Here is a 56,967-nt window from a genome sequence, read left to right as displayed (position 1 = left end):
TTGCGGGAGGCCTCCGCCTCCGTCCGTACGCCGTCGGCCGCGGCCTTCTCCTCGGCCTCCCGGCGTGCGTTGGTGCCGCGCTGGTCGACCAGCTGCTCCTCGCGCCGGGCCAGTTCGATCTGGCTGGCCAGCTCGTTCTCGGCGATGGTCCGCTCGCGCTCGACGGCCACGGCCCGCCGTTCGTAGGTGGCCCGGTCGGCCTCCTGCTGGATCTGCTCGCGCGCCGGGGTGCGCAGGGCGCGCTCGACCTCGGCCTCGGGGCGGATCGCGACGACGCGCACGGCGACCACGTCGATCCCGGTGGCGGGGAGCCTCGGCTCGGCGGCGAGTCCCGAGGCGACCCGTTCGCGTACGGACGCGACCCCGTCCACCAACGCCTGTGCGAGCGGGGTGCGGGCCAGGACGTCCAGCGTGTGCTGCTGCGCGGTCTCGGTGAGCAGGGTGGCGATCTGCTCCAGCGGTGCGCTGCGCCAGCTCCCGGTGTCGGGGTCCACGGAGAAGTCCAGCCGGTCGGCCGCCAGCGCCGGGTCGCTGACCCGGTAGGTGACGGTGGCCTGCACGGTGACGTCCTGGAAGTCCGCCGTACGGGCGTGGAACGCCATGGCCAGCTCCCGGTCGTCGACCGGTACCTCGGAGAGCGCCGCCGACAGCGACCGGTACCAGAAGCTGAGCCCCCGCCCGTCGTGGACGAGTTCGCCGCGCTTGTGGTGGCGGATGTGCGCGGTGGGCGCGGAGCGCAGATGGCGCCAGCCGAAGCGCCGGGTGATGTCGGCCATGGGGTCCCCCTCGAACTTGATGTCGTCATGAAGACGATAAGAGGGGATGGGGTAAATAGTCAAGGTGACGAGAAGGGGGGTCGGGGGGCTCGGCGGGCCAGGTCTCTGGCGGGGATCTCGCCGCCGCCGTGCACGGCCAGGTCGGCGCCGTTGACGTACGAGGCGTGCGGGCCGGCCAGCCAGAGGCAGGCGTGGGCCACATCCGCCGGAACCGCCAGCCGCCCCATGGGGACGATGCCCGCCACCGCCGCCCCGTCGTCCTCCCCGTACGGCTCGGTGGCGCTCGCGGTGCGGATGGGGCCGGCCGTGATGTGGTTCACCCGGACCTTCGGTGCCCACTCCAGGGCCAGGGCCCGGCTGAGGCCGAGCAGGCCCGCCTTCGCCGCCGAGTAGGCGGCGGTGCCCGGCTGCGGGTCCTGGGCGGAGACGCTGCCGATGTTGATCACGCAGCCGCCCTCCGGCTGTTCCCGCATGACGAGGTTGGCGGCCTGGGCGACGTAGAAGGGGGCGAGGAGGTTGAGGGCGACGACCTTCTCGACGAAGCGGGGGGAGACGGTGGCCGCGTCGGCGTCGGGGGAGCCGCCCGCGTTGTTGACGAGGATGTCGAGCCGGCCGAATTGTTCGGCTGTCGCGGCCACCAGCCGGGCCGCCGCCGCCGGATCCCGGACGTCCGTGGAGTGGAAGGCGGCGGGCTGCCCGCCCGACGACGGCAGCGTGGTGGGCGCGGTGCGGCCGCAGACCATGACCTCGGCGCCCGCGGCGAGGAAGGCCTCTGCGATGACGGCGCCGACGCCCTGGGTGCCGCCGGTGACGATGGCCACCCGTCCGGTGAAGTCGATCGGATTGCCCAGCTCCATGGTCCGCCTCCCGTGTGCGAGGACCTCCCGTGTGCGTGGACGCGGAATCTACCAATCGCTTGTTGGGTACGATAGAGGGCTCCGGGTGCCTGGAAACACGGGCGGCCGGTGAGCTCCGAAGAGTTCACCGGCCGGCCGGGCGTTGCGCCGCCCCCGTCCCCACGGTGCGGCGCCGGGTGGATCGTCCCCATCCGCTGGGACGGACGGTCCACGTCTGTCAGGACTCCTGCGTGCCCGCCGTGAGTCCGAGTCCGGGCAGGATCGCCTTCTCGACGAACCTGGTGAGGTACGCCGCGTCCGCGTACCGCCCCTCCAGCAGCGGTCGCGCGCGCATCACGCCCAGCAGCTGTGCCGCGACGTACTCCGCCCCCGGCAGGTCCGCCGCGATCTCGCCGCGCGCCTGGGCCCGCCGGACCATCGCGTCGATCGCCGCGATCTCCGGCAGGATCAGCGCCTCGCGCAGGGCGCACAGCAGCTCGGGGGTCTGGAGCGCTGCATGGCTGAGCGCGTGCATCAGCGGGGTGTCGCGCCCCGAGGCCTCGCCGATCGCCCGGGCCGCCTCCAAAAGGTCCCCGGCGAGCGTTCCGGTGTCGATGTCCGGGAGCCGCATCCGCCGGGTGCCGTGCAGTGCGGCGACGACCAGCTCCGGCTTCGAGCCCCACTGCCGGTACAGCGTCGACTTGCCGCAGCGGGTACGGGCGGCGACGCCCTCCATGGTCAGTGACTCGTAGCCGCCCTCCCGCACCAGGTCCAGCACCGCCGTGTAGAGCTCCTGCGCCCGCTCCGGTGTGATCTTCGACCGGCGGGAAGCGAGGGCTGACTCCGGTACGGAATCGGGCGACGGCATGGACGGTTCCTCCTGCGGCGGTGCGGCGAGGCTCTCGATACGCCAGTGTACCGATACGCGCGAGTACCGATACGCCAACGTATCGGTACACTGGCGTATCGATTCGGCATGGGTTCGCCATGCCGTCATGACACCGCTTCGCATCCAAGGGGGCACCGGGTGACGTACGCCCGCACCGAGCCCACGGACCAGGAGCCGGACATACGTGCCCGACCGCCCCTCGTCCGCGAGTTCCTTCTCGTGGCCGGACTCTTCCTGGCCTACAAGTTCGGCCGCCGAGCAGCCAACGGCCATGTCGAGGAGGCGTTCCGCAACGCCGGGAACGTCTGGGACCTCGAACGGGCCCTGCGCCTCCCGGGTGAGGGTGCCGTCCAGGGCGTACTGCTGCACAGCCAGACGTTGATCCACGCGGCGAACACCTACTACGCCACCGTGCACTTCCCCGCCACGGTCCTCTTCCTGGTCTGGCTCTACTGGCGCCGCCCGCTCCACTACCTCTGGTCACGGCGCATCCTCGCCGTGCTCACCGGAGGAGCCCTGGTGCTCCACCTCCTCTTCCCGCTCGCCCCGCCCCGGATGCTCCCGGCCGCCGGACTGGTCGACACCGGCCAGGTCTACGGGCCGACGGTGTACGGGGCGACGCCCGCGACCGACACGATGGCGAACCAGTTCGCCGCGATGCCCTCGCTGCACGTCGGCTGGGCCGTGATGGTGGCCGTCGGGCTGATCGTCGCCACCCGCTCCCGGTGGCGCTGGCTGTGGCTGCTGCACCCGGCGATCACCCTGCTCGTCGTCGTGGGCACCGCCAACCACTACTGGCTGGACGCGATCGTCGTCGTGGCGCTGCTGGCGGTGGCACTCGCCGCGCTGCGCCTGCCGCGCGCGGCCAGGAACGTACCGGCGCACCTGCCGTGGGCGGCTGGTGACGGGGCGGTGCCCGGCGGGGGTGCGCACGTACCGGCGTACGCCGTCCCGGGTGCGGAGGCGGCAGCGGATTCGTACGCCGTCGGCGCCGCGCACCCCGCACGCACCCCAGCCGGCCCCGCGCACCCCGCACGCACCCCCGCCGGGGCCGGAGCCGGCCGATGAACGCCACGCTGATCGCCGTCGCGCTCTCCCTCGTCTCCGCCGGCGCCTACGCGGCCGCCGCCGTCGCCCAGTCCCGGCTGGCCGGGCGTACCGAGCCCTCCACCGGGGTGCTGCGCCTGCTCGGCCGGGGCGCCTGGTGGTCGGCGGTCGGCCTCAACGCCGGGGGCGCGCTGCTCCATGTCGCGGCGCTCAACTACGGCCCGCTCACCCTGGTCCAGCCGCTCGGCGCGCTCACGCTCGTCGCCGCCGTCCCGCTCGGGGCGCGCGCGGCGGGCCGCCGGGTCGGGCGCGTCGAGTGGCGGGGCACGGTCCTCACCCTGCTCGGCCTCGGCGCCCTGCTCCTGACGGCGGGCGGCTCCGCCCCGCACGAGACCCTCACCCTGCCCGAGGCCCTCGGCGTCGGCGCCGCCACCATGGCGGTCGTCGCCGGGCTCAGCAGGCCGGGGGCCCGTCCGGGGCTGCGGCACGCGGCGGCCTCGGGCATCACTTCGGGCGTCGCCTCCGCGCTCACCCAGACCCTCACGGTCGCCGTCACAGACCACTCCGGCGGCCCGCTGTTCAGCTGGCGGCTGCTGACGGTGGCGCTGCTCGTCTCCGCCTTCGCGATGGGCGGCCTGCTGCTGTCCCAGACCGCCTACCGGGGCGGCCTCGGCGCACCGCTCGCCGTCGTCACCCTGGCCAACCCGGTCGCCGCCGCCGCGATCGGCCTGGCCCTCCTCGGCGAACGCCTCCAGGGCGGGCCGGTGAGCCTGGTCCTGGCGCTGCTCGGTACGGCGGCCGCCGTACGCGGGGTGATCCTGCTGAGCCGGGCCCAGGCGGACGGCGGTACAGATCGCGGCGAGGCGGCCGCGGCGCCCGGGCCGGTGGCGGATCCGCTTCCGGGCCGGGTCGTCATCGGCAGCCCCCGGCGCGCGGAGAGTCCGCCGCTGGGCGCGGAACCCCTCGCCGTACGGGCGGAACCTCTGGCCGTACGGGCGGAACCTCTGGCCGTACGGGCGGGAGCACGACCCCACCCGTAGCGGTCAGTCGTCCAGGTCGCTGATGGCGCGGGTCAGCCAGCTGATCCAGAACGTCTCCAGGTCGATTCCGCCCCGCAGCACCAGATGGCGCAGCCGGTCCGCATCGCCCTCGGGCGCGGGGGTGAAGTCCCGCTCCTCGATCTCCCGGTACTCCGCCAACTGCCGCTCGTGCAGCGCGAGATGGCGGCGCAGCTCCGTCCCCATCCCGTTCACGCCGACGACCGCCGCCGCCCGCATCCGCAGGAGCAGCGGATCGCGGACCGGGCGCGGGTCCTCGGGGAGCGCCACCCAGGCCGCCAGCTCCTCGCGGCCGGCGGGCAGCACCTCGTACTCCTTCTTCTGCCCCCGGGCGGGAGCCGCCGTCGGCAGCGCCCTGATCCGTCCCGCCTGCTCCAGTTTTCCCAGCTCGCGATAGATCTGCTGGTGCGTGGACGACCAGAAGTAGCCGATCGACCGGTCGAACCTGCGGGTCAGCTCCAGGCCCGAGGACGGCTTCTCCAGCAGAGCGGTGAGAATCGCGTGCGGCAGTGACATGACGTGCATCCTAAGGACGGGTGTTCACGGCGACGGCCGAAGGGCCGACGGCCAAAGGGCCGACGGCCGACGGGTCTACAGTGCCGCCGCCAGCTCCGTGCCCTGGCGGATCGCCCGCTTCGCGTCCAGTTCGGCCGCCACGTCCGCGCCGCCGATCAGGTGGACCGGGCCGCCCGCCGCGCGCAGCTCCTCGTACAGCTCCCGGCGCGGCTCCTGGCCGGCGCAGAGCACCACGGTGTCCACGGCCAGCACCCGCCGCTCGCCGTCGACGGTGAGGTGGAGGCCCTCGTCGTCGATCAGGTCGTAGGACGCGCCCGCGATCATCTCGACGCCCCGGTGGCGCAGTTCGGTGCGGTGGATCCAGCCCGTCGTCTTGCCGAGACCCGCGCCGACCTTGGTGGTCTTGCGCTGGACGAGGTGGACGGTACGGGGCGTCTTCGGGCGCTCGGGGGCGCGCAGGCCGCCGCGCTCCTGGTAGGCCGTGTCCACGCCCCACTGCCGGAAGAAGGTGTCCGCGTCCAGGCTCGCCGCGTCGCCGCCGTCCGTGAGGAACTCCGCGACGTCGAAGCCGATGCCGCCCGCGCCCACGATCGCGACCCGGTCGCCGACCGGAGCGCCGTCGCGCAGGACGTCCAGGTAGCTGACGACGTTCGGGTGGTCCGTGCCGGGGATCGCCGGGGTACGCGGCTCGACGCCGGTGGCGAGCACGATCTCGTCGAAGCCGTCCAGCGTCCCGGCGTCCGCCCGGGTGGACAGGCGCAGCTCGACGTCCAGCTCCGCCAGCCGCGTACGGAAGTAGCGCAGCGTCTCGTTGAACTCTTCCTTGCCCGGCACCCGGCGCGCCACGTTCAGCTGGCCGCCGATCTCGTCCGCCGTGTCGAACAGCGTCACCGCGTGACCCCGCTCGGCCGCCGTGACCGAGCACGCCAGACCCGCCGGACCGGCACCGACCACGGCGACGCGTTTACGGGTCCGGGTCGGGCTCAGGACCAGCTCGGTCTCGTGGCAGGCGCGCGGATTGACCAGGCAGGAGGTGATCTGGAGGCTGAAGATGTGGTCCAGGCAGGCCTGGTTGCAGCCGATGCAGGTGTTGATCGCGTCCGCGCGGCCGGCTGCCGCCTTGGCGACGAACTCCGGGTCGGCGAGGAAGGGCCGCGCCATCGAGACCATGTCCGCCCGGCCCGAGGCGAGGACCTCCTCGGCGACCTCGGGGGTGTTGATGCGGTTGCTCGTCACCAGCGGTACGGAGACGGCGCCGCGCACCCGCTCGGTCACCCAGGTGAAGGCGGCGCGCGGCACGGAGGTGGCGATGGTGGGGATGCGCGCCTCGTGCCAGCCGATGCCGGTGTTGATGATCGTCGCGCCCGCCGCCTCGATCTCCTTCGCCAGCGTCACGACCTCCTCCAGCGTCGAGCCGCCCGGCACCAGGTCCAGCATGGAGAGCCGGTAGATCAGGATGAAGTCGGTGCCGACCCGCTCGCGGACCCGGCGCACGATCTCGACGGGGAACCGGATGCGGTTCTCGTAACTGCCGCCCCAGCGGTCGGTGCGGTGGTTGGTGGCGGAGACGATGAACTCGTTGATCAGGTAGCCCTCGGAGCCCATGATCTCGACGCCGTCGTACCCGGCGAGCCGAGCCAGCTCCGCCGCCCGGACGAACTCCTCGATGGTCTCCTCGACCTGCTCGCCGGTGAGGGCGTTCGGGGTGAACCCGCTGATGGGGGCCTTGAGCGCGCTCGGTGCCACCAGGTCCGGGTGGTGCGCGTACCGGCCGAAGTGGAGGATCTGCATCGCGATCCGGCCGCCCGCCGCGTGCACCGCCGAGGTGATCTCCCTGTGCTGCTCCGCCTCCGCCTCGGTCGTCATCTTGGCGCCGCCGCGGAAGGAGCAGGCCCGCTCGCTGGGGGCGATGCCGCCGGTGACCATCAGGCCGACGCCGCCCCGGGCGCGCTCCGCGTAGAAGGCCGCCATCCGCTCGAAGCCGCGCTCGGCCTCCTCCAGGCCGATGTGCATCGAGCCCATGAGCACCCGGTTGGGGAGGGTGGTGAACCCGAGGTCCAGCGGGCTCAGCAAGGTCGGGTACAGGCTCATCCGGGTCTCCTCCGCACGGGGTCGTCGCGTCAGTTGTAGACCACCGCGAGCCGCTTATGCAACAAGTTGCACAATGATCTGCGTCGCATGCCCGGCCGCCGACTGCCCCCGACTGCGCCCCGCCCGACCTCCGCCAGGCCTTGCGGCGCCGGGCCCGTGCCCCGTACGGCGTACTCGGCCGGGCCCGTCCGGCACCGGCCGACGAGAGTGGGACCCACAGCGAAACCCCTCACCCCGGGAGTTCCCATGGTCTGCGTCAACCGGCGTGATCTCGGCCTGCTCGCCCTGCGCGTCGGCACCGGCGCGGTGCTCGCCGCCCACGGCAGCCAGAAGCTGGCCGGCTGGTTCGGCGGCGGAGGCATCCAGGGCACCACGGCAGCGATGGAGGCGATGGGCTTCCATCCGCCCAAGCACAGCGCCGTGGCCGCCGGGCTCGGTGAGGCGGGCGGCGGGGTGCTGCTGGCCCTCGGGCTCGCCACCCCCGCCGCCGGGGCCGCGGCCGCCGGGGCGATGGCCGGCGCGGTCGCCGTGCACGCCCCGGCGGGCTTCTTCGCCCAGGGCGGCGGCTACGAGTACCCGGCGTTCCTCGGCTTCACCGCCGCCGCCATCGGCCTGACCGGCCCCGGCCGCTACTCCGTGGACCACGTCACCTGCCACATCTTCGACCGGCCCTGGATGGTCGCCCTCGCCTTCGCGGGCAGCGCGGCCGCGGCCGTCGCCGTGGTCGGCAAACGGGCCAAGGGCCGGTCCGACGAGCCGCAGGAGGCGGGCCGATGAGCGCGGACCCGCGTCTCTACGACGGTTCCGCCGGCCCTCCTCCCGCGCCCGACCCGGACAGCGCCTGGGTCACCGGAGGCGTGCTGTTCGCCGGGGTGCTGATGCTCTGCCAGGGCGTCGTCGCGGCCCTGCAGGGCATCGCGGCCCTCGGCGACAGCGACGTCTACGGCACCGTCGGCGACTACCTCTACCGGTTCAGCCTCACCAGCTGGGGCTGGATCCACCTGGTGCTCGGCGTCTGTGCGGCGATCACCGGAGCCGGGCTCCTCAAGGGCGCCGGGTGGGCCCGGGTGGCCGGCATCCTGTTCGCCTCCCTCGCCCTGTTCGCGCAGTTCCTCTTCCTGCCTTACGCGCCGGTCTGGTCGGTGCTCATGATCGGGGTGGACATCTTCGTGATCTGGGCGCTGAGCGCCTACCGGCCCCCGGCCGCCGAAGTCGTCCCGCGCTGACCGTCCGTGCCGGCCGTCCCGTGCTCACCGCCGGCGCCCTCGCGGCTCAGCGCACCCGGCCACCAGGCCTTCGGCCCGATGTCCCTCACCAGCGCCGGGACGAGGAGCGAGCGGACGACCAGGGTGTCCAGCAGGACACCGAAGGCGACGATGAAGGCGATCTGGACGAGGAACGCCAGCGGGATGACGCCCAGGGCGGCGAAGGTGGCCGCCAGGACGACACCGGCCGACGTGATGACCCCGCCGGTCGTGGTCAGCCCGCGCAGGATGCCCTCCCGGGTGCCGTGCCGCAGGGACTCCTCGCGGACCCGGGACATCAGGAAGATGTTGTAGTCGACGCCGAGGGCGACCAGGAACACGAACCCGTACAGCGGCACCGAGGAATCCGTACCGCTGAAGCCGAACACATGGGTGAAGACCAGTGACGAGATCCCCAGCGTGGCCAGGAAGTTCAGCGCGACCGTCGTCACCAGCAGCACCGGCATCAGCAGCGACCGCAGCAGGAAGACCAGGATCACCAGGATGATCGCCAGCACCACCGGCACGATCAGCATGCGGTCTTCCTCGGCCGTGCGCTGGGTGTCGTACTGCTGGGCCGTGTAGCCGCCGACCAGGGCGTCCGAACCCGGCACCGCGTGCACTGCCTCGCGCAGGGCGGCGACCGTCTCCTTGGCGGCGTCGCTGTCGGCCGCGGCCTTCAGGGTCGCGTCGATCCGGACCTTGCCGTCGACGACCAGCGGTTCGCCGCCGGGGCGCCCGCCCTCGCTCACCGGCGCGACCGAGGCCACCCCGTCCGTACGGGTCGCGGCCTCGCTCACCTCGGGCAGCTTGTCGGCCGACGCGATGATGACCGCCGGGTTGCCGGAGCCGCCGGGGAAGTGCTCGCCCAGCGTCTCCTGGGCGGCCACGGACGGGGCGTCGTTGACGAAGATCTCGTCGAGCGGCACGCCCTTGGAGGTGAGCGTGGGGGCGAAGGCGGCACAGGCGATCAGGACGGCGAGGGTGATCGCCCAGACCTTGCGGGGAGCCCGGTCGACCAGGGCTGCGACCCTGCTCCAGATGCCGTGGCCGCCGGTCCCGTCCTCGGCCGGCTTGGGCTTCGCGGGCCAGTACGCCCTGCGGCCCAGCAGCACCAGGGCGGCGGGGAGGAAGGTGAGGGCGCTCAGGACCGAGCAGACGATGCCGATCGCGCCGACCGGACCGAGCGCCCGGTTGTTGGTGAGGTCGCTGAGCAGCAGGGCGAGCAGGCCCACGGCCACCGTCGCGGCGCTGGCCGTGATCGGCCCGAACGACTCCCGCAGCGCGACCCTCATCGCGGCGAGCCGGTCGCCCTGGACCGCGAGTTCCTCCCGGAACCGGGCGGTGAGCAGCAGCGCGTAGTCCGTCGCGGCGCCGATCACCAGGATCGACAGGATGCCCTGCACCTGGCCGTCCACCCGCACGATGTCGTGGTCGGCGAGCACATAGACGATCGCACAGGCCAGCCCCAGGGCGAACACCGAACCCAGGATGATGAGGAAGGGGAGCAGCACACTCCGGTACACGAGCAGCAGGATCACCAGCACGGTGATCAGCGCCACCCCGAGGAGCAGCCCGTCGATGCCCGCGAAGGCGTCGGACAGGTCGGCCTGGCTCGCGGCAGGTCCCGCCAGCTGCACCGTCGCGTCCGGCACTTCGGCGCCGGCCTTCTTGACCTCCTCCAGCACCGTCGGCAGCTCGTCCCCGAGGTCGGGGCTCAGCTGCACGATGCCCTGGAGCGCGAGTCCGTCCTCGGAGGGCAGCGCGGGGGAGGCCTGTCCGACGACCCCCTCGGTGCCCGCGAGCGAGGCGAGTGCGCCGGTGGCGGCTTCCCGCTGTGCATCGCTCACCGGGGTTCCCGCGCCCTTCGACGTCCATACGAGGATGGCCGGGAGGGTCTCGTTCTGCTGGAACGCCTTCTGCGCGTCGATGACTTGAGTGGATTCGGCGTTCTGGGGCAGGAAGGACGCCTGGTCGTTGGTAGCGACCTCGCCGAGCTTGCCGGCGTACGGACCGAGCCCGCCGCCGATACCGAGCCAGGCGATCAGCAGGACGACAGGGATCAGCCAGCGGGCCGACCGTGCAGGGGTGAACATGCCTCTCCCGGGGTGCGAGGAGTACCTCAACGATGAACAATCTCAATCATTGAAATACATTAGCGGAGCGCTCGTGGGGAGAGTCGGCCAGGGTTCCTTCGAGGGCCCGAGGGGCCGGTCGGGGAGCGTACGGGGAGAGCTTCGGCGGGCCATCCCCTCATGGATGCACCCGGCGGCGGAAAATCTCAGCGACGCGCCGGAGGGAGCCGGGCGGCACGCCGGAAGGGCTCAGCGGCGCGGTGCGGGAGCCTCGGACAGCTCCTCGTTCATCGCCGCGAGGAAGCGCAGGACGGTCGTGAGCTCCGCCTCGCTGAAGCGTGCCCTCGCGCGCTCGGTGGCCTCGGCGAGCGGCATGAAGTAGTCACGGGCGGCCATCCGGGCGCTCGCCTCGTAGTGGACGTGCACCACCCGCCGGTCGCTGCTCTCCCGGGCCCGCCGGACGTGTCCGGCCCGCTCCAGGCGGTCGAGGCAGGCGGTCACCGCGCCCGAGGTGAGCCCCAGGTGCTCGCGCAGCGCGCCCGGTGTGAGAGGGGCGGGGGCGTCGAGGATCGCCGCCAGGGCGGTCACGTCCGTGGGGTGAAGCTGCTGGTGCGCGGCGAAGCCGTGGGTCATCCGGTTGATCTCGCCGTTCATCCGGCGGAGCTCGACCGCGAACGCCTGGAGACCGGCGGCGGGTCCGGGGTACGGGGCCGCGGCGGAGTCCGAGGCGCTGCTCCGGTTCTGTCGGCTGTCGGCGCTGGTCACGTACTCAGCGTATAGAACGGGCGGTCGTGGCCGGTGCCCGGACCGTCACTCGGTCCGGGCACCGGCCATGACGCGCGGGCACCGTCACGACGGCGGCCCGGCCTCGGTCACGACGTCGGCATGAGCACCGTGTCGACCAGGTTGACCGTGGCGTTCGCCGTCGGCACATTGCCGCAGACGATCTTCGAGGAGTCGTTCACCGTGAAGTCGGTACCGGACCCCTTCACCGTGAGATCGGTGCCCTGCAGGGTCTTGTAGGTACCGTCCTCCAGCTGCTTCGTCGTCAGCTTCTCGCCCACCACGTGGTACGTCAGCACCTTGGTGAGCTCCTCCTTGTCGTTGAGGAGTGCGTTGAGGTCGGCCTGCGGGATCTTCTCGAAGGCGGCGTTCGTCGGTGCGAACACCGTGATGTTCTCGGCGTTGTTGAGCGTGTCCACCAGGCCGGCCTTCTGTACGGCGCTGACCAGCGTGGAGAGTTCGGGGTTGTTGGAGGCGGCGGTGGCGACCGGATCCTTCGCCATGCCTTCCAGGCTGCCCGCGCCTTCCTTCGGGACGGAGGCACAGGCCGGACCGAACGGTTCCGCCGGAGCCTCTGCTTGCGCCTGCGGCGCGAAGAACGCCATGGAGGCGGGGAAGGCGAGAGCGGCGGCGGCCGCGGCGGTGCGCTGCAGACGGGTGATGGTCATGATGTCTCCTCCGGCGGGTGGGGTGAGATATTCACGCCGTACGGCCATAAGGGGCCGTAGAACCAGTAGCCCATAGAAGAAGTTCCGGGTCAAATGCAGAGCCCTGGAGAGGGAAATGGGCGAGCGATTCCGCAAGGCCGGGAAAGTGCTGCGAGAAACCATCGAGGGGAGGGCCGACTGTGCCGCCCTGGCGCCCAGCACTCCGTCCCACGTGCGGTTATGGCCAGTTTCGATGCAGAAGCGACGCGACAGGACCAGCAGGGCGACATGCTGCACGGTAGTCATGGGAATGGTCTCGGCCGTGAGGAGAAGGAATTCACCGTCCGTTACCGGAAGTCGCTGATCGGTCGACCGTAAGCCGCCCGTGAGGGAAATTATTCGTGCATTTATCGGAGAGTGTGCGGATGCATTTCTCTGCGCGGAGCGCATTTCGTGAACGGGCCCTCGAAGCGGCGTCCACGGATCTGATCCCGCAGCCCCGCCCCGTACCGGCAGGAGTTGATCCCCCGGACCGGGGCAACCGGCTGTCATGACTACCCGTTCAGTAGCAGCTCAGGGGCGCGGCCAGGCAAGACGCGCCGCCAACAGCAAGGCGGTGGAGGTCGGAGCCCGTGCAGGGTTCGGCGCCCGCGGAGTCATCTACGTGCTCGTGGGCGCCCTCGCCCTGCAGATCGCGCTCTCCGGAGGCGGCAAGCAGGCGGACCGGGGCGGCGCGATCGCGGAGATAGCCGAGAAGCCGTTCGGCAAGATCGTGTTGTGGCTGCTGGGCATAGCCCTGGTGGGCATGGCTCTCTGGCGGCTGTCCGAGGCCCTCTTCGGCTCGGCAGGACCTGACGGTGGTAAGGCCTCCAAGCGGGCCATGGCCGCGGGACGGTTCGTCTTCTACAGCTTCGTCGCCTACTCCGTCCTGTCCTTCGCCGCGGGCGACTCAGGCAGTGGTGGCGGCTCCTCCGACCAGCAGTCCCAGGACGTCACCGCCAAGGTGCTGGGCTGGCCCGGCGGCCAGTGGATCGTCGGCATCGGAGGCGTGGCGATCGCCTGTGCCGGTATCTGGATCGCGGTCCGGGCCATCATGCGGAAGTACCACAAGCACCTCAAGATGGCCGAGATGTCCCAGAAGGTGCGCCGCGCGGTCGACTTCACCGGAGTCTTCGGCGGCTCGGCGCGTGGCGCCGTCTTCGCCACCGCGGGCGGCTTCGCCGTCGCCGCGGCGGTCAAGCACAACCCCGACCAGTCCAAGGGGATGGACGACACCCTGCGCTCGTTCACGGAGACCCCCGTCGGCCCGTGGCTCCTGGTCGTCATCGCCCTCGGCCTGGTCGCCTTCGGGATCTTCTCCTGGTTCAACGCCCGCTACCGAAAGGTCTGACGCGCTAGGGCGAAGCCTGACGGCTACCGCGAAGTCTGACGGGCTACCGCGAGGTCTGGCCGACGCCGCCCCCGGTCACCCGGGGCGGCCCGGCCTTCGCGCCCCGGCGGGCCGCGTCCTCACGGGCGGCCTCCTCGGGGTGCCGGCTGCGCCAGTAGGGGTTGTCGTGCGGCAGCCCGCCGGTGACCCGGCCGTACATCCCGAACGTCAGGATCAGCAGCCCCATCACGAAGCTGAAGATCACGTTGGGCATACCGAAGTCCAGGATGTTCGCGCCCTTGTCCAGGATGAAGATGTGGACGAACCCGCTGAGCAGGAAGAGCGTGCCGACCGTCATGTTCACCATCGATGCGACGTTCCCGCCGATCACCGCCCCGGCGATCAGCACCAGGCCGACGACGACGGAGATCAGGCTCAGCAGGCCGTTGGTGGAGAGCCCGGCCACCTGAGAGCCGCTCGTGTCGAAGAAGCTCAGCTGGTCGGTGAAGCCCAGGATGCCGAAGACCAGAAGGATGACTCCGCACAGCCCCGCCCCGACCCGGTACACGGTCGCGAGCCGGTGGTCCACGGGGAGTTCGTCGCTCAGTTTCATTGCCGTCTCCTGTCGCTGCCTGCTGCGGGAGCCCGGGCGGGTCCCGATCCGTCCGCCCCCCTTCGTGCGGCCGTCCCCTCCCGTCACGGCTCCCGCCCCCTCACGCCACCGAGGCGGAGCCCTCCATGACGGATTCCTCCGAGGCCGAGCCTTCCGCGACGGAGCGCCGGATGCGCAATATCGCGCGCCGGGCGTGACTCTTCACTGTGCCGAGCGGCAGGCCGGTCCGCTCGGCGATCTGGACGTGGGTGAGGTCGTCGAAGTACGCCAGGCGGAGAATCTGCCGCTGGACCGGGGGCAGTTTGCGCAGCTCCTGCGTCACCAGCACGCGGTCCAGCGCGGCCTCCGGCCGCTCGGCCGTTCCGGGGACGCCGGCCCCCTCGTGCGCCGCGTGGGCGGCGGCCAGCTCCGTACGCCGGGACCGGGCCGCATGGGCGTCCGCGATCTTGCGGCGGGCGATTCCGACCAGCCAGCCCGGAAGGGGGCCGCGCACCGCGTGGTAGCCGTGGCGGCCCCGCCACGCGGCGAGGAACGTCTGCTGCGCCACGTCCTCGGCCTCCCGGGCGTCCCCCAGGGACCGGGCGGCGAGTGAGTGGACGAGGGCGCCCCACCGGCGGTAGACGAGGGCGAAGCTGTCCTCGTCGCCGCGCACGAATCCGGCGGCCAGCCGTTCCGACTCGACCCGGTCCTCCAGTCGGTCCTCGCCCCGCTCCTCGGTCCGGCTCTGGGCCCGGTCCACAAGCCAGCCCTCGGACCGGCCCTCAGCCCGTTTCTCGGGTCGGCCCTCAGGCCGGTTCTCAGGCCGGTTCTCAGGCCGTTTCCCGGCCAGGGCAGGCATCGCGGGCACTGTGCCGACCGGGCTCAGGAGTGCCGTCATGTCCGTCCGTCCTCTCCGCTCCGCCGCAGGTCCACTGCTCGTGCCGCGCCGATCGGGCCGCCCTCCGGGCACACCCGTCGCCCCGCTGATCACCAGGCAACCGGGCGGCGGAGCACCGGGCAACATGCATCGTTTCTGCGTCGTATGGTGGACTGTATGGACGATGCGGTCTCCACGCTCACCCGAGACCCCGCCGTCGGTGGCCTGACCACCGGGGCGGTGGCCCGGCTGCTGGGGGTGGCGCCGACGACCCTGCGTTCGTGGGACCGCCGTTACGGGATCGGCCCGGCCTCCCGTGAGGGCGGGCGGCACCGGCGATGGACGGCGGCCGACATTCGGCTGCTGGAGTGCATGTGCGGCCTGACGAACGCGGGCATGCCCCCGGCCGAAGCCGCCCGGGCTGCTCTGGCGGCGGCCTCCCCGGGGCCCCTCTCCGGGCCGGACGATCATGAGGACGAGGGCCGCGCCGGCAGGCCCGCCTCCCATGCCCCCGGAGCGCTCCCGATCGGCCGCGCCCGCCGGGAGTGCCGCGGGCTGGCCAGGGCGGCGGTCCGGCTCGACGCCCACGCCATGGACGAACTGCTGGCCGCGGCGATCGAGCGGTACGGGCTGCTCGCCGCCTGGGAGTCGGTCATCATGCCGACGCTGCACGCCGTCGGCCGCAAGTGGGAGACCGCGGGGGAGCGGTACATCGAGGTCGAGCACCTGCTCTCCTGGCACGTCTCCAGCGCCCTGCGCCGGGCGGCGTCGCAGCGCCCGCCCGTGGCCGGCTCCGGGGTCTCCCTGCTGGCCTGCACCCCGGGCGAGAGCCATACGCTGGCCCTGGAGGCGCTCACCGCCGGACTGGCCCAACAGGGCCTGCCCGTCAGGATGTTCGGCGCGGCCCTGCCGGTGGAGGCGATGGAGGAGGCGGTGCGGCGCACCGGGCCCGCCGCCGTCGTGCTCTGGGCCCAGTCCCGGTCCACCGCGAGCCGTGCGCTGGTGGCGCGGGTGGAGTCCATCGAGTGGGGCGTACGGGGCGCCCGCCGACGGCCGGTCGTGCTGGTCGCCGGGCCGGGCTGGGCCGGGCAGTTGCCGCCCGGTGCCCGCCATCCGTCCGGGCTGGCCGAGGCGTTGGACGCGCTCGCGGCGATCAGTCGTCGATGAGCCCTTGTGCCGCTCCGAGCCGGGCCTCCGGCCGGGTACGGGGCCGGGTGCGGAAGGTGCGACGGTAGGCGTCCGGCGGGACACCGACCGTCCGGTGGAAGTGGCGGCGCAGAGTGGTGGCGGTGCCCATGCCCGTGGCCGCCGCGATGGCGTCGACGGTGTCGTCGGTGGTCTCAAGCAACTCCTGTGCCCGGCGGATCCGTTGGACGAGCAGCCACTGCAAGGGAGTCGTGCCGGTGGCCGACTTGAAGTGACGGCCCAGGTGCCGTGAGCTCATCCGCGCCTGCCGCGCCAGGTCCTCCACGGTGAGCGGCCGGTCCAGTCGGCGCATCGCCCAGGGGAAGAGATCGGCGAGTGGACGGCCGCCCGGTGCGGGCACCGGGGTCGTGACGAACTGCGCCTGACCGCCGTCCCGGTGGGGCGGCACGACCAGGCGGCGGGCGAGAGTGTTGGCCACCGCCGAGCCGTGGTCGAGCCGGACGAGGTGCAGGCACAGGTCCATGGCGGCAGCCTTGCCCGCGGAGGTGAGGACGGTGTCGTCGTCCACGTAGAGGACATCCGGGTCGACCGTCACCCGGGGGTGCCGCTCGGCCAGCACCTGGGTGTGCGCCCAGTGTGTGGTCGCCCGCCTGCCGTCCAGCAGGCCGGCCGCGGCCAGCACGAAGGCGCCCGTGCAGAGGGAGGCCACCCGGGCTCCCGCCTCATGGGCCGCGCGGACGGCGTCGACCAGGTCGGCCGGCGGGGCCTGATCGATGTCGGCCCAGCCGGGGACGATCACGGTGTGGGCGCCCACGAGCCCGTCGAGCCCCAGGTCCGGCTCCAGCCGGAACCGCCCGGCCCGCACGGCGTCGGGCCCGCAGAGCGAGAGCCGGTACCAGGAATCGGCCCCGTCGGGTGCGTGGGACCCGAAGACCTCGCAGGCCAGGGCCAGTTCGAAGTGCAGCATGCCGTCGGTGACGGCGAGCGCGACAGCGGTCATGTCCGAAAGTGTACGGGCCAGGGCGTTCCGGACCGTCGCGGTGGACGACCGCCTCCGGCCAGGATGTCGGTGACGGGAAGTCGGGGCGGCAGAGCCGCGGCTGCGGATCATCCACGAACGAGGGCAAGGGGACAACTCATGGGATCGGACCGGACGGTGGCGGTCTTCGGCGCCTACGGACACACCGGGCGGTTCGTGGTGGCGGAGCTGAGGGCGCGCGGATTCCGCCCCGTTCTCGTCGGCCGCGACCCCGAGAAGCTGAAGGCACTGGCGTACGGCACGGAGGCACACGGGACCGGGGCGTACGGAACCGAGGACCGTGCGGCCGGGGCGTACGGAACCGACGGCCGCGCAGCCGGAGCGTACGGAACCGCGCCGGACATCCGTACGGCGTCGGCCGACGACCCCGCCTCGGTCGACCGGGCCCTCATCGGCGCGGCGGCCGTCATCAACTGCGCCGGCCCCTTCGCCACCACGGCGGCCCCGGTGATCGAGGCGGCCCTGCGAGCGGGTACCCCCTATCTGGACGTGGCGGCCGAGATCGAGGCCAACCTCGACACCTTCGCGCACTACGCCGAACGGGCCCATGCATCGCAGGCGTTGATCGTCCCGGCGATGGCCTTCTTCGGCGGCTTCGGGGATCTGCTGGCCACCGCGGCGATGGGCGACTGGACAGCCGCCGACGAGGTGCACATCGCGTACGGGCTGAGCAGCTGGCACCCCACCGCCGGGACCCGTACGGCGGGCGCGGTCTCCCGGGAGCGGCGGGGCGCCGGCCGGCGCATCCGCTACACCGAAGGGCGGTTGGAGCACCGTGACGACGCACCGCCCACCCTGGAGTGGCCCTTCCCCGAACCGCTGGGCCCGCGCACGGTGATCGGGGAGTTCACGATGGCCGACGTCGTGACCGTACCGAGCCACCTGGCCGTCCCCGAGGTCCGCACCTACATGACGGCCGAGGCGGCCCGCGACCTCTCCTCCCCGGACACACCGGCACCGGCGGCGGTCGACGAGCGGGGGCGCTCCGACCAGACCTTCCTCGTCGACGTGGTGGTCCGCTCGGGCGGAGCCGAACGGCGGGCCGTCGCCCGGGGGCAGGACATCTACGCCGTCACCGCACCTCTGGTGGTGGAAGCGGCCGAGCGCGTCCTGACGGGACGCACCCGCGCGGTCGGCGTCGCCTCGGCGGGCAGGATGTTCGACGCGCCCGACTTCCTCCGGGCGCTGTCCCCACACATCAGCGTGGAACTGTTCACCTAGGGCCTCTCGTCTGGATCATGCCGGGCTCGTGGGGGAGGCCTTCCGCTGTGAGGACGAGCACGAAGTCCTCAGCCCTCCCCGCCGCCCCCACCTCACCGAGCGGACCCCGAACCCCGCCCCTCAGCTCAGGAACTCCGCCAGCCCCGCCAGCAACCGCTCCACGTCGTCCGTGTCGTTGTACGGGGACAGCCCCACGCGCAGGCCGCCGTCGTCGCCGAGGCCCAGGTGGCGGGAGGCCTCCAGGGCGTAGAAGGAACCCGCCGGGGCGTGGACGCCGGAGCGGGCGAGGAAGCGGTACGCGTCCGAGGCGTCCCGGCCCTCGAAGGTGAGCAGCAGCGTGGGTGTCCGCTCGGCCGCCCGGGAGTGCACCGTCACCCCGCCCAGCTCGCCCAGCGCCTTCTCTGCCACCTCCAGCAGGGCGCTCTCGTGGGCCTCGATCGCCGCGTAGGCGGACCGCAGCCGGTCCCGCCGCCCGCCCGCCGTACCGTCGGCGCCCAGGTCCGCGATGAAGTCGACGGCGGCGCGGGTGGCCGCCAGCGACTCGTACGGGAGAGTGCCGAGCTCGAAGCGCTCGGGCACGGCGTCGCTGGACGGCACCAGCTTGTCGGGCCGCAGGGTTTCCAGCAGCTCCGGGCGGGCGGCGAGCACGCCGTGGTGGGGGCCGAAGAACTTGTACGGCGAGCAGACGAAGAAGTCGGCGCCGATCCGCTCCACATCCATGAAGTCGTGCGCCGTCAGGTGCACCCCGTCGACGTGGAACAGGGCACCGGCCCGGTGGACCAGCTCCCCGATCGCGGTGACATCGGGCCGGGTGCCGATCAGGTTGGAGGCCCCGGTCACCGCGACCAGCCGGGTCCGCTCGGTCAGCAGTGCCCCGACGGCCTCCGTGGGCAGTTCCCCGGTGGCCGGGTCGAACTCCGCCCACCGCACCACCGCACCGGCCCGCTCGGCCGCCTGCACCCAGGGGCGGATGTTGGAGTCGTGGTCCAGCCGACTGACGACCACCTCGTCCCCCGGAGCCCAACTCCTCGACAGGATGCGGGAGATGTCGTACGTGAGCTGGGTCGAGCTGCGTCCGTGGACGATCCCGCCCGGGTCCGCGCCCAGCAGATCCGCCAACGCCTGTCTGAAGTCGCCGACGATCGTCTCGGCGTGTATCTCCCCGGGCAGGGTGGTGCCGCGGATCGACAGCGGCCGGCTCAGCGCCTCGGTGAAGGCCGCGATGACGGGCGCCGGGGTCTGCGTACCGCCGGGCCCGTCGAAGTGCGCCGTGCCGGCCCGGAGGGCGGGGAACTGCGCGCGCAATGTGCTGACGTCGTAACTCAAGGAGGCTCCCTCGCTCGGGGGCGCCCGGACCGGATCACGGTCGTGGTGCGCCGACGGTCGGTCGCCGCGCACCCGCCCCGGGGCGGGTGCGCGGTTCGGCGCCGATCATCGCAGGGAGCCCCCACCCGTGAAAGGACGACGCCTCGCGCCGACCGGTGCGCGGGCGCACCGCCCACGGCCGGGAGTGCGCCGCCGCGTACGCACGCACGTCGCGGCGCGCGTTCACGCGCCCGTCACACGACACAGGGATCATCCTACGAGGGAATTCCTCATACAAATTTACTCGCCTAGGCGCCGTGAAAGATTTCTCGCATTCCCCGGCCCCGCGCATTTTCCTCGGCAATTCGGTGACGAGGCGGTGGTTAAAGCCGTGGGAATCGGAAATGAATGATCTGGGCCGATGGAGCTGGGGGGCATCGGTTCACGCCACGGTCCGTTGCGGCGGAGCCGGGTGTCCGGAATCGATCGGTACATGAGCCGCTGCTCACGCCCCGGGGTGCCCATCAACCCCTCGGGCGCCCTTGAACTGCGCCGATGCGATGTTCTCTCCTAGATCACATCTCCTGTGGAGGGTCACGGATGGACGAGTGCGAACGGTCCGCCGATGGCGAGACCGATTCCTTCGATGGCGAAATCGATTCGGTTGGATATTCGGGCGACGGGAAAAGTGCGGTCGGCATCTCCCCGGCTTCCGTCCTCCGTGCGACCGCCTATCCGTTCCTCTTGCTGGCCGTCGTCCTGGTTGGCGCGTCCGCATTGGTTATACGCTGGGATCCGGCCATCGTGAGCCCTCTTTTCCTCGTCGGGACCCTCACGTATCTGGCCATTCTCGAACAGCTGATTCCCTATGACCGGACCTGGCATCCCGGAAAGGAGGAGTGGCGCTGGTACGGCATCTATTTTCTGCTCACCATGGCCGGAAGCGGACTGGCGCAACTACTCGTCACGGCAGCCGTGGGGTGGATCTCGGCCCACGAGCGGGGCCACCACCTCTGGGCCGAGATCCCGGGCGCACTGCTCGCCGGATCGCTCGTCAGCTACCTGGTGCACCGGCTGGGCCACACCAGCGCCCTCCTGTGGCGCCTGCACGGGGTGCACCACGTGCCGCAGAAGGTCAACGTCGCCAACAACGGCGTCAACCACGTGCTGGACATCGTGCTCGCCCAGAGCCTCGTCCAGCTGACCCTGGCCCTGGCCGGATTCTCCCGCTGGGCCGTGCTGGTGACGGGGCTCTTCGTCGTCGCCCAGGGCTATTTCGTCCACGCCAACATCGACGTCCGCATCGGCCGGTTCAACCATCTGCTGGCCAGCCCCGAGCAGCACCGCCTGCACCACAGCACCGACCTGTCCGAAGCCGGCCACTACGGCTCCGACCTCTCGTGCTGGGACCACCTCTTCGGCAGCTTCACCTGGCGCCCCGGCCGCGAACCCGCGGCCGTCGGCCTCCACGACCCGTCCTCCTTCCCCGGCACCGGAGAGATCCTCGCAGGCTTCCTCCACCCCTGGCGGCGACGGCCGGGACCCGCTCCGGGCACGGACTGACCGAACCGCACCTCGACCCAGCCATCTCCCGCCGCACCACGACGACTTGAGGAGTTCGACATGGCCGACGCGAACGACGCGCACACCCACGCGTTACGTCAGAAGGTGGCGATCATCGGCATGGGGTGCCGCCTCCCCGGCGGCGCCTCGGACCACCGGACCTTCTGGCGGAACCTGATGGCGGGCAAGGACTGCATCACGCCCACACCGCCCGACCGGTACGACGTCACCACCCTCGGCAGCCGGTTCCGCGACAAACCCGGGCGCCTCGTCGGCGGCCGCGGCGGATACATCGACGGATTCGACGAGTTCGACCCCGCGTTCTTCGGCATCAGCCCCCGCGAGGCCGACCACATGGACCCCCAGCAGCGAAAACTGCTGGAGGTTGCCTGGGAGACGCTGGAGGACGGCGGCCAGCGCCCCGCCGACCTGGCCGGGGAGAACGTCGCCGTCTACGTCGGCGCGTTCACTCTCGACTACAAGATCCTCCAGTTCGCCGACCTGGGCTTCACCTCGCTGGCCGCGCACACCGCGACCGGGACCATGATGACGATGGTGTCGAACCGGATCTCGTACTGCTTCGACTTCCGCGGCCCCAGCCTCTCCATCGACACCGCGTGCAGCTCCTCCCTGGTCGCCGTCCACCTCGCCTGCCAGGCCCTGAGCCGCGGCGAGACTGATCTCGCGCTCGCCGGCGGCACCCTGCTGCACCTGACCCCGCAGTACACGATCGCCGAGACGAAGGGCGGCTTCCTGTCACCCGAGGGCCGCTCCCGTACGTTCGACGCCGCCGCCGACGGCTATGTACGGGCCGAGGGCGTCGGCCTTGTCGCGCTGAAGCGGCTGGAGGACGCCGTCCGGGACGGAGACCGGATCCACGCGGTGATCCTCGGCAGCGGGGTCAACCAGGACGGCCACACCAACGGCATCACCGTGCCCAACCCCGATGCCCAGGTCTCCCTCATCCACCGCGTCTGCGCCGAGGCCGGCATCACCCCCGGCGAGCTCCAGTACATGGAGGCGCACGGCACCTCCACCCCGGTCGGCGACCCGATCGAGGCGGGAGCCCTGGCCCGCGCCCTGGCCGTCGGGCGCAAGCCGGGCGCCCGCGCGTACGTCGGCTCCGTGAAGACCAACATCGGGCACACCGAGGCCGCCGCCGGGATCGCCGGGCTGATCAAGACCGTCCTCAGCCTCCAGCACCGGCACATCCCGCCCCACATCAACCTGGAGCGCCTCAACCCCGCCATCGACCAGGCCACCCTGCCGTACGAGATCCCCACCCGGCCGACCCCCTGGCCCGAGCACGACGGGCCCGCCCGGGCGGGTGTGAACTCGTTCGGGTTCGGCGGCACCAACGCCCACGTCGTCCTGGAGGAGGCCCCACCGCCCGCCGATGAGGCCGCCCCCGCCACACGGGCCTGGAGCATCCTGCCGCTGAGTGCCCGGCACCCGGACGCGCTCCCGGAGCTGGCCGCCGGCATCCGCGCCGAGCTGGCCGGCGAGAACGGCCCGGCCGTGGCCCTGTCCGACCTCGGCCACACCCTGGCCCACCGCCGCCAGCACCTCCCGCACCGGCTCTCCGTCGTCCACACCTCCCGCGCCTCCCTCGACGAGGCGCTCGCCGCCCACCTGCGCGGCGAGAGCCACCCCCGGATCGTCCAGGACCGCGCACGGGACGCCGAAGCTCGGCGCCTGGTCTGGGTCTTCACCGGCATGGGCCCCCAGTGGTGGGGGATGGGCCGCCAACTCCTCGACCAGGAGCCGGTGTTCCGTGAGGCTGTCACCCGATGCGACCGGGCCCTGCGGGAGTTCGCCGACTGGTCCCTGATCGAGGAGCTGACCGCCGGCGAATCCGTCTCCCGCATGGACGAGACCTGGCTCGCGCAGCCCGCCAACTTCGCCCTCCAGGTCGGCCTCGCGGCCCTGTGGAGGTCGTACGGCGTGCGCCCGGACGCCGTCGTCGGGCACAGCACCGGGGAGATCGCCGCCTTCTACGAGGCGGGTGTCTACTCCCTCCAGGACGCGGCCCGGATCGCGGTGCACCGCAGCCGCCTCCAGCAGACCCTTGCCGGGACGGGCACCATGCTCGCGGTGAGCCTGACGGAGGACGAGGCGGAACGCCGGGTGCGGCCCTACCGGGACCGGGTCTCCATCGCCGCCGTCAACAGCCCCACCTCTCTCACGCTGGCCGGGGAGGCGGAGGCCCTGGGGCTGCTGGCCGAGGAGTTGAAGGCTGAGCAGCTGTTCGCCAAGTTCCTTACCGTACAAGTTCCGTACCACAGCGTCGGCATGGAGCGGATCAAGGACGAACTGCTCAGGGCACTGGCCCCCTTGAAGCCGCGTCCGGCTCAGCTTCCGCTCTACCTGACCGGCTCCGAAGGGGTGGCCCAGGGAAGCGAGTTGGGCGCCGCCTACTGGTGGCGGAACGTACGCGACCGGGTACGGTTCCGGGCCGCCGTCGACCGCCTCGCAGGCGACGGGCACCAGGTGTTCCTGGAGATCGGCCCGCACCCCGTCCTCGGCCACGCGATCCGCGAGTGCCTGGAGGCCACCGGGGCGACCGGGCTGACGCTCCCCTCGATCCGCCGCCAGGAGGACGAGAGCGAGCGGTTCGCGCTCTCCCTCGCCTCCCTTCACAACCTGGGCGCCGACATCGACTGGGACGTCCTCCAGCCCGCCGGGCGGCCGGTCACCCTGCCCCCTCACCCCTTCCGGCGCGACCGGCACTGGACCGAGCCCCCGGCCGTCGCCCAGGTCCGCCTGGGCCAGGTCGACCACCCGCTCCTCGGCCGCCGCACCGACCGCACCGAACCGGCCTGGCAGGCCCGCCTGGACACCGAGTCCCTGCCCTACCTGGCCGACCACCGCATCCAGGACACCGTGGTGTTCCCCGCCGCCGGCTACATCGAGATGGCGACCCAGGCCGCCCTGCGGCTCACCGGCTCCACCACCGCTGTCCTCGCCGACATCGACCTCCGCAAAGCACTCTTCCTCCCGGACGGCGAGGACCGGACCGTGGAGGTATCGCTCTCCCTGGAGGACGCGGCCTTCACGATCGCCTCGCCCGCCACCGGGGACGACGGGGAGCGGACCGTCCACGCGAGCGGAATCGTCCGCACCGGGCAGCGCCGCAGGACCGGCGCGCCGCTCGACGCCGCCGCGATCCGGGCCCGCACCGTCCGCCGGCTCGACGGCCCCGACTGCTACGCCGCGCTGGCCGGGCTCGGCTACCACTACGGACCCGCCTTCCGGGCCATCGAGGAGGTGTGGATCGGCACCGGGGAGGTCCTCGCCCGGATCCGCCCCCCGGAAGCGGTCGACGCCGCAGGCCACCACCTCCACCCGGTCCTCCTCGACGCCTGCTTCCAGGCGCTGCTGACCCCGCAGCTCCTCCAGGACCCGGCACCGGGGGCCGGCATCAGGCTGCCGCTCTCGCTGGCCGAGGTCGCCCTCGAACCGGTCGGTGACCAGCCGCTCTGGGTGCACGCCACCGTGCGCCCCGCCGACGCGGACACCACGCTCGGGGACATCGCCGTGTATGCCGACGACGGAGCGCCGCTGGGCCGGATCGAGGGGTTCCGGGCCGCCGATGTGGAGAAGGCGGCCACCGCAGTGGCCCGGACCACGATCGACTCCTGGCTCGCGGAGACCGTTTGGACGGAACGCCCGGACCTGGCGGAGGCGGACCCGCTCGCGCCTGCCGTCATAGCGGCCCGGGACCACGGCTGGCTGGTCCTCGCCGACACCCAGGGCATCGCCGACGCCTTCGCCACCCTCGCCGCCGCCCGGGGCGAGCGCTGCCACCTGGTGCGCCGGGGTGAGGCGTACGCCGGAGCGGGCCCGGACGGTTCCTTCACCGTCGACCCGGGGTCCGCCGCCGACCTGGAGCGCCTCTTCGCCGAGTTGGACCGGGACGGCGAGCCGTTCCGCGGGGCCGTCCTGCACCTGTGGAACCTCGACCGGCCCTCCCTCGCCGCCTGCGACCGGCAGGCCGTACGCGACCACGCCGGCCCGGGCTCGTACTCCCTGATCGCCCTGGCCCGGACCCTCCTCGCCCGCGGCTCCGGAGGCAGGCTGCACATCGTCACCCGGGGTGCCCAGCCCGTCCTGCCCGACGAGCCCGTCGAACCGCTCGGGGCCCCCGCCTGGGGCGTCGGCCGCGTCCTGCGCCACCAGGAACTCACCGACCACCCCGGCAAGTTGATCGACCTCGACCCCGAGCGGCGCCCCGGCCCGGAGGGAGCCATCGCCGAGGCGGAGGCACTCCTGCGCGAGGCGCTGGCCGACGACGAGGAGGAGATCGCCCTGCGCGACGGCGTACGCCGCACCAGCCGCCTCCGCCCGGCCGAGGGCCTCACCCGGCCGCTGCCGCTACGGCTGCGGGCCGACGGCAGCTACCTGGTGACCGGGGCCTTCGGCGCACTCGGCCGGCTGCTCTGCCGCACCCTCGTCCGGCGAGGGGCCCGCAGGCTCATCCTGGTGGGGCGTACGCCGGTGCCCGCCCGAGAGAAATGGGCATCCACCGACCCCGCGACTGCCGAAGGCCGGGCGGTGGGCCTGCTCCGTGAGCTGGAGGCGCTCGGCGCCCAGGCCGTCCTGGCCCCCCTCGACATCACCGACGAGTCCGCCCTGACCGGCTGGCTCGACGCCCACCGGCGCACCGGGTCCCCGCCCGTGCGCGGAGTGTTCCATCTCGCCGGCCAGGTCCGCGACACCCTGGTCACCGACCTGGACCGGCCCGCCTTCGACGCCGTCCACGATCCCAAGACCGTCGGCGCCTACCTCCTCCACCGGCACCTGCGGGACGAACCCCTCGACCACTTCGTCCTCTTCGCCTCCATCGCCTCCCTGCTCACCACCGCCGGGCAGACCAACTACGCGGCGGGCAACGCCTTCCTGGACGCCCTGGCCCACCACCGCCGCGCCCAGGGACTGCCCGCGCTCAGCCTCGACTGGGGCCCCTGGGCCACCGGCATGATCGAGGAACTCGGCCTGGTCGACCACTACCTGCACAGCCGCGGCATGAGCTCCCTGGCCCCCGACGCCGGCATGGCCGTCCTGGAACGCGTCATCGGCCAGGACCACGCCCAACTGGTCGTCGCCACCGTCGTCGACTGGCCCACCTTCCTCGCCTGGTACCCCTCCCCGCCCCCGCTCGTCACCGCCCTGGCCGCGGCGGCCGCCCCGCCCCCGGCCGCCACCCAGGGCAACGGCTTCCTCGACACCTTCCGTACCGCCGACGAGCAGACCCGCCGCTCCCTGGTCGCCGACCGCTTCGCCGCCCTCTCCGCCGCCGTCCTGCGCACCGCCACCGACCGCATCGACCCCGCCGAAGGCCTCGGCCACCTGGGGCTCGACTCCCTGCTGGCCATGGAACTGCGCGCCCGCATCCACGCCGAACTCGGCGTCGCCCTCCCCGTGGTCGCCCTGCTCAGCGGGACGCCGGCCGGAGAGCTGGCCGCACAGCTCCACGACGGCCTGGCGGAGCTCGCCTCGGCCGACGGGCCCGACACCACCGGCCGGACCGTCGAGCTCCACGACGACCCCGCGCGCTTCCCGCTCACCCAGAACCAGAAGGCACTCTGGTTCCTCAAGCACCTCAACCCCGACGGGTACGCCTACAACATCGGCGGAGCCGTCGAGGTGAACGTCGCCCTCGAACCGGACCTGATGTTCGAGGCCGTCCGCCGGCTCATCGCCCGCCACCCCGCTCTGCGCACCAACTTCCTGCTGGAGGACGGGCAGGCCGTGCAGCGGGTCTCCGAGGACGCCGAACCCGACCTCGCCCTCTTCGACGTCCAGGGCGAGGACTGGGAGACCATCCACGCCACCATCGTCGCCGAGTACCGCAAACCGTACGACCTCGCCCACGACCCGCTCGTCCGCTTCCGCCTCTTCAAGCGCGGGCACGACCGCTGGGTCATCATGAAGGCCGTCCACCACATCGTCTCGGACGCCATCTCCACGTTCACCTTCATCGAGGAGCTCTTCCAGGTCTACGAAGCCCTGCGCCAGGGCCGCGAACCCCAACTCCCGCCCGTGGAAGCCCGCTACCTCGACTTCCTCAACCAGCAGAACACCTTCCTCGCCGGACGCGAGGCCGCCGGAATGCTGGACTACTGGCGCTCCCACCTCCCCACCGAGGTCCCCCTCCTCGACCTCCCCGTCGACAAGCCGCGCCCGGCCGTCCAGACACACAACGGCGCCTCCGAGTTCTTCGTGCTGGACACCGAACTCAGCGCCCGGGTGCATGCCTTGGCCCGAGCCCACAACGTCACGCCGTTCATGGTGCTGCTGAGCGCCTACTACCTGCTGCTCCACCGCTACTCCGGTCAGGACCACATCGTCGTCGGCTCCCCGGTGACCGGCCGGACGCGGCAGGACTTCGCCTCCGTCTACGGCTACTTCGTCAACCCGCTCCCGCTCCACGCCGACCTCACCGGCGACCCGAGCGTGGCGGACCTCCTGGAACAGGTCCGCCGGACCGTCCTCGGCGGCCTGGACAACCAGGAGTACCCGTTCGTCCTGCTCGTCGACCAGCTCGGCCTCCAGCACGACCCCAGCCGCTCGGCCGTCTTCCAGGCGATGTTCATCCTCCTCACCCACAAGGTCGCCACCGAGCAGTACGGCTACCGGCTGGAGTACATCGAACTGCCGGAGGAGGAAGGCCAGTTCGACATCACGCTCTCCGCCTACGAGGACGAGGCGGAACACCGCTTCCACTGCGTCTTCAAGTACAACACCGACCTCTTCCTCCCGCAGACCATGCGCCGCATGGCCGCCCACTACACCCGCCTGCTCGACCACATGACCCGGGCGCCCGGCGAGCACCCCGCCTCGCGGCTGGAGATGCTGGACGAGGCCGAACGGGAGCAGCTGGTGGGGGAGTGGAGCCGCCCCGCTCTGCCCACGGCCGCCGCGGATGCCCCCTTCACCCCGGTCCATGAGCTGGTCGGCGAGGTCGCCGCCGCACGCCCCGGCTCGGTCGCCGTCACCATGCCGCTCCCGGGCGGTGGCGCCCGCCGGCTGACTTACGGGGAGCTGGAGCGGCGGGCCGCCGACACGGCCGCCCGGCTGCGCACCCTGGGCGTCACCGCCGGCTCGGTGGTCGTCGTCTGCCTGGACAAGTCGCCGGAGCTGATCGTCACCCTGCTCGCCGTCCTCAAGGCCGGCGGCGCCTACCTGCCGCTGCGGCCCGGCCAGCCCGCCGACCGCATCGCCCACCTCGTCCGGGCCACCGGAGCGGGCCTCGTCATCGTCTCCGGCGAGCCCGCACGCGAGGGGACCGCAGCCCTGCCGGTCATCACCCTGACCCTCGACGCCCTGCACGCCACCGAGCCGCACCCGGACGGCCCCCGGCATGACACGGCCCCGGACTCGACCGCGTACGTCATCACCACCTCCGGCTCCACCGGCCGCCCCAAGGCCGTCCGCGTCAGCCACCGCAACCTCGCCTCCGCGTACGGGGCGTGGCGCCAGGCGTACCGGCTGGAGACGGACGTCCGGGTGCACCTCCAGATGGCCGAGCCGTCCTTCGACGTGTTCACCGGCGACCTGGTCCGCGCCCTCTGCTCGGGCGGCAACCTCGTCCTGGCCGACCGCGACCTGCTCTTCGACACCCCCCGGCTGTACCGGACCATGCGTCAGGAGCGCGTCGACTGCGCCGAGTTCGTCCCGGCGGTGGTGCGGGGGCTGATGGACCACTGCGTACGGGAGCGGCTGCGGCTGGACTTCCTGCGGCTGCTGGTGGTCGGTTCGGACGCCTGGAAGGTGGCGGAGTACCAGAGGCTGAGCGAGCTGTGCGGTCCGGCGACGCGGCTCGTCAACTCCTACGGCCTCACCGAGGCGACCATCGACAGCGCCTTCTTCGAGGGGCCCGTCGACGACCTGGAACCCGGTCTGATGGTCCCGATCGGCCGGCCCCTGCCCAACAGCACCCTCCACGTCCTGGACGCCCACGGCGAACCCGTCCCGCCCGGCGTCCCCGGCGAGCTCTGGATCGGCGGTGACGGTGTCGCGCTCGGCTATGCCGGAGACCCCGGGCAGACGGCGGACCGCTTCGTCACCCGTAGGCTCGGCAAGGGTCCGGGCGCCCGGCCCGAGCGGCTCTACCGGACCGGCGACATCGCCCGCTGGGACGCCCACGGCCGTGTCCATCTGCTCGGCCGAACGGACAGTCAGGTCAAGCTGCGCGGCCACCGAATCGAGATCGGCGAGATCGAGGCCCACCTCGCCCAGTGGCCCCCGCTCGCCCGGGCCGTCGTCACCGTCACCACGGACACCGGGGGAGAGGCCGCGCTCTGCGCCTACTGCGTACCGGCGACACCGGGCACCGCCCTCGACCGGCGGGCCCTGCGCCGCCACCTGGCCGGCTCACTGCCCTCGTACATGATCCCGTCGTACGTCGTCGAGCTGCCCGCCCTCCCGCTCACCGCCAACGGCAAGATTGACACCGCCGCTCTGCCCGCACCCCGCGCCGAGACCGGCGAGCGCCCCCACGAGGAGCCGGTGACGCTCTACGAGAGGGGCGTGGCCCGGCACTGGAAGGCGCTGCTGGGGCTCGAAGAGGTGGGCCTGGAGGACGACTTCTTCGAAATGGGCGGCTCCTCCATCAAGCTCATCGAGCTTCTCCACCACCTGCGCACCGAGTTCGGCGTCAGCGTCCCCGTCAGCCGCCTCTACCAGGTCACCACCCTCCACGGCATGGCCGCCACCGTCCAGGAGGTCCTGCACAGCACCAGCACCGAAGAACTGCCCTACCTGACCTTCAACTCCGGGCAGGCGCCGCACCTCTTCTGCTTCCCGCCCGCCGGCGGCCACGGACTCGTCTACCGGGGCATGGCCGCCCAGCTCCCGGAGTACGCCGTCATCGGCTTCAACTACCTCCCGGGTGACGACAAGGTGGCGCGGTACGCCGACCTGATCGAGGCCGCCCGGCCCGAGGGGGCCTGCCTGCTCCTCGGTTACTCCCTCGGTGGCAACCTCGCCTTCGAGACAGCGAAGGAGCTGGAGCGGCGCGGGCGGCGGGTGGGCCATGTCGTCATCCTCGACTCCCGCCGCATCATGGAGCGTTACGAGCCCGGGGACGAGGGGATCCGTGTCTTCGAGGCTGAACTCGCCGACCACCTGCGCAAACACACCGGGTCGGACGCCGTCGCCCAGGAAACCCTCGCGCACGCCGCTGAGTACCTCTCCTTCTGCGGCCGCACCCCCAACACCGGAACGGTGAGCGCGCCGGTCAGCGTGATCACCGACGAGGAGAAGACCGCCCTGTACGCGGCGGGCGAGCACGGCACCTGGCACGGCAGCTCCACCGCTACCACCGTCGTCCTGCGCGGCTCCGGCGTCCACGCCGACATGCTCGACCCCAAGCACCTCGCCCGCAATGCCGCCCTGGTCCGCACCGTACTGACGGGAGACACGGCCCATGGCGGATGACCCGAGCACCGTCCGAACCGCGCCCGACGACTGGAGCAGCCGCGAACGCACCCCCGGCACACCACCCCGCGTGATCATCATCGGCGCGGGCGTGGCCGGCCTCTCCACCGGCTGCTACGCCCAGATGAGCGGCGCCAGGACCCGGATCTTCGAGAAGCACGTCCTTCCCGGCGGCTGCTGCACCGCCTGGTCGCGCGACGGGTACCTCTTCGACTACTGCATCGAGTGGCTGATCGGCACCGCGCCCGGCAACGACGCCCACCAGGTCTGGCGGGAGCTGGGCGCCCTCGACGGCAAGACCGTCACCAACTTCGAGCTGTTCAACAAGGTCGAGGACGAGAGCGGCCGTTCGGTCACCTTCTACAACGACCCGGACCGCCTGGAAGCCCACCTGCTGGCGATCTCACCCGCCGACGCCCCCCTGATCCGGGCCTTCACCCGCGATCTGAAGCGGTTCATCGCCATCGACCTGTACCCGTTCCTGACGGCACCGGCCCTGCGGACGGTACGGGAGCGCGCGGCCACCCTGCGCACGGTGCTGCCGGCCTTCCGGCTGTTCTGGCGGACAGCGGCAACGCCGATGCACGTCTTCGCCGACAAGTTCCAGGACCCGCTGCTGCGCCGGGCCTTCCGCAACATCTTCTTCCAGGACCCGGAGGGCTTCCCGCTCCTGCCGTACCTGTTCAACATGGCGGCGGCGTACCACCTCAACGCCGGTTTCCCACAAGGCGGTTCACTCGGCCTCTCGCGCTCGATCGAAGAGCGCTACCTCGGCCTGGGCGGGCATGTCACCTACCGGGCCCGTACGGAGAAGGTCCTGGTCGAGAACGACCGGGCGATCGGCGTCGAACTCCGCAACGGAAAGCGTTACTTCGCCGAGCACGTCGTCTCCGCGGCCGACGGCCACACCACCGTCCACGGACTGCTCGGCGGCCGTTACACCGGCCCCAGGATCGACAAGCTCTACACCGACCTCCTCCAGCGCCCCGGCACCCTCTTCCCCGCCGTCGTCTCCGCCTTCGTCGGCCTGCGCGGCGACTTCGACCCCGGCGAGGCCCACAGCACCACCCACCTCCTGTCCGACGAGGACGGGAAGGGCCTGCCGGGTGCCCTGCAGAACAGCCTGGTCGTCCAGGCGCGCTCCCGCTACTCCGACGGCTTCGCACCCCCCGGCCGCTCCGTCCTGCACTGCACCTACTTCAGCGACTACGCCTACTGGAAGGAGCTGCGTACCCGCGACCGCAAGGAGTACCGGCAACGCAAGCACGAGGTCGCCGACTTCGTCCGCACCTTCCTGGAGCGCCGCCACCCCGGCATCAACGACCGCATCGACCTCGTGGACGTGGCCTCACCCGCCACCACCCACCGCTACACCGGCAACCACAACGGCTCCATCCTCGCCTGGAAGGCCTTCTCCGACGCCGACGACGTCTCCGCCCGCCTGGTCGGGAAGGACCGGATGCGGCTCCCCGGCCTCACCGGCTTCTCCATGGCCGGGCAGTGGGTCGGCATGGGCGGCCTGATCCGCGCCGCCTCCACCGGCCGGTTCGCCGTCCAGTACCTCTGCCGCGAACTCGGCCTGGAATTCCGGGCGTGGGAGAGCGAGGCCACCGAGCCCTGGCACACCGGGAAGCTGGGACATCTGCCCCAGCTCGACCGGTGGTCAGCACGGGAGGACACCAGTTCATGACCACGTCCACGACCGACAGGGACCGCCGTCCCCGTGAGTCGATGATCATCATCGGCGGAGGCCTCGGCGGCCTCTCCACCGGCTGCTACGCCCGGATGAACGGCTACCGCACCCACATCCTGGAGATGCACGAACTGCCCGGCGGCTGCTGCACCGCCTGGGAGCGCGGCGGCTTCACCCTGGACGCCTGCGTCAGCTGGCTCCTCGGCAGCGGCCCCGGCAACGAGATGCACCAGATCTGGCTGGAGCTGGGCGCGTTGCAGGGCAAGGAGATCCGCCACTTCGACGTGTTCAACATCGTGCGCGGACAGGACGGGCGGGCCGTCCACTTCTACTCCGACCCGGACCGGCTGGAGGCCCACCTCATCGGGATCTCGCCGGCCGACGCCCGTGCCGTACGCAGGTTCTGCGCCCAACTGCGCAGCTTCCGCAAGGCCCTTGCCGCTTACCCGTTCCTCAAGCCGGTCGGCCTGATGGGCCGCGTGGAACGGTGGCGGATGCTCGCCTCGTTCCTGCCGTACTTCAACGCAGTCCGCACCACGATCACCGTTCTGATGGCCGACTACTCGGCGAAGTTCAAGGACCCGCTGCTGCGGGAGGCCTTCAACTTCATCCTGTACGAGAAGCACCCCAACTTCCCCGTCCTGCCCTTCCACTTCCAGCTCGCCTCCCACGCCAACCTGTCCGCGGGTGTCCCCGAAGGCGGCTCACTCGGCCTCGCCCGGTCGATCGAAGACCGCTACCGGCGGCTCGGCGGGGAGATCTCGTACAACACGAAGGTCGAGACGGTCATCGTCGAGGACGACCGCGCGGTGGGCGTCCGGCTCAGCGACGGCCGCGAACTGCGCGCGGACATCGTGGTCTCCGCCTGCGACGGCTACACCACCACCATGAAGTTCCTGGAGGGCAAGTACCTCGGCGAGGAGTACCGCAAGCTCTACACCCGGACCATCCATGAGCCCGGCATGGTCTTCCCCGGGTACTTCACCCTCTTCCTCGGCCTCTCCCGCCCCTTCCCGGAGGGGGACCCCTGCACGACCTACCTGCTCGACGAGGCCACGGCGGCGCAGCTCACCGGCATCCGCCACGCCAGCATCAACGTCCAGTTCCGCAGCCGCCATTACCCCGAACTCTCCCCGGACGGCACCACCGTCGTCTATGCCACCTACTTCTGCGACATCGCCCCCTGGCGGGCTCTGGACGAAGGCCCCGAACAGGTCACCCGCTCCCGTGGCGGCCAGGAGCTGCACACCCTGCCCGTACGCCACGGCCGGGGCTACTACGCGGCCAAACGACGGGCACGCGAGACGCTCGTGGACTTCCTGGAGCAGCGCTTCCCGGGCATCCGCGACGCCATCGTCGTACGCGACGTCTCCAGCCCGCTCACCCAGGTCCGCTACACCGGCAACTACGACGGCACGGTGCTGGGCTGGCAGCCGTTCGTGGAGAGCGGCGAGACCCTCGAAGAGCTGGTCAAGAAGTACGGGCCGGGGCTGCCGGGCCTGGCGAACTTCTACCAGTCCGGCGTCTGGGCCACCACCGGCGGGCTGATCCGGGCGGCCGCCGCCGGACGCCACGTCACGCAGTTCATCTGCCGCGACGACGGCAAGTCCTTCACCGCGTCGGTCGACCTCACCACGCCCCCGCCGACCCACCGCGTCATCCCCGTACCGACGACAGGGAAGAGCACATGAAGATCGAGAAATGGGTGGTCCGCGAGCACGTCGAGGGCGTGCCCGACGTGGACCGCGTCTACGAGAAGGTCGTCGAGAACGTCGACGTGACCCTGGGCCCCGACGAGATGCTCCTGCGCACGCTGTACGTCTCCGTCGACCCCTACCTCCAGGGCATCGCCCTCGACACCCCGATCGGGACCCACATGGGCGCCGACTCGATCATGGAGGTCGTCGAGGCCGGACCGCGCGCCGCCCACGGCGTCGGCGACCTCGTGCAGGGCTTCGGCGGCTGGCGGTCCCATGTCGTCTCCACCGGGGAGGCCGAGCTCTGGCAGACCGGCACGTTCCCCATGGTCTTCCCGGCCTACCGCAGGCTGGACCCGCAGTGGTACGACGACGCCCTGCCGCTCCCGACCGCGCTGAGCGTGATGGGCGGACCGGGGATGACGGCCTGGGGGACCCTCGCCAAGTACATGACGGTGACCCCGGGGGACACCTTCGTCATCAGCGGGGCCTCCGGTGCGGTCGGTGCGCTCGTCGGCCAGCTCGCCGCGCTGGCGGGCGCCCGCGTCGTCGGGACCACCTCGTCCCCGCAGAAGGCGGAGTACCTCCTCGGCCTCGGCTTCGACACGGTCGTCGTCTACCGGCACACCGACAGCGCCGGCACCGTCCGCGAGGCGCTGACCCGGGCGGCCCCCGACGGGGTCGACCGCTACTTCGACAACCTCGGCGGCACCGTCACCGACGTGGTGTTCTCCATGCTCAACGTCGGCAGCCAGGTGGCGGTGTGCTGGCAGTGGGCGACCCAGGTCGGCAACGAGGGCACAGGCCCGCGCCTGCTGCCGTACCTGATGTTCCCGCGCGCGACGGTGCGGGGCATCTTCTCGCTGGAGTGGTTCACCGAGCAGAACTGGAAGGACCTCCACGCGGAGCTGGGCGGCCGGGTCCGGCGCGGAGAGGTCGTCTGCGACCACACCCTCCACCACGGCTTCGACGCCATCCCCGCCGCGTACGGAAGCCTCTACCGCGACCGGTCGGACCACCGGGGCAAGGTGCTGGTCGCGCTGTGAGGACCGCGGAGGCCCAACCACCTGCTCTGCCGAAGGAGTTCACGATGACCACCACCGACCCGTCGTCCCTGGTCCCCCTGCACCGGCTGCACTTCGAGGAACCGGGCCCGCCCCGGCTGGGGGAGCTGCCGGGCGGAGCCCCCGCCTGGCTGGTCAGCCGGTACGCGGATGTCCGCCAGGTGCTCTCCGACCCGCGCTTCGGCCGGTCCCGGCTGTACGCGGCGGACGCCCCGGCCCTCTCCGACGTACCGGACCTCGTGAACAACCCCGACCTGATGTTCAACCAGGACGGCCCCGACCACCTGCGGCTGCGCCGGACCCTGCGCCGCGCCTTCACCCCGAGGGCCGTCGCCCGCTGGCGGCCATGGATCACCGACATCGTGGAACAGCTCCTGGACCGGTTGGAGGACCGGCCGCAACCGGGCGACGTGGTCGAGGAGTTCACCCTCCCCCTCCCCGTGGCGGTGATCAGCCGGCTGATGGGCCTGGACGCGTCCGCGCGCGACCGGATGCGCCACTGGAGCGAGCACGCCTTCTCCGACGGCTCCCACTCCGGGGAGGAGGTGGAGTCCGTACTGAAGGAGTTCGGCGCGTTCGGCGCGGAGCTCCTCACGGAGCGGCGGCGCGCCCCCGGCGACGACCTGATCAGCAGCCTGGTGCGGGCCGCCGACGACGAAGGCGGTCTCCCCGAGGCGCAGTTGGTGAGCCTGGTCTGCGGGCTCGTCGTCGGGGGCCACGACAGCACGATGACCATGCTGGGCAACGCACTGCTCTACCTCCTCGGCGAACGCCCGGAGAGCTGGCCCCGCATCGGCGCGGACGAGGAGGCGGCCGGAAGGGCGGCGGACCGCCTCATCCACCTCGTCCCGCTGGGCGACGACCGGGGAACGGCACGCCACGCGGCCGAGGACACCGAGGTCGGCGGGGTGGTGATCCCGGCCGGTGCGGTCGTGCTCGCGGACTGCGGTGCCGCCAACCGCGACCCGGCCGTCTTCCCCCGCCGCACCCGCGACGACCTGTTCGCCCCGCTGGAGGCCCCCACCCTCTCCTTCGGGGCCGGGGCCCACTACTGCCTGGGCGCCTGGCTGGCCCGTACGGAACTCCAGATCGCCCTGCACCGCCTCTCCGCCCGCTTTCCGGACCTGCGCCTGACGGAGCCGGCGGAGACGGTGATCTGGCGTACCGGGACGACGTCCCGCAGTCCGTTGCGGCTGGGGGTGCGCTGGTAGGAGGGACCGGCCTCAGCGGACCTGACGGACCAGCCTCAGCGGAGCTGACGGACCGGTCTCAGCGGACCTGTTCGAAACTCGTGCCGTAGGGGCCGGCCTTGACGCGCAGCGTCTCGTACCCGCCGTCGCCCTCGTTGCCGTACTTGCTCCAGTACTGGCAGGTCAGACCGGAGTCGGCCTCGAAGTCGACGGCCGTGGCGGCGGGGAACTCCTCGCAGGCGAGCTTGGACGCGTCGGAGCGGCCGGACCCGCTGCCGTACTGCTCGAACAGCTGGTCGTAGACGACCTTCGCGACGAGCAGACCCTTGAGGGGCTTGGCGTTGTAGAAGGTCATGAAGCCTCCTTCCTTGTACGAGTCGCTGATCTTGACCTCGTACGGGATGACAGCGCCTTCGTAGGTGACGTTGCAGGTGCTCACGGCACCGGCCTTCTGCGTCACCCCGTCCGGGCACTCGGCGCTGGTTTTGCCGGGCACCTTCACCCGGCCGAGGACCTGCTCCTGGAGCTTGTGCTCCACCCGCTCGGTGAAGGGAGCGCTGTTGTCCGGCTTGGGCAGGACCTTGAGCTGCCCGTCGGAGGAACTGTCGAGGACGTCCTTCTGCGGGCCGTCCACGGCGACGGGCAGCGGCGCGGCCTGCGGGGCGGCGGTCGTCTCCTGCCCGGTGTCGGGCTTGGAGCCGGCGGGGGCGGCGGCCGTCCCGGAGGAGTCCCCGGAGCCGCAGCCGACCGCGAGGATGCCGACGGCGGCCAGTCCGATGAGCTTCTTGGTGTAGTGCATAAGCGCAGCCTAAAAGTCGCCACGGACTGCTCCGGGGCCTGCGGAAAGGGGTGGAGGCGGCCCGACCGCCCTGCGAAAGCGGGACATTGTGGAGGGAAACCTTCCACTTCGCAGCGCCCCACCCGTCCCCCAGGCACCTGACGGTGGCCCAGACGAGAAGGGGTCGTAGCGCGACTGTGACGCCCGAGGCGCCACCGGGCGGTGGCCGCCGCCATCTGGCAGGTCTGTCCGGCCACCGTCAGGGCACACGGCGTAACGCCGGGGAAGAACAGGCTTCCCCGGCCCGCCGTCCGGCGGAGGACCCGGGGGACCCGATGGAGACCAGCACGCCCGCGAGAGCGACCGAACCGCCCGGAACCCCGGCTCCGCCACGCCTGGGCCACTCACCGGCCCTGAGCAGCGGCGCGGGCCGCGCGGTGGCGCGGATCGCGGCGTTCGCGGTCTGCCAGGCGGCGATGATCGCGGGCCTCGGCCTGCTGATCACCGGGCCGGCACGGAACCTGTGGCCGCTCTCCGCCGAGGACGCGCTGAACGACGCCTTCGAACGCGTACGCAACGACGCACTGACCACCGCATCGGCGATCGCCTCAGGGGCGGGGGACACCCACACCGTCGTCGGCGTCACCGTGCTGTGCTGCCTGGCGCTCCTCCTGGTGCCGCCGCTTCCCCGGTGGCGCGCGGCGCTCTTCCTGGCCCTGGCTGTGTGGCTCCAGTCCCTGGTCTTCCTGCTCATCACGGAGGCCGTGGACCGGACACGCCCGGACGTGGAGCGCCTGGACGCCTCGCCTCCGACGTCGAGCTACACCTCCGGGCACACCGGGGCGGCCACCGCGCTCTACGCCGGTCTCGCCGTCCTGGTGCTGTCCCGGGTCCGTGGCCGCTGGGGCAGGCCGGTGGCCGTCCTCCTGCTGCTGATCCCGCTCCTGGTGGGGCTGGCCCGGCTCTACCGGGGCATGCACCATCCCAGCGACGTGGTGGCCGGTCTGCTCAACGGGGGGCTCTCGCTGTTCGTCGTCGGCCGTGCCGTGCTCGCCGACGACGCCTGGGCCGCCCGGCCACCGGCCGACGCGGTGGACATCGCCGTCGCGGCCGCCGAGCGCCGGCCCGGCCCGTCGCGCGAGCCCGCCGTGGTGATCGTCAACCCGACCGTCACCGACACCGCCACCCGTGACCGGCTGCGGCTCGTCCTCGCGCAACGGGGGCATACCGACGTGACGTTCCTGGAGACCACCGAGCGCGACACCGGGGGCGGCCAGGCGGCGGGCGCGGTGCGCGGCGGAGCGGGCCTCATCGTCGCGTGCGGCGGCGACGGCACCATCCGCGCCGTCGCCGACGCGTTGGCCGGAACCGGTGTCACGCTGGCCGTCGTGCCCTGCGGTACGGGCAACCTGCTGGCCCGGAACCTGGGGCTGCCCCTCGACCCCGCCGACGCCCTGGCCGCCGCGCTCACCGGCGAGCCCCGCGCGCTGGACCTCGGCACCATCAGCGGCGACGGGATCGCCCGCACGCACTTCACGGCCATGTCGGGAGCCGGACTCGACGCGGCGGTGATGGGCTCCACCTCCGACCGCGCCAAGTCGGCGCTCGGCTGGCCCGCCTACGTCCTGGCCGGACTCGGCGAACTGCGGGGCCCCCGGATGCGGCTGGCGGTCGCGCTCGACGGCGCACCGGCGCTGCACCGCACCGCCCGCATGGTCCTCATCGCCAACATCGGCACCGTCCAGGGCGGTACGGCCCTCGTCCCCGGCGCCCGGCCCGACGACGGGCTGCTGGACCTCGCGCTCTTCGACCCCCGAGGTGCGGGCGGCTGGCTGCGGGCGGCGGTCGTGCTGCTGCGCGGATCGCGGCCCACCGGTACCGCGACCGGAGCGCACGGGGGCCCGGTCGAGTTCTTCACCTTCCGCCGCGCCGAACTGACCTTCACCCGGCCTCAACCCCGCGAAGTCGACGGCGACCCCGTGGCTCCCGGCCGGCGGGTCACCGCGGAGGTCAGGCCCGGCGCCCTCACCGTCCTGCTGCCGGCAGGGGAGAAGTGATGGCATCCACCGTTCCGCCGCCCGCCCAGGAGAAGTGATGGGAACCGCGACCCGGGTGCCGGTCACCCACGACATGACCGGCGACGAACTCTCTGCCGACGAGGCCCTCGTGGCGCTCCGCCGGTACGGCCGCTGGCCCCTGCTGCGCGACGCCTTCGTACGCTTCCGTTACGCCGACGGCTTCAGCCACTCCCGCGCGCTGGCCCTCCAGACGATCCTGGCGATCATCCCCTTGGTCATCGCGTTCGTGGGCCTCTCCACCGCGCTGCACACCGAGAACGTCGGGCGACTCGCCGAGCTGACGATCCGCAGCCTCAGCGAAGGGCCGAGCGCCCCCGTGGTGGACGAGGCGCTGGACCGCAACCGGCGCGGCGACGGCGACGGTGCCGAGATCGCCCTCTGGTTCGGACTCCTCTTCTCCCTGGTCAACGTCACGACGGCGATGTGCCAGATCGAGCGCGGCGCCAACCGGATCTACGGGGTGGAGCGGGACCGGGTCTTCCACCTCAAGTATCTGCGCGGCCTGGTCATGTCGTTGAGCGCCGGGATACCGCTCGGCATCGCCTCGATCATGATCGTGGCCGGCGGGGACTTCGTGAGAGCCGCCACCACCGTCTACGGGCTGGGCGACGGCGCACGGACGGCCTGGGACCTCCTCCGCATCCCGCTCGGCCTGCTGCTCGCCCTGATCTCCGCCAGCGCGATCTTCCGGCGCTCGCCGCGCCGCCGGCAGCCCGGGTACACCTGGCTCGCCTTCGGCGCCGCCGTGTACCTGGTGCTCTGGACCCTGCTGACCTGGCTGCTCAGCCTCTACCTCCAGCTCAGCGGCTCCTTCGACACGGTCTACGGACCGCTCAGCCTCTTCATGGCCCTGCTCCTGTGGTCCTACCTGACCTCCCTGTCCCTCTTCCTCGGACTGTCCTTCGCCGCCCAGCTGGAAGCCGTACGCGCGGGGAAACCCGGCCCGATCACCGCCGACCCAGGAACCTGACATGCCGACACGCACCACCGCCGCCCCGGACCCCCGGGAGCAGCGCACCCGCCGCGCCGACCGCCGGTTCGGCGTCCGCCTGCTGGGAGCCGTGGCCGCCGCTGCCGCCGCCGCGATCCCCTTCGCCCTGCTGCTCGTCCTCGTCGAGGCGAACTGGCCCCCGCTGCGCCGCGTCGACGCGGGGGCGGCCCGTCGGCTGCACGAGGTCGCCCTCGAACACCCGGCGTGGACCGGTACGTTGCGGATCCTGTCCGACTGGGTGTGGGACCCGGCGACCCTGCGCATCGCTGTCGCGCTGCTCACGCTCTGGCTCCTGTACCGACGGGCCTGGCGCCTTGCGGCCTGGGCGGCGGTGACGGCGGCCGGCGGAGCGCTGACCGGCGTGCTCGTGAAGGTGGTCGTGGAGCGGGCGCGGCCGTCGCTGGAGGATCCGGTCGCGCAGGCACCCGGCTACTCCTTCCCCTCCGGGCACGCGATGACGGCGACCACCTCGTTCGCGGTGCTGCTCCTGGTGCTGCTGCCGATGGTGCCGCGCGCCTGGCGCGCGCTCTGCTGGGGTGTGGCGGGGGTGTCGGTCCTGGGCGTGGGCTTCACCCGGATCGCGCTGGGCGTGCACTGGTTCAGTGATGTCATCGGCGGCTGGCTGCTGGGCGCCGCCGTGGTGGTCCTGACCGGCTGGGCCTTCGAGGCGTGGCGGGCGGATTCCGGCCGCCGCCCCACGAGCGTGGCCGAAGGGCTGGAACCCGAGCTCACCGACGGGGACCCGGAGCCGTCGGACCCGGCGCCCCGCCACGGTTGAGCCCCGGCGCAGGCCCGCCACGGTTGAGCCCCGGCGCAGGCCCGCACGGTTGAGCCCCGGCGCAGGCCCGCACGGTTGAGCCCCGGCGCAGGCCCGCACGGTTGAGCCCCGGCTCCGTACCGCTCAGCGGCCGGGTGCCCCCGCGCGCAGCCCGTCCATCACGAAGTCCAGCAGCCGGGCGGCCCGCGGCTGCCACTCCTCCTGCGGATCCAACTGCCACAGGCCCGCGATGGCCAGGAAGAAGTCGTCCGGGGTCACCCCCGGGCGTATGGTCCCCGCCTCCTCGTTGGCGCGGAGCAGCGTTCCGGCGGCCTCCAGCACCGGGGCGGGGCCGGGCTTGGCCGGGCCGCCCGGGGCGCTGGTGACCAGCCGGATCGCGTCCGCCAGGCCCGCCTTGGTCATGGCGAACCCGGCGAGCCGGTCCATCCACTCACGCAGGGCCGCCTCAGGTTCCCGGGTGCCCAGCAACTCGCCTGCCGCGTCGGCCACTTGCTGCATCTCGTAGCGGTAGATCTCCAGGACGAGCGCTTCGCGGTGCGGGAAGTTGCGGTAGAAGGTGCCCTGCCCGACGCCCGCCTTCTTGGCGATCGTGCTCAGCGGGACGTCCGGGCGCACCGTCAGTTCGGCCATGGCGACACGCAGGATGCGCTCGCGGTTGCGCACCGCGTCCGAGCGTGCCGGCGTGTCCGAGCGTGCCGACGTGTCCGAACGCGGGGGTGCGTCCGAACGCGCGGGCGCGTCCTTCCTCGGCTGGGACACGCATCCTCCTCCACGGGTTCGTGGCCGAATCCCGTCCTTGTTAAGCGGACAGCTGTCCGTTACGTTGAATGGCGAAGCGGACAGTGGTCCGGTTAGGGCCACCCTAGCGCGGCCCGCCACCTGTAGGCACCCGGTGGCGGCTGCCGGACCGCTGCCGCAGCGCCGATCTCCTGTCACCGGACACCGAAGAAGGCTGATCATGGCCCCAGTACCCTCGTCGACCACCAGCACGATCACCCTGAACATCAACGGCGAGAAGCACCACCTGTCCGTCGACCACCGCACCACCCTGCTCGACGCCCTGCGCGAGCGCCTCGACCTCACCGGCACCAAGAAGGGCTGCGACCAGGGGCAGTGCGGGGCCTGCACCGTCCTGCTCGGCCGACGCCGCGCCGTCGCCTGCCTCACCCTCGCCGTCGCGGCCGAGGGGCGCGAGGTCACCACCATCGAAGGCATCGCCGACGGCGACGACCTGCACCCCGTCCAGCAGGCCTTCCTCGAACTCGACGGCTACCAGTGCGGCTACTGCACCCCCGGCCAGATCTGCTCGGCCATCGCCGTCATCGAGGAGCACGCGGCCGGCTGGCCGAGCGCCGCCACCGACGACGTACGCCCCGGGCCGACACCACCACCGCTGACGCCCGACGAGATCCGCGAACGGATGAGCGGCAACCTGTGCCGCTGCGGCGCGTACGTCTCGATCGTCCAGGCCGTCTCCCGTGGTGCCCAGGCCCACGCGGAGTCCCGTACGGCAGCAGCCGAGGAGGCCGCCGCGTGAAGGAGTTCGACTACCGGCGCGCCCACGACGTCACCGGCGCGGTCGCCCTGCTCGCGGCCGACCCGGACGCACGGTTCCTCGGCGGCGGCACCAACCTCGTCGACCTGATGAAGTCCGGTGTCGAGCGGCCCGCCCTCCTCGTCGACGTGACCGAACTGCCGCTGGACCGCGTCGAGTCCACGGCGGACGGCGGTCTGCGCATCGGAGCCACCGTCACCAACAGCGACCTCGCCGCCCACCCCGAAGTCCGCCGCCGCTACCCCGCGTTGACCCAGGCCGTCCTGGCCGGGGCCTCAGGGCAGCTGCGCAACATGGCCACCGTCGGCGGCAACCTGCTCCAGCGCACCCGCTGCGGCTACTTCTCCGACGTGAGCGGGCCCTGCAACAAGCGTGTCCCGGGCAGTGGTTGCCCGGCCGTCACCGGTGAGCACCACAACCACGCGGTGCTCGGCGCCTCCGACCACTGTGTGGCCGTGCACCCCTCCGACATGGGCGTGGCCCTGACGGCGTTCGACGCCCAGGTGGCGTACGAGAGCCTCGACGGGCCGGGCGAGATGCCGCTCACCGACCTCTACCTCCCCGTCGGCGACACCCCGCACCGCGAAACCGCCCTCCCGCCCGGCGCGTTGATCACCCACATCACCCTCCCTGCGGCGCCCGTCACCGCGAACTCCCGCTACCGCAAGGTGCGCGAGCGTGCCTCGTACGCCTTCGCCATCGGCTCCGTCGCCGCCGCGCTCGACATCGAGGACGGGCGCTTACGCGCAGCCCGGCTCGCCCTCGGGGCCGTCGCCTCCCGGCCCTGGCGCGCCCGCGCGGCCGAAGCCGTCCTGACCGGCGCACCGGCCACCGGCGCGACCTTCGCCGCCGCCGCGGACGCCGAACTCGCCGTCGCCAGGCCGCTGCCCGACAACGGATACAAGGTGACCCTCATGCGCAACCTCATGGTCTCCGTCCTGACCGAACTGGCGGAAGGGGACGCCCGATGACCACCACCACACCGGGCCCCCAGGCACGGCACACGGCAGTCGGTACCGCCCGCACCCGCGTCGAGGGCCGCGACAAGGTCACCGGCGCCGCGCGCTACGCGGGCGAGATCCCCCTCGCCGACCTGGCCCACGGCTGGCTGGTGCTCTCCACGGCCACCCGCGCCCGCATCGTCACGATCGACACGGCCCCGGTCCTCTCCATGCCGGGCGTCCTCACCGTGCTGCACCACGCCAACGCCCCACGCCTGCACACCGATTACGTGGGCATGCTCGGCACCCCGCCGGACCCGGCCGCCGTCGTCTTCCAGAACGACCAGGTGCCGTTCGCCGGCTGGCCGGTCGCGCTGGTCGTCGCCGAGACCCCTGAACAGGCCCGGGAGGCGGCCGAGGCGCTGGTCGTGACGTACGACGAGGAGCCGCACGCCACCGCGCTGATCGCCGACGACCCCGCCGCCTACGCTGCCGCGGGTCACATGCCCGCCGAGACGGAGAAGGGCGACCTGGAAGCCCAACTCGCCGCCTCCGCCGTCGTGCTGGACGAGGAGTACACCACTCCCGAGGAACAGCACAGCATGATGGAGCCGCACGCGGCGACCGCGATGTGGGACGGCGGCCGGCTGGAGGTCGTCGACTCCAACCAGGGCGCCGGCTGGGTCCAGTCCGAGCTGGCCCAGCTGTTCTCCCTCGACGCGTCCTCGGTGCGGGTGCGCTCCGAACACATCGGCGGTGGCTTCGGCAGCAAGGGCCTGCGCGCCCACCAGGTGTCCGCCGTGATGGCCGCCACCGCCTTGCAGCGGCCTGTACGTGTGGTCTTGACGAGGCGTCAGACGTTCTCGCTGGCCGGCTACCGCAGCCCCACCACCCAGCGGGTCAGGCTCGGCGCGGATCCCGACGGCAGGCTCCGCGCCCTGGAGCACCGCTCGCTCAACCAGACCTCGACCGTGTACGAGTTCGTGGAGCCGAGCGCGGGCGTCGCCCGGGTCATGTACGACGCCGACGCGCACCGCACGGCCAACCACGTCGTACGGCTCGACGTGCCGTCCCCGACCTGGATGCGGGCGCCGGGGGAGGCACCGGGGTCGTTCGCGATCGAGTCGGCCCTCGACGAACTCGCCGAACGCGCCGGTCTCGACCCGGTCGAGCTCCGCCTGCGCAACGAGCCCGAGGTGGGCCCCGTCTCCGGCCTCCCCTTCAGCACCCACAACCTGGCCGCCTGCCTCCGCGAGGGTGCCCGCAGGTTCGGCTGGGCGGACCGCGATCCCCGCCCAGGGATCCGCCGCGACGGCCGTTGGCTGCTCGGCACGGGGACGGCGGCAGCCTCCTTCGGTGCCGGAGCCATGCCCTCCACGGCCCTGGTCACGGCGGAGGCGGACGGCTCGTACACCGTACGGATCGCCGCCGCCGACATCGGCACCGGCGCCCGTACCGCGCTCACCCTGATCGCCGCCGACGCCCTGGAGACCACGCCTGAACGGGTCCGCGTCCGCATCGGCGACAGCGACTTCGGCCCCGCGATGATCGCCGGCGGTTCCATGGGCACCCGCTCCTGGGCCTGGGCCATCACGGCGGCCGCCGCCGAACTCCGGGAGCGGCTCGCGGGGGCCCCGGACATCCCGCCGGAGGGGATCACCGTGCGCTCCGACACCACCGCGGCCCTCGGCGCCCTTGCCCAGAAGGAACGGCACGCCTTCGGCGCCCAGTTCGCGGAGGTCGCCGTGGACACCGCCACCGGCGAGGTCCGGGTCCGCCGGATGCTCGGCATCTTCGCGGCAGGCCGGATCGTCAACCCGCTCACCGCCCGCAACCAGCTGGTCGGCGGGATGACGTGGGGCATCTCCATGGCCCTGCACGAGGAGGCGGTCCGCGACCGGAACACCGGCCGCCACTACGCTCCCGACCTCGCCGGCTACCACGTGGCCACGCACGCCGACGTCCCGGACATCGAGGCGGACTGGGTGGAGGACCACGACCCGGACGACCCGGTCGGCATCAAGGGCGTCGGGGAGATCGGCATCGTGGGCGCGGCGGCGGCCGTCGCCAACGCGGTCTGGCACGCCACCGGCGTACGGCACCGGAACCTCCCGATCCGCCCGGACCGCACCCTCGCAGTCTCGGCACCGCAGCCCCGCAACGGAGCGGCGGATGCTTGACATCGCCGACGCACTCCACCGCTGGACGGCCGAGGGCAGGGAGTACGCGGTCGCCACCGTCGTCTCCGTCGACGGCAGCGCCCCGCGCGGTCCCGGCGCCGCGCTGGCCGTCGACAGCGAGGGCACGGCGATCGGCTCGGTCTCCGGCGGCTGCGTGGAAGGCGCGGTCTACGAACTGTGCGCCCAGGCACTCCAGGACGGCCGGTCCGTCCGCGAGAGCTTCGGCTACAGCGACGAGGACGCCTTCGCGGTGGGCCTGACCTGCGGCGGAGTCCTGGACATCCTGGTCACACCGGTCCGTGACGAGACTCCGGAACGGGCGGTGTTCCAGGCCGCCCTCTCCGCCGCCACCTCCGGCGGGACGGCGGCCCTGGCCCGGGTCGTGACCGGCCCGGCGGAGCTGCTCGGGCGGGCCCTGCTGGTCCGCCCCGACGGCACCCACGAGGGCGGGCTCGGCGGCCCCGCCGACCTGGACCGTACGGCGGCGGCCGAGGCCCGGGCGCTCCTGGACACCGGCCGGACGGGCACCGTCACCCTCTCCGAGGACGGCTCGCACTGCCCCGGCGGGCTCACCCTGCTCGTCGAGTGCAGCGTGGAGCCGCCCCGCATGATCGTGTTCGGGGCCGTCGACTTCGCCGCGGCCCTGGTGCGGGCCGGCAAGTTCCTGGGCCACCACGTCACGGTGTGCGACGCCCGGCCCGTCTTCGCCACCCGGGCCCGCTTCCCCGAGGCGGACGAGGTCGTCGTCGACCTGCCGCACCGCTATCTGCGCGGCACCCGGACCGACGGGCGCACGGTGGTGTGCGTCCTCACCCACGAGGCCCGGTTCGACGTGCCGCTGCTCACGGAGGCGCTGCGGCGTCCGGCCGCGTTCGTCGGTGCGATGGGCTCGCGCCGGACCCACGAGGACCGGCTGCGGAGGCTGCGCGAGGCGGGGCTGGACGAGGACGAGCTGACACGCCTGCGGTCACCCATCGGCCTGGACCTCGGGGCCCGTACGCCTGAGGAGACGGCCCTGTCCATCGCCGCGGAGATCGTGGCGGCCCGGCGCGGCGGGACGGGCCTGCCGCTGACCGGCGGGGCGGAGCCCATCCACCGGGACCTGGCGCGGTCGGCGGCCTGAGGTCTGCCCGGCCCGGCCGGCCTCAGCGCAGGCGCCGAATGCGGATCGGCCCGTGCGCCCCGTCCGGATCGACGGGCCGGCCACCCTGGGTGATCTCCACCTCCCCGGCCGCCACCAGCCGCCGCGCCGCCCGGCGGACCGGCTCCATGAGCGCACGCCAGCCGTCGTCGTCCCCGTCGTAGACCGCACGAGCGGCGTCGGAAGGGCAGATGGTCGCGGTGGGCGCGCGCCCGTCGAGCAACTCCAGGATGGCCTGTTCGAGCCGCTGGTCCTGCTGCTGCCCGGTTCCGGTCATGCGGCGAGTGTCCCATCGGTCCCGGAACGCCGCGCGGGGAACGCAGTGCACTGACCCGGTCAGCGGGCTCGCTCGACGCGTCCCCGGGACACCAGTCGACGCAGGGCGAGCCGAGCCACGGGCGCGTACACCACGACAACCGCCGCCGGTCCCTCGAGACGCAGCTCGGTCTCCGCTCCGAACGGCGCGCGATCCCGTACGGCATGCCACAGCCGCATCCGCACCGGCCCCACCCGAACCCGCCAGCACCAGGTGCGCGCCTCATGGTCGACAGCCTCGACGACGAAGTCGACCCTTGGCCCGACGACGGGCACCACCCGACCACGCATCCCGGCCCGCAGTTCCGCCTCCGCCTCCACGGCCCGGATCTGCGGAGCCCAGGTCGGCCAGCAGGCCGTCCGTACGTACCGCTGCCAGACCGTCTCCGCGCTCGCCGGGCCCACGGCGCGTACCGTTGTTCTCACGACCTCACCCTGCTCGTGGCGACCATCTGCTGCAAGCGGGAGGCGCTGCCCGGCTGAGCAGCTCCGCGGTGTCGCTGGCGCGCTGCAGGTGAGCGATCACGGTGTCTACCTCGGAGGAGTAGCGGACGGGAGCCCGGTGTCCGGGCCGTCAAGAGGAGAGGATCCGCAGAATCCGCGATTCGGCCCGGCCGGAGTTCGCCAGCAGATGCCGCCACTCACCCCGAGGCACAGAGGCGCTGCGAGGTGCCCGGATCGGCTGCCGCTCATTCGGCTCTGGCAGGAGGCATGTCTGTCACCGCGTTACGCAGGTGGCCCCAGGGACGGCACGTCGCGCTCCGGGCGGACGGGTGACGTGCCCTCGCGGCGGCCAGGCCCGTTGTGGGCGTGGGTGCAGACGATCGCGGTGAGCCTGGGGGCGCCGACGACGTCGACGATGGCCTGCGCATCGTGGGCGGGGTCGATGACGACGGCCTCGTGGTCGTCCCGGACGATCCATACGTTGTTGTCGAAGTCCCAGGTCCCGTTGTCGAGAGCGAACTGCCCCGATGTGAGGAGCCGTTCGATGCGAGCGGCCGTAAGAGCACCACCATCGAGCGCAGTACGTCACCTCACAGTCGGCTCGATGAGGAGGCCACTCGGACGCCTGGGAATGACGTCGGAGGTTGCGCTCAGAGGATCGAATCGGCTCGTCACCTCCGGAACAGTCGAGAAGGTCTGCCCCAAGGCGGTCGCGGTCCGGAGCCGCGCGTTCATTTGGCGGGCCTGATTGGCGTATCCGCCGTGCTGGGCAACAATCTGTTGGAAACGCCGTACCGCGTCGTCGAGCATCCCGCAGTCCCTCGAGGCTGTCGCGTACAGGGCGGCCAAGTCGCAGGCCACCAGTTCTCGGTTGGCTTTGCCGATCTGGAGCGACAGATCGATGAACCGCTCGAGCGCCCTGTCGATGCGGCGGAGAACCTCGGGCTGAGAGGGATCCAGGGTCACATCAGAACGGCGGACACTGAACCCCAGTTCGACCTCCAGTTGGGCGCGTGCAAGCGTGAAGTGGATCTCCGGATCCTCCTGAGTCGCGGCGATGCGTTCCATTCGGGCGACGGCTCGATGGGCACGTTCCCTGTTTCCACCGCGCAGCGCCTCGTGATGGGCGATCCGTCCGTACGCGTCGCTGAGATCAGGAAGGTACGTTGCCTCATGCGGACGATGATGCTCCAGGTGGAGGGCGGCGGCGAGGTAGCCCTGCACGGCGGCGCCATGGTGGCCGAGCGCACCCAGCATGAAGGCACGGCCGGCCATGCCCTTGAAGACGCTCCAATCCTGGACTCCCCTGGGGCTGTATCGAAGTGCTTCGTCCTGCCGCGCTCGGGCGAAGCGCAGAGCGTGGATATTCTGCGGTTCGAACGTGGCGAAGTAGGCGAGACCGAGAAAGCGCAATCGGGTGTCCACTCCGGCCGCGGCAACGTCCGGAATCAAATGTCCTGCATGGTGGAGCAGGAGTGGCAGTACCTCACGCTGATTGCTGTCGATTGACCTCTCCAGCTGGTCGAGTGACTCGTGCGGGTCATCAGCGAGTTCGACGGCCTCGGCGGTCACGAGATTGCCGGTCAGCTCCGCCAGGTCCCGTAATGGCGCGAGCGGTGGTCGATGCGCGGTCGTCGCCAGCCAGTTGACGGCACGTCCCGCATCTCTATAGCGCGTATCCTTGTTCCCCGCTCGATACACGGGAGCGTCGTCATCTCTCCGGGACGATGGGGTGCCACGGCTGCCTGAACGATTTCGTGCCAGGGCCAGTAGGGCGTCCGCTGCCCGGTCCGGATCCCGCGACATCAGGCACTCGGCCCGTACGGCTTCCCAGAGTTCTTGCGTATCGAGTCGGTCAGGTGCAGGTGTTCCCTCGACAGCCGATGCCACATCGGAACTCATGATCAGCCGCGCCATTGATGCGTCGACGTCGAGGATCCGACGATGAACTTGGCGCGCCGACAGCCCCATCTCTCGCGCGAGACTCCGCACGTCCGTTCGCTCGCCACGTAGTCCGGCTGCATCGATCCAGAGCGCGGCGTCCGAAGCGGTGACGCCGGCAGCGGCTCTCTCACTCACCAGCAGGTGCGCGAGGAGTGCTCGCACGGCGGGCGGCTCAGCCGAGCCGAACACCTTCCGTGCCAGTTCGGGCTTGGGTACCTCGGTCAAGCCGATGGCTTCGGCGCCGTTCAAAGCGCGTACACAGCGCAAGTCCAGCAGGAGCCATTCTCGAATTGCCCTGACGTCAGTAGCCGCCAGCGCAATCACCTCGGGGTCGGTCACGCGTGCCTCCGGGCTCACCAGGCTTCCGTGTGGACGTTTCTCCGAACGCCTTGCTGTCCGTCATCGAATCAGCAGGGTCAGTATCGTTCCGGCCGCGGTGACGACCGCGGCAACGGCCGTGAGGTACGCAGCAACTACGTGATGGTGTGCAAGGTTCCTACCAGCATCTGGCTGAGTGGGATCCGAAGCGGGAGTCCGGTCTGCCTGGTTGCCGGGTGCATGGACGTGCCCGCCGCCCCTTGTTCCAGCAGCGTTTCGACCGCGAGCGTTCGATGACTCCATCGTGATCCATCCCATCTGTCTGGCGGGAAATTGCCTAAGACAGAGCGAACCAGGGCCGGATGAGCAGTGGTTGCCAGTTCGCGATTGTGCGACATGGTGGGACAGCGAGGCACTTTCACCCTGCCTCCGAGTCGGCCTGACGGAGGGTTAGGAAAGCCTGCAACGAGAGAGGTGGATGTGAGTGGTGGAGCATCACAGTTTCTGGGGGAGTCGTCAGGTCTTGAGGGTGGCCATCGCCTGTTCGACGAGTGCGTGGATCTTCACGTGGGACCGCTCAGCAGCCTGCTGGACTGCAGAAAGTGTCTCCAGCGCCCTCAGTAGGGCACCTTCACGGGGCCGCTGGCGCCGGGAAGGCCGTCTTCTGTGGATCATGGCCTGAGTCAGTGGGAGAGTCGCGCCGTGCGTAACGTCCAGGTCCTTGCCGTTCCCTTCGGACGGCTGCTGTGGGCTCCCGGCGCTGCCCGGCTTGACTCACGATCCGACCGCTGCCCGGCAGCACGGAATCATCGGGAACCTCGCAGATATGGGGCTCCGGCGCTGGGCGGCTCCTTCAGGCTGGTCGCCGCATCGAGTCGCGTTCGGTTCCAGCCGGATCTCGGTGGTTCATGACGCCCGCTCCGCGCTGCTCCGAAGAGCCGTCGGGTGGGCCGTATCCATGGTCGTGGGAATCGGCGGCTTGGCTGCCCGCGATCCGCTGCTGATGACCGTGCCGCATCGAGCTCCCGTATGCCTGCACTGTCCTGCCAGGAGTTTTGGAGGCATGCAACCGTTGTGAGGGTGACAGTGGTCACGGATGACCGCAGGGGAGATCTGCGTAGGCTTGCACAGTCGTCGCGGTGGGGCTCGGCAGCGGGGGCGGGCCCTCTCGGCACCACCTGGCGAAGCGTCAGGAACGTCGGCAAGAGGTCAGCGTGAGTCCTGAAACCCTGGAGAGAGCTGCCCTGACATGCGACTCGTTGTAGGGTGAAGAAACAGCCCTTGACTTGCAAAAACGCAGGCAGGGAGCCTTGAATCCTGGAGTACTCCGATGATACGCACCATGTTCAAGTCCAAGATCCACCGGGCCACCGTCACCCAGGCCGACCTGCACTACGTCGGCTCCGTGACGATCGACGCCGACCTGATGGACGCCGCCGACCTGCTGCCCGGCGAGCTGGTCCATATCGTTGACATCGACAACGGCGCCCGCCTGGAGACGTACGTCATCGAGGGCGAGCGCGGCTCCGGTGTCATCGGGATCAACGGCGCCGCCGCACACCTCGTGCACCCCGGTGACCTGGTCATCCTGATCAGCTACGCACAGGTCGAGGACGCCGAGGCCCGCGCGTTCACCCCGAAGGTCGTCCATGTCGACGCGGACAACCGGATCGTGGCGCTCGGCACCGACGCGTCGGCCCCGGTGCCCGGGACCCGTACGGAGCGGAGCCCGCAGGCGGTCGTCGCGGGCGGCTGAACCGGCCGTCCGTACCCACGGAACGAGGAGAGCTGAAGCCCATGGCGGAGAACGCTGCTGTAGAGATCAGCGACGACCGGGAGCGCGGCACGCTCACGGCCTTCGAGGACGGGAAGACCGCCGGGACCATCGCGTACTTCGTCATGGAGCCCGCCCCGGGCGCGCTCGTGGCCGTCCATACGGTGGTCCGCCCCGAGCACGAGGGCAAGGGCATCGCCGGGGCCCTCGTCCGGAGGTTCTACGCCATCGCCGCCGAGGAGGGTGTCCCCGTCGTGCCCCTGTGCCCGTACGCGGCGAAGTGGGCGCAACGCCACCCTGACGAGGCACCCGCGGCTCCGGAGGAGCTCGTACGGGAGGCGGAGCGGCAGCTCAAGGACCATCCCGAACTGTTCTGAGGGGGTGGTGGCCGCCCGAGACCGCCTGGGCGTCCGCCGCCTCACGCGGACAGCGACGTGTCCGCCGCTCCCCGGGGTGCGAGGTCCTGGCGGATGTACCACTCGGTGCTCAGCACCTGGTGCTGAACCTACGGAGGCAGAGCGGCGATCCGGCCGGGCGCGGCGCCTCGTTCCACCTCGCTGCGGTGGGCGAGGATCGCTGCGAGCTTCTGCGGGAGCCAGGGCGCGACATCCACCGTCGTGGTGATCCACGAGTCGTCCGAGACGTAGAACGCGTCGGTGGGCGTGCCCGGCCGGCCCAGGCGCCTGCCCACCTCCTCTGCGGCCGAACGCGGGTGCGTGGCCAGGTAGAGGGCGCTCGGCTGCCACGGTTCACCGGCTTCGGGGAAGAGCCGGGCGAGCCCCGCCGCCCGGACTGCCAGGGCGGTGACCCGGTGGGCGTGTACATGGTCGGGGTGGCCGGTCATGCCGCCGTAGGGATCCGGGGCGATCACGACCTGCGGCCGTACGGCACGGATGTGGCCCACCACGGCGCCCACCGCCTCGTCCAGCGACGCGTCCAGGAACCGGGGCCGCCCCGGGGCCGACTCCGGTACGCGTGCGTCCGCGTAGCCGAGCAGCCGGGGCGCGCCCGCGCCCAGAATCTCCAGGGCCCGGGCGAGCTCGGCGGCCCGGTGGCTTCCCTCCACCCAGGTCGCGGTGACCACAGCGGTCCGCGCGCCGGCCGCCGCGTGCCGGGCCAGTACGCCGCCCGAGAAGAGGGACTCGTCGTCCGGGTGGGCGTGGACGGCGAGCACGCTCGGCAGGGACATGGAGGACGCCTTCCTGTCGGTCCGGTGGGGCCGCAGCCTCACACCTCCGGTCGAACCCGGGTGTCTTTCGTCCCCGTCACCTGCAACTGCCGCAGCAGGATATCCGCGTGGCCCACCTCGACGGACCCGGAACCCGTACTCCCTCACCCGGCTTACGTGTGGACTCGGCAGGCGCGGGCAGCCGCACCGGGAGACGGTGGAGGAAAGCTCCATCTGTCCGTTTCGTGCCGTTGTGGAGGATCGAAATGACCCACCCGTACCCCGACCCCGTACCGCCGTCGCCGACGCCTCCGCCCGTGCCGGGTCCGCCCACCCCCGTGCCGAGCCCGCCGCCCGTGCCGCCGGGGCCCGCCCCGGTGCCGCCCGGCCCGGCCCCGGACCCGATTCCGCAGCCTCCGGCGCCCGGCCCCGACCCCGTACCGGACCCGGAGCCGCAGCCCGAGCCCGCCGGGTCGTAGAGGAGTGGCCTGGGGGCTCCGTGTGTACGGAGCCCCCACTCAGCCCAGCCCCGTCAGCGCGTCCGCGTGTGCCAGGCCGCTCTCCGCGGCGATCGCGTCCATCGTCTGGGCCTCCCGTACCGTCGCGAACACCACCTCGCCCTCCGGCGCCGTCGAGCGGAAGCCGTACACCGCCGGGCGCGGCAGGCTGTTGTACGCCCACGGGGTGGAGAAGTAGTACGCCCCCGTGTCGTACAGGACGACGAAATCGCCCTCGGCCAGCTCCGGCAGCTCGCGGCCGTGCGCCACCACATCGCCCGCGAAGCAGCACGGCCCCGCGATGTCCTGTGCCAGCGGCCGTCCGCTTTTCGGCGAGCCGTCCTCCGTGAACGCCCCGACCCGCAGCGGCCAGGAGTCGGGCATGAAGACGGTACGGGTGGCGGTCTGCGCCCCCGCGTGGGTGAGCGCGATCCGGCGTCCGCCGGCGTCCTTCGTGTACTCCACCCGCGCCCCGATGAAGCCGTTCTTCGCGAGCAGCGACCGGCCGAACTCGGTGACCAGCGCGTACCGGCCGGAGAACAGGCCCGGGGCCGCCGCCGTCAGCGCGTCCACGTACGCCGCGTACGTCGGGTGCGTGGTGTCGTCCGTGAAGTTGACCGGCAGCCCGCCGCCGATGTCCAGGCTGGTCACCTGCCGGGTGCCGAGGCGTTCGTTGATCTCCTCGGCCAGTTCGTACGTCTGCGCCACGCCCGCCGCGATCAGCTCCAACGGGCAGCCCTGGGAGCCGACATGGGCGTGCAGGCGGGTCAGCCACGGGCGCGCCTCGAAGGCCCGTACGACCGCCTCGCGGGCGCCCGGATCACGGAGCGCCACCCCGAACTTCGAGGTGTCCGTCGCCGTGGACATCGGGCCGATCGCCCCGCCGCCCACCTGCGGGTTGACCCGCAGTCCGAGGACGGAGGGGGCGTCGCGGTGCCGCAGTGTGTCGATGCGGCGGAGTTCGTCGATGCTGTCGGCGTTGACGGCCACCCCGAGGGCGAGCGCCAGCCGGATCTCCTCGCGGGTCTTGGCGGGGGAGTCCAGGACGATCGTCCCCGGAGCGAAACCGGCCTCGACGGCGAGCCGCAGCTCACCCGGGCTCGCCACCTCGCACCCCATCCCGCAGTCGGCGAGCAGCCGCAGGACCGGGACGAGGGAGGAGGCCTTGGCCGCGAAGGTGTGCAGCACCCCGGGGCTGTGCGCGAACGCCGCCCGCAGCTCGGCGACGGACGAGCGCACCCCGTCCGTGTCGACGAACCCGGCCACCGGGCGGGACTCGCTCAGCAGGCCTTGGCCGACGGCCGCCCGGACGGCCGCGTCGAAGCGGACGGCGGGGCGCGCGAAAGGCGGTGTAGGTGGTGTGGGTGTCTTTGTCGTACGGCCGGAGTCGGTGATGGCTCCCCCCACAGGTCTTCGGCGAAAGCGGCTGGACCTCAGGCGATGAGCCCCACCACCGCCTCCGGCGTCAGCATCCGGAACGTGAACGCCTGCTGGAAGTAGAGGTGGATGCCGGTGGCGTCATGGTCCGCGTACCCGATCGACAGGTCCTGACCCAGGCAGAGTTCGAAGTCGCCGCCCCGGGTCGACAGCAGCACCCCGCCCTTGACGGCGGGCGCCCACAGGATCTCGTCGTCCACGATACGGGCCAGGTGGGTCTTGACCGGAAAGCCGTGGTCCGACATCTCGGCGGCCTCCGTGAACGCGTCCGCGCCGAGCAGCAGCCGGTACGGCCCCTCGACACCGGCCAGCCGCAGCCGTGTCACCGCCTGGCTGACCGCCACCGGATAGTCCCGGGCGTCGGCGGGCAGCGGCAGCGGGTCGTGCGAGGAGCCGTCCCGCAGACCGGTGATCCCGGCCGCCGCGTACCCGTCGATGACCGCCATGTCCTCCGCGAACGCACAGGTGCGCGCCGCGTCCTTGACGGGTTGCCAGTCGCTGTCGGCGGAGCCGCGCTCCACGTCGTCCACCGCCTGCCTGCTCACCGTGAACGGGACCCGCCACTCGATGACCGGCATCGACGTACGCGCCCGGGCCACCACGTCCGGCGTCGGCGGGTCGATGTCGCGCAGATGGCCGTCGCCGACCGCGGCCAGCGTCGGGCCGTCCGGATCGGAGACGTCGACGACGCGGCGGCCCGCGACATGGCGGCGGAACGTACGCCGGGCCTCCTCCTCGATCTCGTCCCAGGCGGCGGGGGTGACCGGTGCGAGTTCGCGGTGCAGATTGTTCATCACTGGGCGCTTTCTTGCAGGCTGCCGATGCGCAGCGAACCGTGGTCCGACCCGGCCGACCCGGCCGACCCGGCCGACCCGGCCGACCCGGCCGACCCGGCCGATCCGGCTGATCCGGCCGCGACGGGGTCCTGCCGGGCCGGTGCGGACACCGGTTCCGGCCGGTCCTCGGCGCGGACCAGGGCGGGCGGGGGCGGCGGGTCGTCGAGGAATTCGGCGCGCGGGGCGAAGAAGAGGCCTCCGGTGACCGCCGTGGAGAAGTCGAGGATGCGGTCGTGCGTGCCGGGCGGATCGCCGAGGAACATGTTGCGGAGCATGCGTTCGGTGACGTCGGGGTCGGCCGCGTACCCGATGAAGTACGTGCCGAACTCGCCCTGACCGAAGTTCCCGAACGGCATGTTCGCCCGCAGGATGTCGCGTTCGGTGCCGTCCGGGTCGGTGACCGTGTTGAGCGCGAGATGGGAGTCGGCGGGCTTCTCGTCGTCGGGGAACTCCACGTCGTCGAGTTTCGTGCGCCCGATGACGCGCTCCTGCTCCTCCACGGAGAGAGCGTTCCAGGACGTCAGGTCGTGCAGATACTTCTGTACGACGACGTAACTGCCGCCCTCGAACTCCGGATCGTCCTCCGCGCCGACCAGCGCCGCCGAGCGGGCGTCGTCGCCCACCGGATTCTCCGTACCGTCCACGAAGCCCAGCAGATCCCGGTGGTCGAGATAGCGGAAGCCGTGCGTCTCGTCCACGATCCGCAGCGCCCCGCCGAGCTTGGTGAGCAGCTGTGCCGCCCACTCGTAACAGACGTCCATCCGCTCGGCCCGGATGTGCAGCAGCACATCGCCCGGGGTCGCCGGGGCGTGGTGGAGCCGGCCCCGCAGCTCCTGGAACGGGTGGAGGTGCGCGGGACGCCCCCCGCCGAACAGACGGTCCCAGACGGCGGAGCCGAACCCCGTCACGCAGGCGAGACCGGCGTCCGGGTAGCGGAAGCCGAGGGACCGGGCGACGGCCACCAGGTCCGGCAGCACCTCCCGTACGGCGTCCTCACCGCCGGGCTCGACCGTCCCGACCAGGAACAGCGCCGCATTGGTCAGCGGGGCCACGACGGGCTGGACGGAGACGGGGTCGGGGACGGCTGCGGACATGCGCGGCACTCCAGGGATCGGGTGGATCGCGTGAGATCACGTGCGATCGCGTGAGATCGCTTGTGCAGGGCTCGCAGCCCACTAAGCCATGCCCCGCGGACAGCCGCACCCGGGGTGACCCGGCCGGACCACCCCGGGTGCGTACGCCTCAGCCCGCCGCGACCTCGGACCGGTCCCCGCCCCACAGCGTGTGGAACGACCCCTCCCGGTCCGTACGCCGGTAGGTGTGCGCCCCGAAGAAGTCCCGCTGCCCCTGCGTGAGCGCCGCCGGCAGCCGGTCCGCGCGCAACCCGTCGTAGTAGGACAGCGCGGCGGCGAAACCGGGCGTCGGCACGCCCTGGCGCGCCGCCTCCGCCACCACCGCCCGCCAGTCGTCCTGCGCGGCCCCGATCTCCCGCCCGAACTCCTCGTCCGACAGCAGGCTCACCAGCTCCGGCCGGGAGTCGTAGGCGGCCCGGATACGGTCCAGGAATGCGGCCCGGATGATGCAGCCCGCCCGCCAGATCGCCGCCACCGAACCGAGGTCGATGTCCCAGTCG

General features: G+C 72.0%; 44 protein-coding genes and 3 pseudogenes (2 of these 47 only partly in view). 23 read left to right on the top strand and 24 right to left on the bottom strand.

Translation table 11 applies throughout. The features are described 5' to 3' along the window. The 3 genes from IF17_RS0130680 to IF17_RS0130670 all read right to left on the bottom strand — a co-directional run. Window positions 1–776, bottom strand: the 5' portion of a protein-coding gene (locus IF17_RS0130680; RefSeq protein WP_030572954.1) for an SPFH domain-containing protein. 238 nt of this gene lie to the left of the window's left edge; the window shows 776 of its 1,014 coding nt (coding positions 1–776); it begins with the start codon at window positions 774–776; its stop codon lies beyond the left edge, outside the window. A gap of 59 nt (window positions 777–835) precedes the next feature. Continuing rightward, window positions 836–1,633, bottom strand: coding sequence for an SDR family oxidoreductase (locus IF17_RS0130675; RefSeq protein WP_030572951.1), 798 nt, complete (start codon window positions 1,631–1,633; stop codon window positions 836–838). Between the two features lie 217 nt (window positions 1,634–1,850). After that, window positions 1,851–2,480: a TetR/AcrR family transcriptional regulator gene (locus tag IF17_RS0130670; RefSeq protein WP_030572949.1), complete on the bottom strand. Its 630-nt coding sequence runs from the start codon at window positions 2,478–2,480 to the stop codon at window positions 1,851–1,853. 159 nt (window positions 2,481–2,639) lie between these two features. On the opposite strand from IF17_RS0130670, the gene IF17_RS0130665 reads away from it, so the two are divergent. Both IF17_RS0130665 and IF17_RS0130660 read left to right on the top strand, forming a co-directional pair. After that, window positions 2,640–3,569, top strand: a complete 930-nt coding sequence (locus IF17_RS0130665) for a phosphatase PAP2 family protein (RefSeq protein WP_030572947.1) — start codon at window positions 2,640–2,642, stop codon at window positions 3,567–3,569. Next, a complete protein-coding gene (locus IF17_RS0130660; RefSeq protein ID WP_030572944.1) occupies window positions 3,566–4,588 on the top strand; it encodes a DMT family protein in 1,023 nt (340 codons plus the stop codon). Before IF17_RS0130665 ends, IF17_RS0130660 begins: the two co-directional genes overlap by 4 nt. Before the next feature lie 3 nt (window positions 4,589–4,591). On the opposite strand, the gene IF17_RS0130655 is transcribed toward IF17_RS0130660, so the two are convergent. Beyond that, window positions 4,592–5,122, bottom strand: coding sequence for a PadR family transcriptional regulator (locus IF17_RS0130655; protein ID WP_030572940.1), 531 nt, complete (start codon window positions 5,120–5,122; stop codon window positions 4,592–4,594). Window positions 5,123–5,197: 75 nt separating this feature from the next. Next, the gene (locus tag IF17_RS0130650) at window positions 5,198–7,213 is read right to left on the bottom strand and encodes an NADPH-dependent 2,4-dienoyl-CoA reductase (protein ID WP_030572937.1); all 2,016 of its coding nucleotides are present in this window, start codon (window positions 7,211–7,213) and stop codon (window positions 5,198–5,200) included. Between the two features lie 246 nt (window positions 7,214–7,459). Here IF17_RS0130650 and IF17_RS0130645 point away from each other — a divergent pair, with 246 nt between their 5' ends. Both IF17_RS0130645 and IF17_RS01000000136760 read left to right on the top strand, forming a co-directional pair. After that, a complete protein-coding gene (locus tag IF17_RS0130645) occupies window positions 7,460–7,990 on the top strand; it encodes a DoxX family protein (RefSeq protein WP_030572933.1) in 531 nt (176 codons plus the stop codon). After that, entirely contained in the window at window positions 7,987–8,439 is a 453-nt protein-coding gene (locus IF17_RS01000000136760) for a DUF7144 family membrane protein (protein ID WP_018513172.1), read from the top strand. Before IF17_RS0130645 ends, IF17_RS01000000136760 begins: the two co-directional genes overlap by 4 nt. Here IF17_RS01000000136760 and IF17_RS0130635 read toward each other — a convergent pair. The 3 genes from IF17_RS0130635 to IF17_RS0130625 all read right to left on the bottom strand — a co-directional run bounded on the left by IF17_RS0130635 (window position 8,403) and on the right by IF17_RS0130625 (window position 11,983). After that, the gene (locus IF17_RS0130635; RefSeq protein WP_032772845.1) at window positions 8,403–10,553 is read right to left on the bottom strand and encodes an MMPL family transporter; all 2,151 of its coding nucleotides are present in this window, start codon (window positions 10,551–10,553) and stop codon (window positions 8,403–8,405) included. The two genes, IF17_RS01000000136760 and IF17_RS0130635, sit on opposite strands and share 37 nt — an antisense overlap. A 228-nt stretch (window positions 10,554–10,781) precedes the next feature. Further along, window positions 10,782–11,297 (bottom strand): MarR family winged helix-turn-helix transcriptional regulator, encoded by a 516-nt coding sequence (locus IF17_RS0130630; RefSeq protein WP_030572927.1) that lies wholly within the window; start codon window positions 11,295–11,297, stop codon window positions 10,782–10,784. Between the two features lie 107 nt (window positions 11,298–11,404). After that, window positions 11,405–11,983, bottom strand: coding sequence for a fasciclin domain-containing protein (locus tag IF17_RS0130625; RefSeq protein WP_030572924.1), 579 nt, complete (start codon window positions 11,981–11,983; stop codon window positions 11,405–11,407). 529 nt (window positions 11,984–12,512) lie between these two features. Between IF17_RS0130625 and IF17_RS0130620 the strand changes: the two genes are divergently transcribed. Continuing rightward, window positions 12,513–13,352, top strand: coding sequence for a DUF1206 domain-containing protein (locus IF17_RS0130620; protein WP_030572921.1), 840 nt, complete (start codon window positions 12,513–12,515; stop codon window positions 13,350–13,352). Window positions 13,353–13,395: 43 nt separating this feature from the next. Here the strand turns inward: IF17_RS0130620 and IF17_RS0130615 are convergent, their stop codons facing one another. Beyond that, window positions 13,396–13,944 carry a DUF4383 domain-containing protein gene (locus IF17_RS0130615; protein WP_030572918.1) on the bottom strand — a complete coding sequence of 183 codons (549 nt, stop codon included), beginning with the start codon at window positions 13,942–13,944 and terminating at the stop codon, window positions 13,396–13,398. A 100-nt stretch (window positions 13,945–14,044) separates the two neighbouring features. Then, the gene (locus IF17_RS0130610) at window positions 14,045–14,821 is read right to left on the bottom strand and encodes an RNA polymerase sigma factor (RefSeq protein WP_030572915.1); all 777 of its coding nucleotides are present in this window, start codon (window positions 14,819–14,821) and stop codon (window positions 14,045–14,047) included. 156 nt (window positions 14,822–14,977) lie between these two features. Here IF17_RS0130610 and IF17_RS0130605 point away from each other — a divergent pair, with 156 nt between their 5' ends. Continuing rightward, window positions 14,978–15,967: a MerR family transcriptional regulator gene (locus IF17_RS0130605; protein WP_030572912.1), complete on the top strand. Its 990-nt coding sequence runs from the start codon at window positions 14,978–14,980 to the stop codon at window positions 15,965–15,967. On the opposite strand, the gene IF17_RS0130600 is transcribed toward IF17_RS0130605, so the two are convergent. Next, window positions 15,954–16,946, bottom strand: a complete 993-nt coding sequence (locus IF17_RS0130600; RefSeq protein ID WP_030572909.1) for a helix-turn-helix domain-containing protein — start codon at window positions 16,944–16,946, stop codon at window positions 15,954–15,956. The genes IF17_RS0130605 and IF17_RS0130600 overlap by 14 nt on opposite strands. A 138-nt stretch (window positions 16,947–17,084) precedes the next feature. Here IF17_RS0130600 and IF17_RS0130595 point away from each other — a divergent pair, with 138 nt between their 5' ends. Then, on the top strand, window positions 17,085–18,206 hold the full coding sequence (locus IF17_RS0130595) for a saccharopine dehydrogenase family protein (protein ID WP_030572906.1): 1,122 nt from the start codon (window positions 17,085–17,087) through the stop codon (window positions 18,204–18,206). A 120-nt stretch (window positions 18,207–18,326) separates the two neighbouring features. Here the strand turns inward: IF17_RS0130595 and IF17_RS0130590 are convergent, their stop codons facing one another. Further along, complete coding sequence (locus IF17_RS0130590) at window positions 18,327–19,532, bottom strand: cysteine desulfurase-like protein (RefSeq protein WP_030572903.1); 1,206 nt, start codon at window positions 19,530–19,532, stop codon at window positions 18,327–18,329. 579 nt (window positions 19,533–20,111) lie between these two features. On the opposite strand from IF17_RS0130590, the gene IF17_RS0130585 reads away from it, so the two are divergent. Genes IF17_RS0130585 through IF17_RS0130560 form a run of 6 tightly spaced genes read left to right on the top strand, consistent with a single transcriptional unit; the run spans window position 20,112 to window position 36,180 of the window. Continuing rightward, entirely contained in the window at window positions 20,112–21,074 is a 963-nt protein-coding gene (locus IF17_RS0130585; RefSeq protein ID WP_030572900.1) for a sterol desaturase family protein, read from the top strand. Between the two features lie 60 nt (window positions 21,075–21,134). Continuing rightward, window positions 21,135–30,515, top strand: a complete 9,381-nt coding sequence (locus IF17_RS0130580) for a non-ribosomal peptide synthetase/type I polyketide synthase (RefSeq protein ID WP_030572898.1) — start codon at window positions 21,135–21,137, stop codon at window positions 30,513–30,515. Beyond that, a complete protein-coding gene (locus tag IF17_RS0130575; RefSeq protein WP_030572896.1) occupies window positions 30,505–32,205 on the top strand; it encodes a phytoene desaturase family protein in 1,701 nt (566 codons plus the stop codon). The genes IF17_RS0130580 and IF17_RS0130575 overlap by 11 nt, the downstream gene beginning before the upstream one ends. Next, on the top strand, window positions 32,202–33,899 hold the full coding sequence (locus IF17_RS0130570; protein WP_030572895.1) for a phytoene desaturase family protein: 1,698 nt from the start codon (window positions 32,202–32,204) through the stop codon (window positions 33,897–33,899). Before IF17_RS0130575 ends, IF17_RS0130570 begins: the two co-directional genes overlap by 4 nt. Further along, on the top strand, window positions 33,896–34,951 hold the full coding sequence (locus IF17_RS0130565) for an MDR family NADP-dependent oxidoreductase (protein WP_030572893.1): 1,056 nt from the start codon (window positions 33,896–33,898) through the stop codon (window positions 34,949–34,951). The genes IF17_RS0130570 and IF17_RS0130565 overlap by 4 nt, the downstream gene beginning before the upstream one ends. A 44-nt stretch (window positions 34,952–34,995) precedes the next feature. Further along, on the top strand, window positions 34,996–36,180 hold the full coding sequence (locus IF17_RS0130560) for a cytochrome P450 (RefSeq protein WP_030572891.1): 1,185 nt from the start codon (window positions 34,996–34,998) through the stop codon (window positions 36,178–36,180). A gap of 58 nt (window positions 36,181–36,238) precedes the next feature. Here the strand turns inward: IF17_RS0130560 and IF17_RS0130555 are convergent, their stop codons facing one another. Then, the gene (locus tag IF17_RS0130555) at window positions 36,239–36,958 is read right to left on the bottom strand and encodes a hypothetical protein (protein WP_030572887.1); all 720 of its coding nucleotides are present in this window, start codon (window positions 36,956–36,958) and stop codon (window positions 36,239–36,241) included. A gap of 314 nt (window positions 36,959–37,272) precedes the next feature. Between IF17_RS0130555 and IF17_RS0130550 the strand changes: the two genes are divergently transcribed. From IF17_RS0130550 to IF17_RS0130540, 3 genes are read left to right on the top strand one after another with little or no spacing between them, the layout of a single operon-like run. Continuing rightward, entirely contained in the window at window positions 37,273–38,994 is a 1,722-nt protein-coding gene (locus IF17_RS0130550) for a bifunctional phosphatase PAP2/diacylglycerol kinase family protein (protein ID WP_030572883.1), read from the top strand. 37 nt (window positions 38,995–39,031) lie between these two features. Beyond that, window positions 39,032–39,985, top strand: a complete 954-nt coding sequence (locus tag IF17_RS0130545; RefSeq protein WP_030572879.1) for a YihY/virulence factor BrkB family protein — start codon at window positions 39,032–39,034, stop codon at window positions 39,983–39,985. A gap of 1 nt (window position 39,986) precedes the next feature. Then, window positions 39,987–40,784, top strand: coding sequence for a phosphatase PAP2 family protein (locus tag IF17_RS0130540; protein WP_030572876.1), 798 nt, complete (start codon window positions 39,987–39,989; stop codon window positions 40,782–40,784). A gap of 123 nt (window positions 40,785–40,907) precedes the next feature. Here the strand turns inward: IF17_RS0130540 and IF17_RS0130535 are convergent, their stop codons facing one another. Then, the gene (locus IF17_RS0130535) at window positions 40,908–41,447 is read right to left on the bottom strand and encodes a TetR/AcrR family transcriptional regulator (RefSeq protein ID WP_051884170.1); all 540 of its coding nucleotides are present in this window, start codon (window positions 41,445–41,447) and stop codon (window positions 40,908–40,910) included. A 295-nt stretch (window positions 41,448–41,742) separates the two neighbouring features. Here IF17_RS0130535 and IF17_RS0130530 point away from each other — a divergent pair, with 295 nt between their 5' ends. Genes IF17_RS0130530 through IF17_RS0130515 form a run of 4 tightly spaced genes read left to right on the top strand, consistent with a single transcriptional unit; the run spans window position 41,743 to window position 46,583 of the window. Further along, complete coding sequence (locus IF17_RS0130530) at window positions 41,743–42,321, top strand: (2Fe-2S)-binding protein (protein ID WP_030572872.1); 579 nt, start codon at window positions 41,743–41,745, stop codon at window positions 42,319–42,321. Further along, entirely contained in the window at window positions 42,318–43,310 is a 993-nt protein-coding gene (locus tag IF17_RS0130525) for an FAD binding domain-containing protein (protein ID WP_030572870.1), read from the top strand. The genes IF17_RS0130530 and IF17_RS0130525 overlap by 4 nt, the downstream gene beginning before the upstream one ends. Further along, window positions 43,307–45,460, top strand: a complete 2,154-nt coding sequence (locus IF17_RS0130520; RefSeq protein ID WP_030572868.1) for a xanthine dehydrogenase family protein molybdopterin-binding subunit — start codon at window positions 43,307–43,309, stop codon at window positions 45,458–45,460. Before IF17_RS0130525 ends, IF17_RS0130520 begins: the two co-directional genes overlap by 4 nt. Beyond that, window positions 45,453–46,583: an XdhC family protein gene (locus IF17_RS0130515; RefSeq protein ID WP_030572865.1), complete on the top strand. Its 1,131-nt coding sequence runs from the start codon at window positions 45,453–45,455 to the stop codon at window positions 46,581–46,583. The genes IF17_RS0130520 and IF17_RS0130515 overlap by 8 nt, the downstream gene beginning before the upstream one ends. Before the next feature lie 22 nt (window positions 46,584–46,605). Here IF17_RS0130515 and IF17_RS0130510 read toward each other — a convergent pair whose 3' ends face one another. The 5 genes and pseudogenes from IF17_RS0130510 to IF17_RS1000000140440 all read right to left on the bottom strand — a co-directional run. After that, on the bottom strand, window positions 46,606–46,878 hold the full coding sequence (locus tag IF17_RS0130510; protein WP_030572862.1) for a DUF3253 domain-containing protein: 273 nt from the start codon (window positions 46,876–46,878) through the stop codon (window positions 46,606–46,608). Window positions 46,879–46,937: 59 nt separating this feature from the next. After that, the gene (locus IF17_RS0130505; RefSeq protein WP_051884167.1) at window positions 46,938–47,342 is read right to left on the bottom strand and encodes a hypothetical protein; all 405 of its coding nucleotides are present in this window, start codon (window positions 47,340–47,342) and stop codon (window positions 46,938–46,940) included. A 375-nt stretch (window positions 47,343–47,717) separates the two neighbouring features. Beyond that, window positions 47,718–47,906: pseudogene (locus IF17_RS1000000139975) on the bottom strand (MBL fold metallo-hydrolase); the annotation flags it as partial. Between the two features lie 39 nt (window positions 47,907–47,945). Then, window positions 47,946–49,643: a hypothetical protein gene (locus IF17_RS1000000139085; RefSeq protein WP_157851186.1), complete on the bottom strand. Its 1,698-nt coding sequence runs from the start codon at window positions 49,641–49,643 to the stop codon at window positions 47,946–47,948. Window positions 49,644–50,141: 498 nt separating this feature from the next. Beyond that, window positions 50,142–50,287: pseudogene (locus IF17_RS1000000140440) on the bottom strand (IS5/IS1182 family transposase); the annotation flags it as partial. A 665-nt stretch (window positions 50,288–50,952) separates the two neighbouring features. On the opposite strand from IF17_RS1000000140440, the gene panD reads away from it, so the two are divergent. Further along, on the top strand, window positions 50,953–51,378 hold the full coding sequence (gene panD / locus IF17_RS0130490; RefSeq protein ID WP_030572850.1) for an aspartate 1-decarboxylase: 426 nt from the start codon (window positions 50,953–50,955) through the stop codon (window positions 51,376–51,378). A gap of 41 nt (window positions 51,379–51,419) precedes the next feature. Next, complete coding sequence (locus IF17_RS0130485; RefSeq protein ID WP_030572848.1) at window positions 51,420–51,773, top strand: GNAT family N-acetyltransferase; 354 nt, start codon at window positions 51,420–51,422, stop codon at window positions 51,771–51,773. Between the two features lie 41 nt (window positions 51,774–51,814). On the opposite strand, the pseudogene IF17_RS01000000136755 reads toward IF17_RS0130485, so the two are convergent. Continuing rightward, a pseudogene (locus IF17_RS01000000136755) lies at window positions 51,815–52,585 on the bottom strand (PIG-L family deacetylase). Window positions 52,586–52,830: 245 nt separating this feature from the next. Between IF17_RS01000000136755 and IF17_RS1000000138140 the strand changes: the two are divergent. Next, window positions 52,831–53,043 carry a hypothetical protein gene (locus IF17_RS1000000138140; RefSeq protein WP_053558226.1) on the top strand — a complete coding sequence of 71 codons (213 nt, stop codon included), beginning with the start codon at window positions 52,831–52,833 and terminating at the stop codon, window positions 53,041–53,043. 39 nt (window positions 53,044–53,082) lie between these two features. Here IF17_RS1000000138140 and IF17_RS0130475 read toward each other — a convergent pair whose 3' ends face one another. From IF17_RS0130475 to gndA, 4 genes are all read right to left on the bottom strand, one after another. Then, window positions 53,083–54,468: a type III PLP-dependent enzyme domain-containing protein gene (locus IF17_RS0130475; RefSeq protein ID WP_030572846.1), complete on the bottom strand. Its 1,386-nt coding sequence runs from the start codon at window positions 54,466–54,468 to the stop codon at window positions 53,083–53,085. 26 nt (window positions 54,469–54,494) lie between these two features. Then, window positions 54,495–55,292, bottom strand: a complete 798-nt coding sequence (locus IF17_RS0130470) for a family 1 encapsulin nanocompartment shell protein (RefSeq protein WP_030572833.1) — start codon at window positions 55,290–55,292, stop codon at window positions 54,495–54,497. After that, window positions 55,292–56,428 (bottom strand): Dyp-type peroxidase, encoded by a 1,137-nt coding sequence (locus IF17_RS0130465; protein ID WP_030572830.1) that lies wholly within the window; start codon window positions 56,426–56,428, stop codon window positions 55,292–55,294. Before IF17_RS0130465 ends, IF17_RS0130470 begins: the two co-directional genes overlap by 1 nt. Before the next feature lie 148 nt (window positions 56,429–56,576). Continuing rightward, window positions 56,577–56,967, bottom strand: partial view of an NADP-dependent phosphogluconate dehydrogenase gene (gndA, locus tag IF17_RS0130460; RefSeq protein ID WP_030572826.1) — the final stretch only. Its footprint extends 1,052 nt past the window's final position; 391 of the gene's 1,443 nt are visible here — the last part of the coding sequence; its start codon lies off the right edge, out of view; it ends in the stop codon at window positions 56,577–56,579.

It is taken from the genome of Streptomyces cyaneofuscatus (genome assembly GCF_000718135.1).
Lineage (GTDB): Bacteria > Actinomycetota > Actinomycetes > Streptomycetales > Streptomycetaceae > Streptomyces > Streptomyces cyaneofuscatus.
This window is presented reverse-complemented; position numbering and strand designations above follow the sequence as displayed.

Excerpts from the sequence above, each read along its gene's own strand:
- IF17_RS0130540 (WP_030572876.1), top strand. The coding sequence starts at position 39,987 with ATGCCGACACGCACCACCGCCGCCCCGGACCCCCGGGAGCAGCGCACC.
- panD (WP_030572850.1), top strand. The coding sequence starts at position 50,953 with ATGATACGCACCATGTTCAAGTCCAAGATCCACCGGGCCACCGTCACC.
- IF17_RS0130675 (WP_030572951.1), bottom strand. The coding sequence starts at position 1,633 with ATGGAGCTGGGCAATCCGATCGACTTCACCGGACGGGTGGCCATCGTC.
- IF17_RS0130670 (WP_030572949.1), bottom strand. The coding sequence starts at position 2,480 with ATGCCGTCGCCCGATTCCGTACCGGAGTCAGCCCTCGCTTCCCGCCGG.
- IF17_RS0130620 (WP_030572921.1), top strand. The coding sequence starts at position 12,513 with ATGACTACCCGTTCAGTAGCAGCTCAGGGGCGCGGCCAGGCAAGACGC.
- IF17_RS1000000138140 (WP_053558226.1), top strand. The coding sequence starts at position 52,831 with ATGACCCACCCGTACCCCGACCCCGTACCGCCGTCGCCGACGCCTCCG.
- IF17_RS0130600 (WP_030572909.1), bottom strand. The coding sequence starts at position 16,946 with ATGACCGCTGTCGCGCTCGCCGTCACCGACGGCATGCTGCACTTCGAA.
- IF17_RS0130585 (WP_030572900.1), top strand. The coding sequence starts at position 20,112 with ATGGACGAGTGCGAACGGTCCGCCGATGGCGAGACCGATTCCTTCGAT.
- IF17_RS0130580 (WP_030572898.1), top strand. The coding sequence starts at position 21,135 with ATGGCCGACGCGAACGACGCGCACACCCACGCGTTACGTCAGAAGGTG.
- IF17_RS0130595 (WP_030572906.1), top strand. The coding sequence starts at position 17,085 with ATGGGATCGGACCGGACGGTGGCGGTCTTCGGCGCCTACGGACACACC.
- IF17_RS0130660 (WP_030572944.1), top strand. The coding sequence starts at position 3,566 with ATGAACGCCACGCTGATCGCCGTCGCGCTCTCCCTCGTCTCCGCCGGC.
- IF17_RS0130565 (WP_030572893.1), top strand. The coding sequence starts at position 33,896 with ATGAAGATCGAGAAATGGGTGGTCCGCGAGCACGTCGAGGGCGTGCCC.
- IF17_RS0130470 (WP_030572833.1), bottom strand. The coding sequence starts at position 55,292 with ATGAACAATCTGCACCGCGAACTCGCACCGGTCACCCCCGCCGCCTGG.
- IF17_RS0130655 (WP_030572940.1), bottom strand. The coding sequence starts at position 5,122 with ATGTCACTGCCGCACGCGATTCTCACCGCTCTGCTGGAGAAGCCGTCC.
- IF17_RS0130515 (WP_030572865.1), top strand. The coding sequence starts at position 45,453 with ATGCTTGACATCGCCGACGCACTCCACCGCTGGACGGCCGAGGGCAGG.
- IF17_RS0130510 (WP_030572862.1), bottom strand. The coding sequence starts at position 46,878 with ATGACCGGAACCGGGCAGCAGCAGGACCAGCGGCTCGAACAGGCCATC.
- IF17_RS0130570 (WP_030572895.1), top strand. The coding sequence starts at position 32,202 with ATGACCACGTCCACGACCGACAGGGACCGCCGTCCCCGTGAGTCGATG.
- IF17_RS0130645 (WP_030572933.1), top strand. The coding sequence starts at position 7,460 with ATGGTCTGCGTCAACCGGCGTGATCTCGGCCTGCTCGCCCTGCGCGTC.
- IF17_RS0130555 (WP_030572887.1), bottom strand. The coding sequence starts at position 36,958 with ATGCACTACACCAAGAAGCTCATCGGACTGGCCGCCGTCGGCATCCTC.
- IF17_RS0130485 (WP_030572848.1), top strand. The coding sequence starts at position 51,420 with ATGGCGGAGAACGCTGCTGTAGAGATCAGCGACGACCGGGAGCGCGGC.
- IF17_RS0130625 (WP_030572924.1), bottom strand. The coding sequence starts at position 11,983 with ATGACCATCACCCGTCTGCAGCGCACCGCCGCGGCCGCCGCCGCTCTC.
- IF17_RS0130650 (WP_030572937.1), bottom strand. The coding sequence starts at position 7,213 with ATGAGCCTGTACCCGACCTTGCTGAGCCCGCTGGACCTCGGGTTCACC.
- IF17_RS0130550 (WP_030572883.1), top strand. The coding sequence starts at position 37,273 with ATGGAGACCAGCACGCCCGCGAGAGCGACCGAACCGCCCGGAACCCCG.
- IF17_RS01000000136760 (WP_018513172.1), top strand. The coding sequence starts at position 7,987 with ATGAGCGCGGACCCGCGTCTCTACGACGGTTCCGCCGGCCCTCCTCCC.
- IF17_RS0130605 (WP_030572912.1), top strand. The coding sequence starts at position 14,978 with ATGGACGATGCGGTCTCCACGCTCACCCGAGACCCCGCCGTCGGTGGC.
- IF17_RS0130560 (WP_030572891.1), top strand. The coding sequence starts at position 34,996 with ATGACCACCACCGACCCGTCGTCCCTGGTCCCCCTGCACCGGCTGCAC.
- IF17_RS0130610 (WP_030572915.1), bottom strand. The coding sequence starts at position 14,821 with ATGACGGCACTCCTGAGCCCGGTCGGCACAGTGCCCGCGATGCCTGCC.
- IF17_RS0130545 (WP_030572879.1), top strand. The coding sequence starts at position 39,032 with ATGGGAACCGCGACCCGGGTGCCGGTCACCCACGACATGACCGGCGAC.
- IF17_RS0130530 (WP_030572872.1), top strand. The coding sequence starts at position 41,743 with ATGGCCCCAGTACCCTCGTCGACCACCAGCACGATCACCCTGAACATC.
- IF17_RS0130520 (WP_030572868.1), top strand. The coding sequence starts at position 43,307 with ATGACCACCACCACACCGGGCCCCCAGGCACGGCACACGGCAGTCGGT.
- IF17_RS0130615 (WP_030572918.1), bottom strand. The coding sequence starts at position 13,944 with ATGAAACTGAGCGACGAACTCCCCGTGGACCACCGGCTCGCGACCGTG.
- IF17_RS0130575 (WP_030572896.1), top strand. The coding sequence starts at position 30,505 with ATGGCGGATGACCCGAGCACCGTCCGAACCGCGCCCGACGACTGGAGC.
- IF17_RS0130635 (WP_032772845.1), bottom strand. The coding sequence starts at position 10,553 with ATGTTCACCCCTGCACGGTCGGCCCGCTGGCTGATCCCTGTCGTCCTG.
- IF17_RS0130465 (WP_030572830.1), bottom strand. The coding sequence starts at position 56,428 with ATGTCCGCAGCCGTCCCCGACCCCGTCTCCGTCCAGCCCGTCGTGGCC.